The 56,552-nt window shown below is 68.4% G+C and carries 51 protein-coding genes (1 of these 51 running past the window's edge); 21 read left to right on the top strand and 30 right to left on the bottom strand.

Annotated elements, in window-relative coordinates:
- The 4 genes from Q0C57_RS14475 to Q0C57_RS14460 form a co-directional block, all read left to right on the top strand.
- Positions 1-55: the end of an FAD-dependent oxidoreductase gene (locus Q0C57_RS14475; RefSeq protein WP_296577142.1), read on the top strand. 893 nt of this gene lie to the left of the window's left edge; only the last 55 of its 948 coding nucleotides appear in the window; its start codon lies beyond the left edge, outside the window; its stop codon occupies positions 53-55.
- 95 nt (positions 56-150) lie between these two features.
- Positions 151-603, top strand: a complete 453-nt coding sequence (locus Q0C57_RS14470) for a DUF3237 domain-containing protein (protein ID WP_296577141.1) — start codon at positions 151-153, stop codon at positions 601-603.
- 112 nt (positions 604-715) lie between these two features.
- Positions 716-1,909, top strand: coding sequence for a M20/M25/M40 family metallo-hydrolase (locus Q0C57_RS14465; RefSeq protein ID WP_296577163.1), 1,194 nt, complete (start codon positions 716-718; stop codon positions 1,907-1,909).
- Positions 1,910-2,000: 91 nt separating this feature from the next.
- The gene (locus Q0C57_RS14460; protein ID WP_296577140.1) at positions 2,001-2,924 is read left to right on the top strand and encodes a dihydrodipicolinate synthase family protein; all 924 of its coding nucleotides are present in this window, start codon (positions 2,001-2,003) and stop codon (positions 2,922-2,924) included.
- Positions 2,925-2,979: 55 nt separating this feature from the next.
- Here the strand turns inward: Q0C57_RS14460 and Q0C57_RS14455 are convergent, their stop codons facing one another.
- Genes Q0C57_RS14455 through Q0C57_RS14445 form a run of 3 tightly spaced genes read right to left on the bottom strand, consistent with a single transcriptional unit; the run spans position 2,980 to position 9,243 of the window.
- On the bottom strand, positions 2,980-4,509 hold the full coding sequence (locus tag Q0C57_RS14455; RefSeq protein ID WP_296577139.1) for an alpha/beta fold hydrolase: 1,530 nt from the start codon (positions 4,507-4,509) through the stop codon (positions 2,980-2,982).
- 2 nt (positions 4,510-4,511) lie between these two features.
- A complete protein-coding gene (gene chlG, locus Q0C57_RS14450; protein ID WP_296577138.1) occupies positions 4,512-5,483 on the bottom strand; it encodes a chlorophyll synthase ChlG in 972 nt (323 codons plus the stop codon).
- Positions 5,484-5,490: 7 nt separating this feature from the next.
- On the bottom strand, positions 5,491-9,243 hold the full coding sequence (locus tag Q0C57_RS14445; protein ID WP_296577137.1) for a magnesium chelatase subunit H: 3,753 nt from the start codon (positions 9,241-9,243) through the stop codon (positions 5,491-5,493).
- Between the two features lie 657 nt (positions 9,244-9,900).
- On the opposite strand from Q0C57_RS14445, the gene Q0C57_RS14440 reads away from it, so the two are divergent.
- Positions 9,901-10,686, top strand: coding sequence for a B12-binding domain-containing protein (locus Q0C57_RS14440; protein ID WP_296577136.1), 786 nt, complete (start codon positions 9,901-9,903; stop codon positions 10,684-10,686).
- A 260-nt stretch (positions 10,687-10,946) separates the two neighbouring features.
- Here Q0C57_RS14440 and pufC read toward each other — a convergent pair whose 3' ends face one another.
- The 12 genes from pufC to Q0C57_RS14380 form a co-directional block, all read right to left on the bottom strand.
- Positions 10,947-11,963 carry a photosynthetic reaction center cytochrome PufC gene (gene pufC, locus Q0C57_RS14435; protein ID WP_296577135.1) on the bottom strand — a complete coding sequence of 339 codons (1,017 nt, stop codon included), beginning with the start codon at positions 11,961-11,963 and terminating at the stop codon, positions 10,947-10,949.
- Positions 11,960-12,946 (bottom strand): photosynthetic reaction center subunit M, encoded by a 987-nt coding sequence (gene pufM / locus Q0C57_RS14430; RefSeq protein WP_296577134.1) that lies wholly within the window; start codon positions 12,944-12,946, stop codon positions 11,960-11,962. Before pufM ends, pufC begins: the two co-directional genes overlap by 4 nt.
- 10 nt (positions 12,947-12,956) lie before the next feature.
- Positions 12,957-13,781, bottom strand: a complete 825-nt coding sequence (pufL, locus tag Q0C57_RS14425; RefSeq protein ID WP_296577133.1) for a photosynthetic reaction center subunit L — start codon at positions 13,779-13,781, stop codon at positions 12,957-12,959.
- Positions 13,782-13,881: 100 nt separating this feature from the next.
- A complete protein-coding gene (gene pufA / locus Q0C57_RS14420; RefSeq protein WP_296577132.1) occupies positions 13,882-14,100 on the bottom strand; it encodes a light-harvesting antenna LH1, alpha subunit in 219 nt (72 codons plus the stop codon).
- A gap of 15 nt (positions 14,101-14,115) precedes the next feature.
- A complete protein-coding gene (gene pufB / locus Q0C57_RS14415; protein ID WP_296577131.1) occupies positions 14,116-14,328 on the bottom strand; it encodes a light-harvesting antenna LH1, beta subunit in 213 nt (70 codons plus the stop codon).
- 120 nt (positions 14,329-14,448) lie between these two features.
- On the bottom strand, positions 14,449-14,676 hold the full coding sequence (locus Q0C57_RS14410) for a hypothetical protein (protein ID WP_296577130.1): 228 nt from the start codon (positions 14,674-14,676) through the stop codon (positions 14,449-14,451).
- Between the two features lie 96 nt (positions 14,677-14,772).
- Complete coding sequence (gene bchZ, locus Q0C57_RS14405) at positions 14,773-16,218, bottom strand: chlorophyllide a reductase subunit Z (protein WP_296577129.1); 1,446 nt, start codon at positions 16,216-16,218, stop codon at positions 14,773-14,775.
- Entirely contained in the window at positions 16,218-17,762 is a 1,545-nt protein-coding gene (gene bchY, locus Q0C57_RS14400; RefSeq protein ID WP_296577128.1) for a chlorophyllide a reductase subunit Y, read from the bottom strand. The genes bchZ and bchY overlap by 1 nt, the downstream gene beginning before the upstream one ends.
- A 1-nt stretch (position 17,763) precedes the next feature.
- Positions 17,764-18,711, bottom strand: a complete 948-nt coding sequence (locus Q0C57_RS14395; protein WP_296577162.1) for a chlorophyllide a reductase iron protein subunit X — start codon at positions 18,709-18,711, stop codon at positions 17,764-17,766.
- A 56-nt stretch (positions 18,712-18,767) separates the two neighbouring features.
- On the bottom strand, positions 18,768-19,703 hold the full coding sequence (gene bchC, locus Q0C57_RS14390; RefSeq protein ID WP_296577127.1) for a chlorophyll synthesis pathway protein BchC: 936 nt from the start codon (positions 19,701-19,703) through the stop codon (positions 18,768-18,770).
- Positions 19,704-19,783: 80 nt separating this feature from the next.
- Entirely contained in the window at positions 19,784-20,935 is a 1,152-nt protein-coding gene (locus Q0C57_RS14385) for a methyltransferase (RefSeq protein ID WP_296577126.1), read from the bottom strand.
- On the bottom strand, positions 20,932-21,801 hold the full coding sequence (locus tag Q0C57_RS14380) for a polyprenyl synthetase family protein (RefSeq protein WP_296577125.1): 870 nt from the start codon (positions 21,799-21,801) through the stop codon (positions 20,932-20,934). The genes Q0C57_RS14385 and Q0C57_RS14380 overlap by 4 nt, the downstream gene beginning before the upstream one ends.
- 98 nt (positions 21,802-21,899) lie before the next feature.
- On the opposite strand from Q0C57_RS14380, the gene crtD reads away from it, so the two are divergent.
- Both crtD and Q0C57_RS14370 read left to right on the top strand, forming a co-directional pair.
- Positions 21,900-23,420: a 1-hydroxycarotenoid 3,4-desaturase CrtD gene (gene crtD, locus Q0C57_RS14375; RefSeq protein ID WP_296577124.1), complete on the top strand. Its 1,521-nt coding sequence runs from the start codon at positions 21,900-21,902 to the stop codon at positions 23,418-23,420.
- A gap of 155 nt (positions 23,421-23,575) precedes the next feature.
- A complete protein-coding gene (locus Q0C57_RS14370) occupies positions 23,576-24,289 on the top strand; it encodes a hydratase (protein WP_296577123.1) in 714 nt (237 codons plus the stop codon).
- Here Q0C57_RS14370 and Q0C57_RS14365 read toward each other — a convergent pair.
- The 12 genes from Q0C57_RS14365 to Q0C57_RS14310 form a co-directional block, all read right to left on the bottom strand.
- Positions 24,286-24,435 (bottom strand): hypothetical protein, encoded by a 150-nt coding sequence (locus Q0C57_RS14365; RefSeq protein ID WP_296577122.1) that lies wholly within the window; start codon positions 24,433-24,435, stop codon positions 24,286-24,288. The two genes, Q0C57_RS14370 and Q0C57_RS14365, sit on opposite strands and share 4 nt — an antisense overlap.
- A gap of 12 nt (positions 24,436-24,447) precedes the next feature.
- Complete coding sequence (locus tag Q0C57_RS14360) at positions 24,448-25,581, bottom strand: phytoene/squalene synthase family protein (protein WP_296577121.1); 1,134 nt, start codon at positions 25,579-25,581, stop codon at positions 24,448-24,450.
- Entirely contained in the window at positions 25,556-27,085 is a 1,530-nt protein-coding gene (locus Q0C57_RS14355; RefSeq protein WP_296577120.1) for a phytoene desaturase, read from the bottom strand. Before Q0C57_RS14355 ends, Q0C57_RS14360 begins: the two co-directional genes overlap by 26 nt.
- Positions 27,082-28,002, bottom strand: a complete 921-nt coding sequence (gene bchO, locus Q0C57_RS14350) for an alpha/beta fold hydrolase BchO (RefSeq protein WP_296577119.1) — start codon at positions 28,000-28,002, stop codon at positions 27,082-27,084. The genes Q0C57_RS14355 and bchO overlap by 4 nt, the downstream gene beginning before the upstream one ends.
- Complete coding sequence (locus Q0C57_RS14345) at positions 27,999-29,801, bottom strand: magnesium chelatase subunit D (protein WP_296577118.1); 1,803 nt, start codon at positions 29,799-29,801, stop codon at positions 27,999-28,001. Before Q0C57_RS14345 ends, bchO begins: the two co-directional genes overlap by 4 nt.
- On the bottom strand, positions 29,798-30,826 hold the full coding sequence (gene bchI / locus Q0C57_RS14340) for a magnesium chelatase ATPase subunit I (protein WP_296577117.1): 1,029 nt from the start codon (positions 30,824-30,826) through the stop codon (positions 29,798-29,800). The genes Q0C57_RS14345 and bchI overlap by 4 nt, the downstream gene beginning before the upstream one ends.
- A 1-nt stretch (position 30,827) precedes the next feature.
- Complete coding sequence (gene ispH / locus Q0C57_RS14335; RefSeq protein WP_296577116.1) at positions 30,828-31,823, bottom strand: 4-hydroxy-3-methylbut-2-enyl diphosphate reductase; 996 nt, start codon at positions 31,821-31,823, stop codon at positions 30,828-30,830.
- Positions 31,824-31,849: 26 nt separating this feature from the next.
- Positions 31,850-32,353 carry a TspO/MBR family protein gene (locus Q0C57_RS14330; RefSeq protein ID WP_296577115.1) on the bottom strand — a complete coding sequence of 168 codons (504 nt, stop codon included), beginning with the start codon at positions 32,351-32,353 and terminating at the stop codon, positions 31,850-31,852.
- Positions 32,350-33,552 carry a geranylgeranyl diphosphate reductase gene (locus Q0C57_RS14325; RefSeq protein WP_296577114.1) on the bottom strand — a complete coding sequence of 401 codons (1,203 nt, stop codon included), beginning with the start codon at positions 33,550-33,552 and terminating at the stop codon, positions 32,350-32,352. Before Q0C57_RS14325 ends, Q0C57_RS14330 begins: the two co-directional genes overlap by 4 nt.
- A gap of 4 nt (positions 33,553-33,556) precedes the next feature.
- Complete coding sequence (locus tag Q0C57_RS14320; RefSeq protein ID WP_296577113.1) at positions 33,557-34,900, bottom strand: BCD family MFS transporter; 1,344 nt, start codon at positions 34,898-34,900, stop codon at positions 33,557-33,559.
- A 394-nt stretch (positions 34,901-35,294) separates the two neighbouring features.
- Positions 35,295-36,656 (bottom strand): transcriptional regulator PpsR, encoded by a 1,362-nt coding sequence (gene ppsR / locus Q0C57_RS14315; RefSeq protein WP_296577112.1) that lies wholly within the window; start codon positions 36,654-36,656, stop codon positions 35,295-35,297.
- A gap of 106 nt (positions 36,657-36,762) precedes the next feature.
- Positions 36,763-37,692, bottom strand: coding sequence for a cobalamin-dependent protein (locus Q0C57_RS14310; protein WP_296577111.1), 930 nt, complete (start codon positions 37,690-37,692; stop codon positions 36,763-36,765).
- 285 nt (positions 37,693-37,977) lie between these two features.
- Between Q0C57_RS14310 and bchF the strand changes: the two genes are divergently transcribed.
- The 13 genes from bchF (at position 37,978) to hemA (ending at position 50,160) form a co-directional block, all read left to right on the top strand.
- Positions 37,978-38,481: a 2-vinyl bacteriochlorophyllide hydratase gene (gene bchF / locus Q0C57_RS14305; protein ID WP_296577110.1), complete on the top strand. Its 504-nt coding sequence runs from the start codon at positions 37,978-37,980 to the stop codon at positions 38,479-38,481.
- Entirely contained in the window at positions 38,478-39,773 is a 1,296-nt protein-coding gene (locus Q0C57_RS14300; protein ID WP_296577109.1) for a ferredoxin:protochlorophyllide reductase (ATP-dependent) subunit N, read from the top strand. The genes bchF and Q0C57_RS14300 overlap by 4 nt, the downstream gene beginning before the upstream one ends.
- A 2-nt stretch (positions 39,774-39,775) precedes the next feature.
- Positions 39,776-41,314, top strand: a complete 1,539-nt coding sequence (bchB, locus tag Q0C57_RS14295) for a ferredoxin:protochlorophyllide reductase (ATP-dependent) subunit B (RefSeq protein WP_296577108.1) — start codon at positions 39,776-39,778, stop codon at positions 41,312-41,314.
- A 36-nt stretch (positions 41,315-41,350) separates the two neighbouring features.
- Positions 41,351-42,262: a ferredoxin:protochlorophyllide reductase (ATP-dependent) iron-sulfur ATP-binding protein gene (bchL, locus tag Q0C57_RS14290; RefSeq protein ID WP_296577107.1), complete on the top strand. Its 912-nt coding sequence runs from the start codon at positions 41,351-41,353 to the stop codon at positions 42,260-42,262.
- Positions 42,262-42,963 carry a magnesium protoporphyrin IX methyltransferase gene (gene bchM / locus Q0C57_RS14285; protein ID WP_296577106.1) on the top strand — a complete coding sequence of 234 codons (702 nt, stop codon included), beginning with the start codon at positions 42,262-42,264 and terminating at the stop codon, positions 42,961-42,963. The genes bchL and bchM overlap by 1 nt, the downstream gene beginning before the upstream one ends.
- Positions 42,960-44,402: a PucC family protein gene (locus Q0C57_RS14280; protein ID WP_296577105.1), complete on the top strand. Its 1,443-nt coding sequence runs from the start codon at positions 42,960-42,962 to the stop codon at positions 44,400-44,402. The genes bchM and Q0C57_RS14280 overlap by 4 nt, the downstream gene beginning before the upstream one ends.
- A 34-nt stretch (positions 44,403-44,436) precedes the next feature.
- Positions 44,437-45,219 carry a photosynthetic reaction center subunit H gene (puhA, locus tag Q0C57_RS14275; RefSeq protein WP_296577104.1) on the top strand — a complete coding sequence of 261 codons (783 nt, stop codon included), beginning with the start codon at positions 44,437-44,439 and terminating at the stop codon, positions 45,217-45,219.
- The gene (gene puhB / locus Q0C57_RS14270) at positions 45,216-45,872 is read left to right on the top strand and encodes a photosynthetic complex putative assembly protein PuhB (RefSeq protein WP_296577103.1); all 657 of its coding nucleotides are present in this window, start codon (positions 45,216-45,218) and stop codon (positions 45,870-45,872) included. Before puhA ends, puhB begins: the two co-directional genes overlap by 4 nt.
- Positions 45,873-45,882: 10 nt before the next feature.
- A complete protein-coding gene (gene puhC / locus Q0C57_RS14265; protein ID WP_296577102.1) occupies positions 45,883-46,344 on the top strand; it encodes a photosynthetic complex assembly protein PuhC in 462 nt (153 codons plus the stop codon).
- Positions 46,341-46,646, top strand: a complete 306-nt coding sequence (locus Q0C57_RS14260) for a hypothetical protein (RefSeq protein ID WP_296577101.1) — start codon at positions 46,341-46,343, stop codon at positions 46,644-46,646. Before puhC ends, Q0C57_RS14260 begins: the two co-directional genes overlap by 4 nt.
- Positions 46,643-47,704, top strand: a complete 1,062-nt coding sequence (acsF, locus tag Q0C57_RS14255; protein WP_296577100.1) for a magnesium-protoporphyrin IX monomethyl ester (oxidative) cyclase — start codon at positions 46,643-46,645, stop codon at positions 47,702-47,704. Before Q0C57_RS14260 ends, acsF begins: the two co-directional genes overlap by 4 nt.
- 9 nt (positions 47,705-47,713) lie before the next feature.
- On the top strand, positions 47,714-48,787 hold the full coding sequence (gene puhE / locus Q0C57_RS14250) for a putative photosynthetic complex assembly protein PuhE (protein WP_296577099.1): 1,074 nt from the start codon (positions 47,714-47,716) through the stop codon (positions 48,785-48,787).
- Positions 48,788-48,951: 164 nt separating this feature from the next.
- On the top strand, positions 48,952-50,160 hold the full coding sequence (gene hemA / locus Q0C57_RS14245) for a 5-aminolevulinate synthase (RefSeq protein ID WP_296577161.1): 1,209 nt from the start codon (positions 48,952-48,954) through the stop codon (positions 50,158-50,160).
- 116 nt (positions 50,161-50,276) lie between these two features.
- On the opposite strand, the gene Q0C57_RS14240 is transcribed toward hemA, so the two are convergent.
- From Q0C57_RS14240 to Q0C57_RS14230, 3 genes are all read right to left on the bottom strand, one after another.
- The gene (locus Q0C57_RS14240; RefSeq protein WP_296577098.1) at positions 50,277-50,717 is read right to left on the bottom strand and encodes a c-type cytochrome; all 441 of its coding nucleotides are present in this window, start codon (positions 50,715-50,717) and stop codon (positions 50,277-50,279) included.
- A gap of 130 nt (positions 50,718-50,847) precedes the next feature.
- On the bottom strand, positions 50,848-52,743 hold the full coding sequence (gene dxs, locus Q0C57_RS14235) for a 1-deoxy-D-xylulose-5-phosphate synthase (protein ID WP_296577097.1): 1,896 nt from the start codon (positions 52,741-52,743) through the stop codon (positions 50,848-50,850).
- A gap of 184 nt (positions 52,744-52,927) precedes the next feature.
- Positions 52,928-53,839 (bottom strand): GGDEF domain-containing protein, encoded by a 912-nt coding sequence (locus Q0C57_RS14230; protein WP_296577096.1) that lies wholly within the window; start codon positions 53,837-53,839, stop codon positions 52,928-52,930.
- A gap of 158 nt (positions 53,840-53,997) precedes the next feature.
- Between Q0C57_RS14230 and Q0C57_RS14225 the strand changes: the two genes are divergently transcribed.
- Complete coding sequence (locus tag Q0C57_RS14225) at positions 53,998-56,424, top strand: methyl-accepting chemotaxis protein (protein WP_296577095.1); 2,427 nt, start codon at positions 53,998-54,000, stop codon at positions 56,422-56,424.
- Positions 56,425-56,552: the final 128 nt, after the last annotated feature.

The raw sequence follows: 56,552 nt of genomic DNA, 5'->3' as shown, positions 1-56,552 counted from the left end.
GGCCTTCGACAGCGGCGACCAGCTCGGCGCCGCCATCGTGGCGATCGGGGAATGAGCGCCGCGCCGGGTCATTGACCGGCAGGTCCCGGCGCCGGATGCTTCCGGTCCGCTGCCTGTCGACCGGCAGCGGGCAGGGAGACGCTGATCATCATGGCCGGACTGGAACGGGCTTTCACGATCACCGCCGCGGTGGAGCCCGCGATCGAGGTCGGGCCGACCCCTCTTGGCGAGCGCCGCCTCATCCCGATCACCGGCGGCACGGTCGCGGGGCCACGCCTGTCGGGGATCATCTTGCCGGGCGGTACCGACTACCAGCTGGTCCGCGATGCCGGCCTCGCCGAAATCCATGCGCGCTATGTCATCGAGACCCCGAACGGGGCGCGCATCTATGTCGAGAACACCGGGATCCGCCGCGGACCGCCCGACCTCGTCGCCCGGCTGCGGCGCGGCGAGGCGGTGGATGCGGCGCAGATCTATTTCCGCACCGTGCCGCGCTTCGAGGCTTCGGCGCCCGAACATGCCTGGCTGATGCGCTCGCTCTTCCTCTGCACGGGGACGCGGCATCCCGACCGCGTCGTCCTCGATGTCTACGAGGTGACCTGACGGGCGCCCTTCCCGCGGCGCCGGCAGGGCGGCCTTGCCGCTGGCGCACTGTTCCTCGGCGCGGCGATCGGCATGATGCCCGCTTCATTCCACGGCAGGCCAGACCGACATGATCACCCACGATTCCCAAGCCGCGCTCGACCGCCTGATGCGTTTCCTCGCCGTCGAGGGCGTGACAGGCCAGGAAAAGGCCATTGCCGAGGATGTCGCCCGTGCGCTGGTGGAGGCCGGCGTGCCGGCCGAGGCCATTGCCTATGACGATGCCAACACGCGCATTCCCATCCCCACCGAGACCGGCAACCTGATCGTCAAGATCCCCGGCCGTGGCAGCCTCAGCAACGGCGAGCCGCTCCTGTTCTCGACCCATCTCGACACCGTGCCGCTCTGTGCCGGCGCCAAGGCGCGCATCGTCGGCGACAGGATCGTCTCCGGCGGCGACACCGCGCTCGGCGGCGATAACCGCACCGGCTGCGCCGTGCTCGTCTCGCTGGCGGCCGAACTCGCCCGGCAGAACCTCGACCATCCGCCGCTGGTGCTGGTCTTCTGCGTCCGCGAGGAGAGCGGCCTGTGGGGCGCCCGCTACATCGATCTCGCCATGGTCGGCCCCGTGGCCATGGGCTTCAACTATGACGGCTCGCGCCCGGCCGACGTCGTCACCGGCGCGGTCGGCGGCGACGGCTGGTCGGTGGAGATCTTCGGCCGCGCCTCCCATGCCGGCGTCGCGCCGGAGCGCGGCATCTCCGCCAGCATGATCGCCGCCATGGCGCTCGCCGATGCCCAGGCCGGCGGCTGGTTCGGCAAGGTGGTGAAGGGCGACAAGGCCGGCACCAGCAATATCGGCACCATTGCCGGCCGTGACGGCCGCGGCGCCGGCGACGCCACCAATGTCGTCACCGACTATTGCTATGTCGAGGGCGAGAGCCGCAGCCACGACATGGCCTTCGTCGACGCCATCACCGATGCCTTCGAGGCCGCCTTCCACAAGGCAGCCGCGACCCTCGTCAGCAGCGAGGGCAAGACCGGGCGGGTGTCGTTCAGCCGGCAGCGCAAGTACCATTCCTTCGCCATCGACCGGAATGCGCCCGTCGTGCAGCGCGGCATCCAGGCGGTCGAGGCCATCGGCCTCACCCCCAATCCGCGCCTCGTCAACGGCGGCCTCGACGCCAATTACCTGACGCTGCACGGCATCCAGACCGTGACCTTCGGCGCCGGGCAGAACGAGGCCCATACCGTCGACGAATGGGTCGATATCCCCGCCTTCCAGAACGCCTGCCGGCTGGCCGTCGCGCTGGCGACGGCGCGCTGACGTCCTGAGGAGCGGTGCCGCCGGCCTCGCCGGCGGGCACGCCACAACCACAACAGAGCCGCCGGATGCGCGGCCGTGAGGGAGACCGTCCATGCCCCATCCGCGCCCCTATCGCGGTGTCTTTCCCGTCGTGCCCACCATCTTCCACGGCGACGGGAGGCTAGACCTCGACGGCCAGCGCCGTTGCGTCGACTTCATGATCGATGCGGGCTCGCAGGGCCTGTGCATCCTCGCCAATTTCTCCGAGCAGTTCGTCCTGACCGACGACGAGCGCGAGACGGTGATGCAGGCCGTGCTCGCCCATGTCGCGGGCCGCGTGCCGGTCATCGTCACGACGACGCATTTCGCCAGCCACATCTGCGCCGAGCGTTCGCGCCGGGCCCAGGATCTCGGCGCCGCCATGGTGATGATCATGCCGCCCTATCACGGCGCGACATTCCGCGTCGGCGAGCCGGCCATCGAGGCCTTCTTCCGCACCGTCTCCGAGGCGATATCGATCCCGATCATGATCCAGGATGCGCCGGTCGCCGGCACGCCGCTGTCGCCCGCCTTCCTGGCGAAACTGGCGCGCGAGGTCGAGAACGTCGCCTATTTCAAGATCGAGGTGGCCCAGGCCGCCGCCAAGCTGCGGACGATCCTCGAACTCGGCGGCGACGCCATCGAGGGGCCGTGGGACGGCGAGGAGGCGATTACGCTGATGGCCGATCTCGATGCCGGCGCCACCGGCTCGATGACGGGGGGCGGCTATCCCGACGGGATCCGCACCATCATCGATCCCTATCTCGCCGGCGACCGCGCGGCGGCCAAGGCCGCCTATGAGCGCTGGCTGCCGCTGATCAATTACGAGAACCGGCAATGCGGGCTCGCGGCCGCCAAGATCCTGATGCAGGAGGGCGGCGTGATTGCGTCCGCAGCACTGCGCCATCCGCTCGCCCTGCCGCATCCGGCGGCGCAGGAGGGGCTGGTCGAACTGGCCCGTGAGCGGGACGCCATGGTGCTCACCTGGGGTCGGTGAGCCCCACGCGGTTCCGCGAGGCTCGCGCGCCTTCGCTCTCCTCGCCGCTTGGTTGCTACCGGGCGAGGAAGGGAAAGGTCACGGCAATGGCCCAGGCGAAGGCCACCGCATTGGCGCTGCCGCCGACGAAGGGATGGCCCGTCGCGCGGTAGGCCCAGGCGCTGAACAACCCGTAGACGACGAAGAACACGACGATGACGGGAATGATGATGAGAAGGAAGAACAGCCGCTCGAAATCGAGGGCGACGGCAAGACCGAGCGAGACGAGAAAGGCGATCTTCGATGCAACATAGGCACCGCGGGCGGCGCCGACGCCGCGCGTCAGCCATTCGTCGCTGAGGAAGAAGCAGAGGGTCCCCGCGAGCATCGCCAGGAACAGGACGAGGCGGCTGGAATGGGGCACGAAGGACGTCACATAGCTGTCGATGGGCCAGACAATGGCGATAAAGCCGAAGGCGATCACTGCGCCCGCGGCAGTTGCGAGGCGCCGGCCCTGCCGGGCAGGCCGCGACAGGCTGTGGCCGGGCCTGACGACCGCCGTGGCGAGGGCGGTGGTCAGCCCGTAGACGGCGAAATGCATGGCCAGATAGTCGCCGACGATGACTGGCAGGAAGTTTGTCGGAACAAGGCGCAGCATGAGCGGCGTGACGATGGCCGGCGCCATGACTGGCAACCAGATGCGCCGCCAGCCAAGCCCGGCGCCGGCAGGCGGGTCCGCCACGACGGGCAGAAGCGCAGCGAGCGGCCAGGCCAGCAGCACGACCCCGGCGAGCAGCAGAAGGATCGCCGGCCCCCGCCCGTCCAGCTCTGGCGCGGCAGCCGGCGGCCGGCCGAAGGTCATGTCGAGCCAGGCCAGCGCCTCGCGCAGGCTCGTCTCGCTGTAGAGAACGCTGACATGCTCGGTATGCGGGCTGATCGCGACCCGCCGCGCGCCGCCTGTCGCGATATCGCCATAGGTCACGCCGGGCACGGCAGCGACGGCTCCCGAGACGAGCCCGGTGACGCGCAGCGCTTCCGCCTTCAGCCCACCCTCCCAGGCGCCGACGATGACGAGCAGGTTGCGCGGCGTCGTCGCAGTCACGGCGGGGGAGAACATCGACACGGCGACGGTCGCCGCCACGGCCGGATCGCGCCGGGCCTGGCGCACGATGATGTCGGTCGCCATGGAATGGCCGAGCAGGGCCAGCCGCCCGTCGCCGAGGGCCTTCGCCCGCTCGGCCACCCTTGCGGTCTCGTCGAGGAGCGTCCGCGTCGCGCCGTCCTCGCGGGTGATGTTGCCCGTCAGAGGGTTCGGATTGCGGCCGTGCCCGGCGAAATCGAAGGTGACGGCAGTGTAGCCCTGGCGCGCCAGCGTCACCGCGAAGGGCTGCATGAGCTGCTGCGAGCCAGCGAAGCCATGGGCGATCAGGACCGCCGGTCCCGGCCCGCCGGCCAGCGGACGATAGACCGTCATCGGCGTGCCGTCGGCGCTCATCGTCTCCGTCCGGATTCCCCCGGCGGCCCCCTGCAGATCGATCAGCGCGACGATGATGGCGACCAGTGCCGCGCCACCGACTGCCCAGCGTTGCCACGCCAGGCGGATCATGGTCAGAGCCCGCCCGGCAGACTGCGTACGGCGACGGCGGCCGCCATCATGCCCATGACGAAGAGCGGCACGCCGAAGCCGCTGTACCAGAGCGCCTTGCCGACCGGATCCTTGAGGAAGCGGGTCATCATCAGGAGCTGGCCGGCCAGGAGGGCGGTGATGATCGCGGCTTCGACCGGCCGCTGCCAGGAAACCAGCAGTGCGATGACGGCGACCTGCGGCAGGGCCATGATGGCGGCCGCCATGCGCGCCGCCCCGACGGGGCCGAGCCGCACCGGCAGCGATCCGATGCCCATCATCCGATCGCCCCTGATCGACTTGAAATCGTTGAGCGTCATGATGCCGTGGGCGCCGACGCTGTAGAGGAAGGCGAGCGCCAGGATCGGCCAGGAGGGCAGCGCGCCGCCCAGCATCGCCGCCGCGCCTGTCACCCAGGCGAGGCCCTCGTAGGAGAAACCGCAGGCGGCATTGCCGAGCCAGCCATTGCGTTTCAGCCGGAAGGGCGGGGCGCTGTAGGCCCAGGCGAGGACGAGGCCGATCGCCGTCGCGATCACCACCCAGGTGCCGAGCAGGCTGGCCACAGCCAGCGACAACAGGCTCCAGAGGCCGGCGATATAGAGGCCCCAGCGCCCCGGAATCCGGCCGGAGGGAATGGGGCGATGGGGCTCGTTGATGGCGTCCACGTCGCGGTCGTACCAATCGTTGATGGCCTGGCTCATGGCACAGACCAGCGGCCCGGCGAGGAGGATGCCGATCAGCGCGACAGACCAGTGCGCCGTGATTGACACGCCGGAGGAAACCACGCCGCAGGCGAAGGCCCACATGGGCGGAAACCAGGTGACCGGCTTGAGCAGTTCAAGCACCGCCGAGGGGGCCGGGTAGCGCGCGCGCTGCGGTCCTGCCGGGGCCGCCGGGTCACCGTCCCGGCTGCCGGGACGGGGCGCGTCACTGCCTGGCACGGTCAATCCGGCCATGGCCATGTCAGGCCGCCACCTCGAGGCCGATCCCCTCGAGACGATCCTCCAGCTCGTCGCCCGCCTGCTGCAGCGCCGCCAGCGTCGCCGCATCGGGCTGCCAGTACTGGCGCTGCTGGGCCTCGATCAGGCGGTTGGCGAGCTTGGCCGAGGCTGTCGGATTGAGCGCCGCGAGGCGCTCGCGCATGGCCGGGTCGAGAAGATAGGTCTCCGTGAGCTTCTGGTAGACCCAGGGCTCCACCTGTCCGGTCGTCGCCGACCAGCCCATCGTGTTGGTGACATGGGTCTCGATCTGCCGCACGCCCTCATAGCCGTGCTTCAGCATGCCCTCGTACCATTTCGGATTGAGCATGCGCGTCCGCGTCTCCAGCGAAACCTGTTCGGACAGGGTGCGGATCGTGCCTTCGCCGCGCGTCTGGTCGCCGATATAGACCGGTGTGGCAGCGCCGCCCTTGGCGCGCTTGACGGCCCGGCTGATGCCGCCGAGCGTGTCAAAGTAATTGTCCACCGTGGTGACGCCGAGTTCGACCGAATCGAGGTTCTGATAGGCGAGGTCGACGCCGCCGAGCACGGTCCGCAGCAGGCCCGGCTGCTCCACCGCCCGGCCGCCGCGGCCATAGGCGAAGCCCTTCCGCCGGGTATAGGTCTCGGCCAGTTCGTCCTCGTCCTGCCAGCGCCCGCTCTCGATCAGGTTGTTAACGTTGGAGCCGTAGGCGCCCTCGGCATTGCCGAAGACCCGCAGCGCCGCCGTATCGAGGTCGCCGCCATGCTCGGCCTGATAGGCCAGCGCATGTTTGCGGATGAAGTTGCGCTCGCAGGGCTCGTCGGCCGAGGCGGCGAGGAAGGCTGCCTCCGCCAGCAGCCTGATCTGCAGCGGCAGCAGGTCGCGGAAGATTCCCGACAGCGAGATCACCACATCGATGCGCGGCCGCGTCAGCTCCTCGAGCGGCAGGAGCCGGGCCCCCGCGAGGCGGCCATAGCCGTCGAAGCGCGGGGCCGCGCCCATGAGCGCCAGCGCCTGGGCGATCGGCGCGCCTTCCGTCTTGAGGTTGTCGGTGCCCCAGAGCACCAGGGCGACCGTCTCCGGCAGGGGATTGCCGTCGGCAATATGCCGGTCCAGCAGCCGCGTCGCCTGTTTCGCGCCGTCCTGGACGGCGAAGGAGCTGGGGATGCGGAAGGGGTCGAAGCCATGCAGGTTTCGCCCTGTCGGCAAAACCGCGGGCGTACGCAGGAGATCGCCGCCGGGGGCGGGACGGATGAAGCGCCCGTCGAGCCCGCGGATCAGCCCGTCGATCTCGTGGTCCTCGGCCAGCAGGGCATCGGCCGCCGCCAGCGTCTTGAGCGCCGCCAGAAGGGCCGCGTCCTGGCCGAGGCCATGGGCCTTCAATGCCTGTTCGGCGGTGGCGCCGGCGACGAGGGTGGCGACCAGCGCCCGCTCCGGCCGGGCCCCTTCTCCCGATTCCGCCATGGCCAGCAGCATGTCGATGCGCTCTTCGGCCGAGAGCGGTTCGCCGACGACGTGGAGGCCGTGCGGGATCAGTGTGTATTCCAGTTCGAGAACGGTCGCGCGCAGCCGGGAAATGCGGCTTTCGGCTCCGTCCGGCCAGGCCGGCTCGGGCGCCGCCAGGTCGAGGGCCGCCGCCTGCGCCTGGATCAGGACGGCGAGTTCGTCGCGCTCGCGCGCATCTTCGGGCGGCAGCTGGCGCCAGCGGTCGAGCGAGACCTTGAGGTCGAGCAGGCCGCGATAGAGGCCCGCCGAGGCGACCGGCGGCGTCAGGTAGCTGACCGTCGTCGCCGCCCCGCGGCGCTTGGCGATGGCGCCTTCCGACGGGTTGTTCGAGGCATAGAGGTAGATATTGGGCAGGTCACCGATCAGGCGGTCGGGCCAGCACTGGCCGGAGAGTCCCGCCTGCTTGCCGGGCATGAACTCGAGCGCCCCGTGCGTGCCGAAATGCAGCACCGCATGGGCGGCGAAATCCTCGCGCAGCCAGCGATAGAAGGCGGAGAAGGCGTGGGTCGGCGCGAAGCCCTTCTCGAAGAGCAGCCGCATCGGATCGCCCTCATAGCCGAAGCTCGGCTGGATGCCGACGAAGACATTGCCGAAGCGCTCGCCGAGCACGAAGATCGACGCGCCGTCGCTCTGCTGGCGGCCGGGGGCGGGGCCCCATTGCGCCTCGATCTCGCCGAGCCAGCGCTCGCGGCGGATATGGTCGCCGGTGGAAATGCGGGCATGGACATTGGCCATGGCGCCGGTGCGACCGGCATTGCCCTCGACGATGGCCCGCCTGAGGTCGTCGACGCTCGCCGGCACGTCGATGGCATAGCCCTCGCGCTGCATCGCCGCCATGGTGCGGTGAAGCGATTCGAAGACCGAGAGATAGGCGGCCGTGCCGGTATTGCCGGCATTGGGCGGGAAGTTGAACAGGACGATGGCGACCTTGCGCGCCGCACGCTCGGAACGCCGCAGCGCGACCAGCTTCTCGGTCCGTGCGACCAGCACCTCCGCCCGCTCGGCGCAGACATGCATGTCGCGTTCGGTCTCGCCGGCCGGGAAGGTGCAGCCGCGCGCGCAGCCCGAGCAGGATCCGGCCTTGTCGGTGCGCCCGCCGAACAGGATCGGGCCGGTGGCACCATCGAGCTCGGGAATGGCGACCATGATCGTGGATTCGACCGGGAGCAGGCCGCGATCCGACGCCCCCCACTGGTCAAGCGTCTGGAACTCGGCCGGATGGGCGGCGATATAGGGCACATCGAGCCGCGCGAGCACCTCCTCCGCAGCCTTCGAGTCGTTGTAGGCCGGCCCGCCGACCAGCGAGAAACCGGTCAGCGACACCATCGCGTCGATGAGCGGACGGCCGTCCCGGAAGAAGAAGGCGTCGATCGCCTCGCGCGCGTCGAGCCCGGTGGCGAAGACCGGGATGACATTGAGGCCGCGGGCCTCGAAGGTCCGGATGACGCCGTCGTAATGGCCGGCATTGCCGGCCAGCACATAGGAGCGCAGCACCAGGAGCCCGACCGTCCCCTTGGCGCCGGCGCGGGCCGGGAGGCTGCGGGTATCGCTCGCCACGCGAGCGGGCATGTCGGGGTGATAGACGCCGGTATCGGGATAATCGACGGGCTTGCCGACCTTCAGGGTGCCGCGCAGGCCGCGCCGCGGGCCATCGGCATAGCGGTCGATGAGGAAGCGCACGAGATTGGCGATGTTCTCTTCCGAGCCGGCCAGCCAGTACTGCATCGTCAGGAAATAGGCGCGCACGTCCTGCGCGGTGCCGGGGATGAAGCGCAGGATCTGCGGCAGGCGGCGCAGCATCTTCACCTGGCCGGCGCCGGCGCCGCCGGGCTTGCCCTTGTTGCCGCGCAGGCGCTTCAGCAGGGCCATCGGCCCGCTCGGCGGGCCGTCCATCCGGAATCGTCCCAGGCGCGTCAGTTTGGTGACCTCCCCCGCCGACATGATGCTCACCATGGCGTCGCAGCTCTCGCGCCGCGCCTGCAACGCGTCGATCAGCGGCAGGAAATGGTCCTCCATGAACAGCATCGTGTTGATGATGATGTCGGCGGTGCCGATCGCCGCGCGGCAGGCCGCCAGTGCCTGCGGATGGGCCGACCATTCGGAGGCGGCGTGGACGGTCAGTTCGAGCCCGGGCAGGTCGCGCAGGAGCTTCGCGCGGGCCCGGTCGGTGGCGCTCGCGACATGGGTGTCCATGGTGACGATGACGACGCGGATCGGGGTCTCGGCTCCGGCATTCGGGGATCTGGCCATCTCAATGCGCCTCCGCCGTCATGCGTTGAGGGCACGCTGCGCCGTTTGCCCTCCTAACCATCTCCCTCTGGCGGGGCATTGCCTCCGCCAGCCCCTGGCGATCGGCGAACAGAAGGCGCGCGGTCGGGCACTGGGGACTGTCCAGCCGCGGTGTCTGCCGCGTGGCCGGGCTGCAACGACCGGGCCCTTCGGGCAGGTGGACACCTTCAAGATCTGTCCGAATGGGCACCGGACGCCTCCTGGTCGGCGCCGTCCACCGGACTGCGGTGACGCTCGCGACACCATGAAATTGCCGGCAAGACTGCAGCGTGTCAAGTCAGATTGACACTTTTGCAGTCGCTTGACGTCAAGGAAATTATACACTCTGGAGAGACTCGAAAACGGCCATTGCCGAGGATCGCAACTCGTGTTTCAATCTGCCGACAGGGTGGGAAGAAAGGTTTTCCGGACAATTGGCCGCTATCCTGCTGTCATTGACCACAAGGGCCTGAAGAACGCCTACGCCGGAGAGCTACCTGCCTTGGGAGGGTCCCCCCCATGGCGAGCTTGGACGATCGCATCACGGGGGAGCACCCCCGCTCTCAAGATGATTGCAGGGATGGCTTAAGGGTCGCCGCGCGCGTCTGGTATCCGAACGCGGATGTCCTGACCGCCGATATGCGCCGTGATCTGGCGAAGACGATCGAAACCCAGGTCATTCCCCGCCTGCTGATGGGGCACCGGGCCGCCGGTCTTGACGTCTATGACGCCGAGTCGCCTGTCCAGGCGTCCGAGTCCTTTTCCTATGCTGACGTCGAGGCCTTCTGCGAGCTGATCGTACGCCATCCGCTGCCGGCGGCGCGCCAGCACATCGACTCCCTGATCGCCGGCGGCATGTCGCTCGAAGGTGTCATCACCGCTGTCCTGTGCAGCGCCGCACGTCACCTCGGCCTCCTGTGGGACGGCGACCGTCTCAGCTTCGTCGACGTCACTGTCGGGCTTTCGCGCATCCAGCAATTGCTGCGAAGCTATGGTCCCGCCTTCAGCGCCGACGTCGTTCCCAAGGGACCAGGCTACCGCATCCTGCTCGCGCTGGTCCCCGGCGGCCAACACACTCTGGGACTGTCCGTCGTCGAGGAGTTCTTTCGCCGCGCCGGCTGGGACGTCGAGAATGAGGGCGCGGCCACCCGCCAGCAGATCCTCGATCGCGTTCACGGTGAATGGTTCGACGCCGTCGGCCTGTCGGCCAGTGGCGAGACCTCACGCGACGAGATCGCCGCCATTATCGCGCTGGTTCGCGATGCCTCGGCCAATCCCCGTATCCAGGTCGTCGTCGGCGGCTATCATTTCGTTGAACAGCCCCAGCTCGCGGTCGAACTCGGGGCCGATTTCGGCGCCCGCGATCCGACCCATGCCATCGAGACCTTCGCCGGCGAAACGCTGCGCGCCAGGATCGAGGGGTAAGTCCCGCCCCGCCGGCGCGATCCGCCCACCGCCGTGACTGTGCTGCAGCCGTCATCCGGCAGGGGTGTGCCCATGCACTGTCCGCAAGCTTGGTCCGTGGCGCCCGTCCGCCGGGCCGGTCCGGAAACGGCCGGCGCCAGCGCGGTGCGATGACCCCGACCACCAACCCGTTTCCATGACCCGGTTTCCAAGACAAAGGGGTGGGCCTCGGCCCACCCCCTCGCATGCGCTTCGCCAGGTCCCTTGGCCCCGCGCCCCCGTCACGGGGCCGGACGCGGCGCCCCCAGTTCCGGATAGTCGCGCAGCATCGGCGCGCCGCCCATCGGCTTCGGCTGGGCCTGGTGGCAGGTGGCGCAGAACACCTTGGCGTTGTCGCCCTCCGGGCCGAGCCGTTCCGGCGGCAGGATCGCCGCCAGCGGCTGGACATGGCGCGTGTTGATGTCGCGCACCATGCGGATGCCGTGGAAGGCCGTTGCCCGCTGCGGCGGACCGTTCCAGGCGCCGAAATTCTGCGAGTTGTGGCAGAACGTACAATTGACCCCGAGGCCTTCCGACATGTGGATCATCAGGCTGTAGGTGAGCTCGGCGTCCTGGATGGTGCGTGGATTGCCCGCCGCCAGTGCCGTCGGCGTGTTCACCCGGATCTCTCCGGCATAGGCGAGGAGCTGGGTGAAGGGATCGTTCGGCAGCGAGGTCGAGCCGACCGAGCGGGCCGCGAAGTTCTGCCCCTGGCGGCTGGCGGTGAAGCCTCCCGCCCCGCGCGGACCGGGATCGAGCTTGAACGTCGCCTGGGGCTGGGGATTGCCACGGTGGCAGGTGTAGCACGTCACGCCGGTCTCTCCGACATGCGACTTCCAGTCGGTATTGAGCGAGCGCGTCATGACGAGCATCTGCCGCGCCACGCGGAACTGATATTTCGACTCGTCCGCCATGTTTTCGAGGTTGTGGCAGTATCCGCAGCTCTGGTCCGGCGGCGCCATCCATTCGGTCATCGAGGCCATCAGCCGGATGAATTCGCCCTCGCTCAGGTCTCCCAGCACCTGGACGTTCTGATAGATCGTCGAGGCGCGCGGGCCCGTCGGGTCGGCCGCGGGCTGGGCCTCGGGGGGCCTGTTGGCAGCCTCCCGCATTTCCAGGGTCCGCGGATTGGTGACCGAGCCCATGGATGTGCCCCGGTAACCGATCTGGTCAGCGGCGGGGGGTGGCCTTTCGCAGCCGGCGAGGAACAGGGCCGAACCCAGAACCAGGGCAGTCAGGCAGGTGCTGACGGATCTCATCGCGTGGCTCCCGGCAGTGTCAGGGGGTCGACGGCAGGCGTGTAGGGCGTCGGATAGACCGGTGCGAAATCGTGCTTGACCGCCCAGAGGTACCAGTTGTCGACCACGGTGCCGGTCAGCAGGATGCCGATGCCGCCGGTCAGCGGGGTAAGGACGGCGAACCACCAGGCCCAGCGGTGGATCGATTCCATCGTGGCGTTGAAGCCCATGGTCCAGCGCCAGAACAGGGCCGCCCGCTCCGAGGCCGTGCCGCGATCGACGATCTGCTCGATCTCGCGCTCGCCGCCATAGCGGGACACCGCCAGGATCGTGGCGCCATGCATGGCGAAGAGCAGGGCCGATCCGTAGAGGAAGGCGATCGAGAGCGCATGGAACGGGTTGTAGAAGAGGTTGCCGTAGCGGATCGAGAAGGCGGCCGTCCAGTCGAGATGGGGGAAGATGCCGAAGGGAACACCCTCGCTCCAGGAGCCCATCAGCAACGGGCGGAAGAAGCCGAGGACGAGCATCAGCCAGATCGCCGCAGCGAAGGCCCAGGCGACATGCGTGCCAAGGCCGAGGGCCCGAGCCCGCCGGTAGGTGCGCACCCACCACAGGATGAGCGACAATGTCATGAAGAACCCGGCCAGCAGCCACCATCCGCCTTCCGCCATCGGCGGGAAGGACAGGCCGTATTTCGGCGCCGGCGGCTCGAGCGCCAGCCAGAACAGCTGACGCACGAACTGGATGGGGTCCCAGTTCACCGAGGCCCACATATTGAGGCCGATGATCTCGAAGGCGATGATGCCGCAGAGCAGCGAGGCGCTGCCGAACCAGCCCAGATAGATGGGGCCGATCTGCGCGTCGCCGATCTTGCCCAGCCAGTAATTGTGCTTGATCGTTTTGCCACGGCTGTACAGGTCGGTTTCGATCGGAGGCCCGGTATCATCCGGCCCGCGGACCTGAACGCGTGTGAAGATGTTCTGGTAGTCGATCGCGAAACTCACGATACCCTCCTCAGCGCCAGATCGGCAGTTCGAGCCACCAGTTCCACCACTCGGGCCAGCCGAGGGTCCAGAACGGGCCGGAGATCACAATGCAGACCGCGCTCCAGAAGACCGCGGACAGGGCCAGGAAGAGCCCGAGGCGATGGATGCCGATCGTGCCGATCGAATAGCCGATGATGTCGCGGAAGAAGGCGTTCTCGTGCTCCGGCGTCTTCACCGCCTCGCCCTTCGGCGGGTTGGTGGCCGACAGAACCAGTGCCCCGTGCAGCGAGAGAGCCAGCGTCGTGGTGAAGAAGAACGTCACCGCGATCATGTGGGCCGGATTGTAGTGGAAGTGCAGGTACTGATAGCCGACGTTCGACACCCAATCGAGATGGCTGAAGATCCCGTAGGGAAAGCCGTGGCCCCAGGCTCCCATCAGCAGGGGCCGGATCACCACCAGGCTGACATAGGCGAAGATGGCGAAGCTGAACGCCACGGGGATATGGAGCCCCATGCCGAGCTTGCGGGAGATCTCGACCTGGCGCAGTGCCCAGGACGCGAAGGCCCCGATCGCGCAAATGGTGATGAGCTGCCAGAGCCCGCCTTCAGCGAGCGGCGCGAAACCGAGGCCGTATTTCAGGTCGGGAGGGGCGATGTTGATCTTCCAGATGTTCCAGGTGTCGCCAAGCGACGCGCCCCAGAAGATCAGGCCGGTGCCGAGGAACGTGAAGAAGATCGTCGTCACCCCGAAGAAGCCCACATAGAAGGGACCGACCCAGAAGTCGAAGAGATCGCCCCCGACCAGGGTGCCCCCGCGGACCCGATATTTCGCCTCGAAGCTCAGCATGGCCATGATCGGCCTCCCATCGGCTGTGCACGTCAAATTCACGGATGCATGGTGACCGGGGTCACCGGCGGCTCGAACGGCCGTCGGTGGCCCCGGGTCTTTCGCGTCAAGTACCGGTGATCGTGAAGGGCAGTCCGGCGACCGTGGTCGTCGGAACCGAAATCACGTCTGCACGCGGCGCCGGGCGGGCACGCGGTCCCTCGATCCAGTTGAAGCGATCGGTGCTGAGCAGGATGAAGTGAATCAGCAGAGCGAGCGCAAACAGGAAGGTGAACAGCGCGACGAGGACCCGCCGTGGATCGAAGATGAGCCAGATTTTCCACATGAGTTCGTCCTCCCGTCAGCCGATGAGCGTCTGGATCGTGGCCGTCGCACCGTCGATCATCGACTGTGCATAGCCACTGGGGCCGGGGAGCCACGGACGCCACTGCCACGCCAGGAAATGGGCGATGATTGCGACAACCGTGAATCCAGCGAAACCCTGGATGAAGTACTTGTGGAACTCTTGGGCCTCCTCTTCAGTGAGCCCCGAGAGGGTCTCTTTGTCAGCCATGATGGACTACTCCTCGTTTCGGCCTTGAAGGCCGTCGCCGTGCCTTCCGGCACGGCAAGGTTGACGCCTGCGCCGGAGCGCAGGCGGCTTCTCGCCCGGTGACCCGGACGACTGGGACCGTCAGCCCATGAAGGCGAACGGAATGGCGGATGCTGCTGCCGCACGGGCCTCGGCGAAGACCGAGCCTTCGCTGCGGGCACCGACCTCGGCCGAGCGGTCCCGCGTCAGGCGGGAGAGGCAGGCGACGAGGAGAAAAATGGGGAAGGACAGGAGCATCAGCAGCCTGAATTCGAGCCGATCCATCCGGCGGGAGCGGGGCTGCGCGTGGCTGCGAACGACGTCGGTCATGATCATCTCTCCCTGACGGGATGGCCCAAGGCCATCCTTCTGCTTCGGCTGCACTGTGTCGCTGCCGCGGGTGGCGGCAGTCCCTGCTTGAGGCACTCAGGTCGGCGGACGACCCAGATTGCCGGCCGCGCGTGTGACGGATTCCGGCTTGACCTCGCCCTCGCCGGTGCTGCGGGCATCGCGTTCGGCGACATCGCGCAGGCGCTTGGCCGCGGAGATGCGCACCAGGACGGGATGGGTTTCGACGACGGCGTCGAGCAGGGCCTTGGCCTCGTTGCTCCACGGCAGTTCATCCTCGATGCGCGATGGCGTCGCCTCGATCTTGTCGAGTTCGCTGGCCAGCGGCAGGATGTGGAACAGCGCGTCGAACAGCGCGTTGCACACCTCCTGGAGCAGGTAGGTGGCGCCGGCATAGCCCATGAAGGGCGTTCCGGTATGGCGCCGGATGATCGCGCCGGGGAACGAGGCGGGAATATAGACCGCCCGTGCGCCGATCTCGGCGAGGTACATGCGTTCATTGTAGCTGCCGAACATGATCAGCGGGGTCTTGTCGCGGATCGCCTGGCGCACCGCCTGGTTGTCCGGCTTGACGCCGGCCTTGCGCGAGAAGACGAAGGTGCAGGGCAGGCCGAGTTCCTCGCCGAGGAAATGGTGCAGGCCGCGCGCATAGGTGTCGGTGGCCACCACGGCGAAACTGGCCGTGCCGAAGAAGTCCTGCGTCACCGACCGCCAAAGGTCCCACAGGGGCTTGATGGTCGTGTGCTTTTCCTTCTCGATGAAGGGCAGGGGGTCGACCCCCGTCAGCTCGCCGAGCTTGGTGAGGAAGCGGGTCGTCGAATGCAGGCCGATCGGGGCCTGGAGATAGGGCCGCTCGAGTTGCTCGCAGAGCAGGCGCCCGAACTCGCGATAGAGGCAGATGTTGACGTCGGCATCGGCCAGCCTCGCGATATCGGCGAGATGGCTTCCGAGCGGGAAGACCATGTTCACCTCGCAGCCGATGCCCTCGACCAGGCGGCGGATCTCGGCCGTATCGGACGGCATGTTGAAGGTGCCGTAGGCCGGGCCGATGATGTTGACGCGCGGCTTGGTGCCAGGCTCGCGCTTGCGGGCCGGAACCTTGCGCGGACCATACTCGGTCCACAGCCAGTTGAGGGCGCGGTCGGCGCTCTGCCACTGGTCCTCGTCGATGGTCCGCGGCAGGAACCGCTTGATATTGGTGCCTTCCGGCGTCACGCCGCCGCCGATCATCTCGGCGATCGAGCCCGTCACGACGACGGCCGGGAGGTCGGGATCGAGCGAGCGATAGGCCCGCCGCATCGCCTCTTCCGTGCCCTTCTGGCCAAGCTCTTCCTCGGCAAGGCCGGTGACGACGATCGGCAGCTCGTGGGGCGGCAGCGCGTCGGTGTAGTGAAGGACGGAGGTCACCGGCAGGTTTTCGCAGCCCACAGGTCCGTCGATCACGACCTGCATGCCCTTCACTGCGGTGAAGACATAGACGGCGCCCCAGTAGCCGCCTGCACGGTCGTGGTCGAGGACCAGCATCAGATCATCTCCTCCGACTTGCGCTTCTTGGCGAGGGCCTCGGTCTGCCGGCGGTACTTGGCGCGGAATTCCGGCCGCGGCGCCGGTGTCTCGCTCCAGATGCCGGCGGAATCGCCCGTTCCGACCCCCTCGAAGAAGGTTGTCATCCGGTCGAACCGCGCCTTGTTGCCGAGCGCCGCATTGACCACCGTTGCCAGCGAGCCGGCGCCGGCGAGGCCGAACAGCGGCCGTGCCGAGATGAGATTGGTGAAGTAGAGCGCGGGGATCCGCCGCTCCTTGGCCTTCTGCACCACCGGCGTCGTGCCGATCGCCAGATCCGGCGCGAAGGCGTCGAGCGCGGCGATGTCCTGCTCCAGCGAGGCCCGGTACTGCACTTCGACGCCGCGCGCGGCGAGCCATGCGCGGTCGGGCTCCGACCAGGGCGTGCGCGGGCAGGCCGTGCCGACATATTTCAGGTCGGCGCCGCTCTCCACCAACAGGCGGCCGACCAGCAGTTCAGAGCCCTCGTAGCCCGACAGGGTGATGCGGCCCCGGATCGGATTGCGCGCGAGCGCCGCCTTGATCATCGGCAGGATGTCGTTCTGCGTCGCGGTGATCCGGGAGGCGTCGACACCCGCTGCCCGTCCGACGGCGGCAAGCCAGTCGGCGGTGCCGTCATGGCCTACCGGGCCCGAGGCGACGATGGGCCGCCCGGCCGCTTCGAACTCGCGGATGGAGGCGGTGTAGAAGGGATGCACCGCGGCCACGGCGACACAGTCGAGCGCACCGTAGAGTTCGCGCCATTCGCGCGTCGGCACCACCGGCCCCGCGGCGAGGCCGAGCGGTTCGAGCAGCCCGCCGATGCCGATGGGATCGGCGGGGAACATCTCGCCGAGCAGCGCGATGGTCGGCCGCGCCGCCTTGGCGACGCGCGGTGACTGGACCGGGCCCTTCTCGGCTTCGGTGCGGGCATAGCGCAGCATGGCGCCGGCCAGCACATCCTTGGCCTCGGCATGGGTCGGCACGCCAAAGCCCGGCACGTCGATGCCGATGATGCGCACACCGTCGATCGCCTTTGGCAGCAGCTTCAGCGGCACGCCCGAGGCGGTCGGCACGCAGAGGTTGATGATGACGATGGTGTCGTAGAGCTGCGGATCGGCGAGATCGTGGACCGCATCGCGGATATCCTCGAACAGCTTGCCGGTGACCAGCGATTCCGAGTTGAAGGGCACATAGCCGACCGTGCGGCGGGCCCCGTAAAAATGCGAGGTGAAGGTCAGGCCGTAGACGCAGCAGGCCGAGCCCGACAGGATCGTCGCGGTGCGGCGCATCCTCAGGCCCACCCGAAGCGAGCCGAAGGCGGGGCACATGCTCTGCGGCTGGTCATGCGGCCCGCGCGGATAGTCCGCGGCATATTGGTCGAGGGTTTCGCTCTTTCCCGCGGCCCGTGCCGCCTTGTTCATCTCGTCGCGACCGGCGTGGCAGGACGTGCCGCCCTCCGCAGCCGCCGGGAGCGGTTCCGTCCCGGTGCGCGATGCCGCCAGCTTGTCGATGAGCGTGACCATGTCACACCGCCTCGTAGATCACTTCGAGGGAGGCGCGCTCGATGACGATGCCGCCGCGCAGGTCGGCCTGCGAGGCCGGCTGCAGCACGACGCCGCGGCCGACGGCATCACCCTTGAACAGGCCGAGCAGATCGTCCTGGGAGAGCGGCTTCGGCCGCACCGGGGGCGCCGCGCCGACATTCAGCGCGAGGGCCTGGAACAGCGACGCCCACTGGCTGTCGGGATGGCCGACGATCTCGTAATTGGCGCTCTTGCGCCGGAGGTCGTCGTCCTGGGGAATGGCGGCGAGGATCGGGATGCCCGCCTCGGCGGCGAAAGCCGCGGCCTCGCCGGTGCCGTCATCCTTGTTGATCACCATGCCGGCGACGCCGACATTGCCGCCCAGCTTGCGGAAATATTCCACCGCCGAGCAGACATTGTTGGCGACATAGAGTGACTGCAGGTCGTTCGACCCGACGACGATGACCTTCTGGCACATGTCGCGGGCGATCGGCAGGCCGAAGCCGCCGCAGACCACGTCGCCGAGGAAGTCGAGCAGGACATAGTCGAAGTCCCACTCGTGGAAGCCGAGCTTCTCGAGCAGCTCGAAGCCGTGGATGATGCCGCGTCCGCCACAGCCGCGCCCGACCTCCGGGCCGCCGAGCTCCATGGCGAAGACACCGTCGCGCTTGAAGCAGACGTCCTCGATCTTCACCTCCTCGCCGGCGAGCTTTTTCTTCGACGAGGTCTCGATGATGGTCGGGCAGGCGCGCCCGCCGAACAGGAGCGAGGTGGTGTCGCTCTTCGGATCGCAGCCGATCAGCAGCACGCGCTGGCCCTGCTGTGCCATCATGTAGGACAGGTTGGCGAGGGTGAAGCTCTTGCCGATACCGCCCTTGCCATAGATGGCGATGATCTGCGTGTTGCGGGTTCCAGGGGCCGATGCGGTCGATTCCGCGTCCTGGATCATGGCCTCGAGGCCGGGGCCGAAGGTCTCGCGCGAGGCGAGGGCCGAAACGGGGGAGTTCATGCGAGGGCCCTCCAGTTGATCAAAGCCTTGACGCAGGCCGTGTCCTCGAAGGCCGTGCGATAGGCCTCGTTGGCGGATTGCGGCGGAAAGCGGTGGGTGATGAGGTCTTCGAGGGACAACAGGCCCTCGCTGACGAGGGCGCGGGCCCTGACGAGATCGGGGTCCCTGAATTCCGCGGCGATGCGGATCGAGGCCTCCCGCATGAAGGCGGGAGGGAAGGCGAAGGAGAGCGGCTTCTCGTAGAAGCCGGCGAGGACGATCTCGCCGCCGCGACCGAGCCGCGCGACCAGCGTATCGAGCAGGCCGGCATCACCGCTGGCATCGGTGATCGCCTGATAGTCGCAGCGCGAATCCGTCGCCGGATCGATCACCGGATAGGCGAAAGTGCCGGTGCGGCGCTCCGGCCGGGTTTCCCACACGACCGGTGGTGCCTGGCCGTCTGTCATGGCGATCCGGGCGATGAGGCGGCCGAGAACGCCGTGGCCGATGATGAGGTCCGGCCTGCGGCCGACAGCGAGGGCCCTGCAGGCCGTTGCCGCGAGGGCGAAGAGCACCGCCGTCTCGCCAAGGGCGGGGTCGACGCCATAGGCCTTGTCGGCCGGAACGATCAGCCGGTGGGCGGCACCGCCGAACAGGCCGCGCACGTCCTTGAAGCCACGGGATCCGGGAACGAAGACCTGCTCGCCGATGCGGTGCGCGGCCTTGGCGCCAGCGCCGGTGATGCGACCGACCGTCTCGTAGCCGGGAATGAGGGGATAGCCGAGTCCTGGAAAGGGAGGCATCCGGCCCGACCAGAGAAGTCGCTCGGTACCGCTGCTGATGCCCGACCACAGGACGTCGACGATCACGTCAGTGTCGGTCAGGGAAACGAGATCGACGTGATCCAGATCCAGATGATGCGGTTCGCGCAGGATGACTGCCAGGGTCTTCACGTTCGACCTCCAGGGTCGGTGCCCACCTCAGGGTGAGTAAGTGTCATTTTAGAATGACAACGAAGAGTGTCAAATTCTTTTTACGTTTCTTTTGGCCGGCGGGCGGTCATCAGCCCTGTGAACAGCGGGCGGCGTGTCCTGTGGTGCCGGATGTCATCGAAGCCGCTGTCACGCAGCATGGCCTCCAGGGTCTGCGGCGAACGGGCCTGCCCGCTGCCCATCGCCATGAGATAGAGGCCGAAATAGGCGTCGGCCATCGGCGCGACCGCCGCCGATTGGGCCATCGGTTCGGCGATCATCAGCGTGCCGCCGGGAGCGAGTGCCCGGCGGATGCGGCCGAGCAGGGGCCGCACGACATGGTCGTCATGATCATGGGCCACCCGGATCAGCGTGATCAGATCGGCCCCGCCAGGGAGCTCCTCTTCCCTGAAACTGCCGGGATGGATGGTGAGGGAATCGGGCCGGTCCGCCTTCGCAGCCGCCAGCGCTGCCACAGCCGGCAGGTCGAACAGCATCAGCCGCGCGTCGGGCGCGCGGCGATGGACCGCACCGAGGAATGTCCCGTCACCGCCGCCGATGTCGAGAATGACGCGGTGGCCCGAGACTGGATAGGCATCGAGAATGTCTTCAGCGATGAGCGACTGCGAGGCCGCCATCAGCGCAGTATAGGCAGCGGCGTCCGCGGTGGCGCCCGCATCGGTCGCGCCGGCATAGGCCCAGAAGCGGCTGAGCTGTGCCGGGTCCGCCTCGCCGCGCAGCAGTGCCACGGGGTCGGCGAGATCGCGATAGAGCATGCCGTGGTGCTCGATCATCGCCAGGGCACCGGGATTGCCGCGCAGGGCAGCCCCGCGCATGCCGAGCCCGACATGCCCGCCCCGCCATTCCACGAGACCGAGCGCCGCCGCCGCTCGTACCAGCCGCAGGCCGGCCGCCGGTGCCAGCCCTAGCCGTCGTGACAGGTCGTCAGGCGGGAGCGGACCTGCCGCGACATGATCGAGCAGGCGCAGCCGGACGCAGGCGAAGAGCACCTGCGAATAGACGAATCCGGCGCAGAGATCGAATAGCGCTGCCGCCTCGCGGCGCGCGACCGGGCGGGTCAGCGGGAAGGCGGCAGCGAAGCGCTGGAACCCGGGATCGCCGACAAGACGGTTGCGCAGGTCCCGCCAGCGGCCCAAGAGCCGGGCCGTCCAGGGGACCGGCTGGTGCTGTTCGCGGGGCGCGATGGCCGTCATGCTGCGTGGCGGACGAGTCCCGCCGGCAGGAAGCGCTTCGTCTCGAGCAGGATGGCGGCACGCAGCTGGGCCTGGCCCGGGCAGGGCGGCACCGAGGCGATCGCCTCGACGATCATGCGCTCGAGCAGGGCGATCGCCGGGGCGAGGCCGAGTTCGCGCGCCGCGTTCGGGCGTCCGAGCGCCAGATCGCGGCCACAGGGTTTGCCGATCTGATCGGGCGAGGCGGCAACGTCGCTGATGTCGTCCGCCACCTGATAGGCCTCGCCGAGCCTTTCGCCCAGGGCGCGCCATTGCAGCGGCTCGGCTCCGGCGGCAAGGGCCCCGGCGGCGGTGGCGCCGGCGAAGAGGGACGCGGTCTTGGCCCGGTGATAGGCGGCGAAGGAAACATCCGCCTCGCTTTCCCAGGCCTGGCCGGCGCAGATGCCGCCGGGCGCGCCGACGGCTTGCCCCGCCAGCCTGATCAGGCCGCCGAGTTTCAGCGGGTCGGCCAGCACGCCGCGGGCGAGCGTTTCGAAGGCGAGGACGATGAGGGCGTCCCCGGCGAGCACAGCCACCGGTTCGCCGTAGGCCTTGTGCACCGAGGCCTTGCCGCGCCGCTCGTCGGCATCGTCGAAACACGGCAGGTCGTCGTGGACCAGCGAGGCGCAGTGCAGGAACTCGATCGCCGCCGCCGCCGCGTCGGCAGCATCAGGGTCTGAGCCGCCGCAGGCTTCCGACACGGCGAGAACGAGGCGCGGCCGGATCCGGTGGCCGGCGGGAAAGACGGCGTAGCGCAGGGCCGCGGCGAGTTTGGGCGGGCAATCCGCCCCTTCCGCCTTGGCAAGGGCGATATCGAGGGCCTTTTCGATCCGAATGCCGAGATCCATGGCTCATCCCCTGATGTCAAATTCAGTTGACACATTAGACTGTCAAGTAAACTGTATCTGGCGGCCGGCACTGTCAACGGCAAATCGCGAGGATCGGCGTGAAGGCGGACAGGGTGGTCATCGTCGGGGCGGGCATGGGCGGTCTCGCCGCTGCGCTCGAACTCGCCCATCGCGGTTGTGCGGTGACAGTGGTAGAAGCCGCGGCGGTGCCGGGTGGCAAGATGCGCCGGGTCGAAACCGATCTCGGTCCCGTCGATGCCGGGCCGACCGTCTTCACGATGCGCGGCATTTTCGACGCGCTGTTCGAGACCGTCGGCGAAAGCCTCGATGAGGTCGTCAGCCTCACCCCGCTCGCCGTTCTCGCCCGCCATGCCTGGGGGGAGGGGCCCTCGCTTGACCTCTACGCCGATGTGGAGCGCTCCGCCGATGCCATCGGCAGCTTCGCCGGCGCGGCCGGTGCGCGGGGCTACCGCCGCTTCGCCGCCGATTCGCACCGCATCTTCGATCTTCTCGACGCGCGCTTCATGCAGGCGCCGCGCCCGAGCCTCGTCGGCCTGGCCTCCGGCCTCGGCCTGTCCGGGCTGGCCATCCGGCCCTTCGAGACGCTGTGGCGGGCGCTCGGCAGCTATTTCGAGGATCCGCGCTTGCACCAGCTGTTCGGCCGCTACGCCACCTATTGCGGCTCGTCGCCGTTCATGGCACCCGCGACCCTGATGCTCGTCGCCCATGCCGAACAGGCAGGGGTCTGGACCATCCGGGGCGGCATGCAGGAACTGGCGCGGGCCTTGGCGGGGCTGGCCGCGGCGCGCGGCACGCAGTTCCGCTACGGGACGGCCGTCGAGTCCATCATGGTGGAGAACGGCACGGCACGCGGCGTGAGGCTCGCCGGCGGCGAGACCATCGCCGCCGATGCGGTCGTCTGGAACGGCGATGCCGGCGCGCTCTGGCGCGGGCTGGCGGGTCCTGCGGTGGCGCGCGCCACGCCCGCCACCGATCCGCAGACCCGCTCCCTCTCGGCCGTCACCTGGTGCCTCGCGGCCAAGGCCGCGGGCTTTCCCCTGGCCTTCCACAACGTTTTCTTCTCCGCCGACTACCGCGCCGAATTCGACGCGATCATGACCCGGGGATGTTTGCCCGACCGGCCGACTGTCTATCTCTGTGCCCAGGACCGGTCGGACGAGGGCCCGCCGCCGACGGGGCCCGAGCGCCTTTTCTGCCTGGTGAATGCCCCCCCCGCCGCCGATACGGGCCGGCCGGCCGATGAGGAGATCGCGCGATGCGAAGCCACCATGATGGACTGTCTGCGCGGCGCGGGTCTGAGTCTGGAGATCACCAGCCGGGCGGTCACGGGGCCGCGGGATTTCGCCCGGCTCTTCCCGGGGACGGGCGGCGCCCTCTACGGGATGGCGACGCATGGAGCGATGGCCTCGTTCCGCCGGCCGGGCTCGCGGACCGCGATCCCGCGGCTCTATCTGGCGGGGGGCAGCGTGCACCCGGGTCCAGGCGTGCCGATGGCGGCGATCTCCGGTCGCCTCGCAGCGCGCACCGTGACGGAGGACCTGATTTCGCGGCCCGTGTCGATCCGGACGGCTATGCCTGGTGGTATGTCGACGCACTGAGCGACGATGGGCGTCACGGACTGGTCGTCATCGCCTTCATCGGCAGCGTCTTCTCGCCCTATTACGCCTGGAACCGGCGCTCCGGGCCTGCTGCGCCCGAGGACTTCTGCGCCGTCAACGTCGCGCTCTACGGACCCGGTGCGAACCGCTGGGCGATGACTGAGCGCGGCTCGGCCGCGCTCGCGCGTACGCGCGACGGCCTCGCCATCGGTCCGAGCAGCCTGCGCTGGCGGGACGGCACCCTGACCATCAGTCTGGACGAGGTCGCGGTCCCCTGGCCGCGGCGAGTCAGAGGTGAGATTGTCCTCCATGCCGGGCCGCAGCCGAACCGTGGCTTCGCGCTCGATGCCGCCGGTCGCCATCGCTGGCAGCCGATCGCCCCCGTCGCGCGCGTCGAGGCCCGGTTCACCGCGCCCGCCCTCTCCTGGTCCGGGCACGGCTATTGCGACACCAATGACGGCGACAGGCCGCTCGCCGACGATTTCCTCGCCTGGGACTGGTCGCGGGAGGGCGGATCGCGGTCGACGCGGCTGCTCTACGATGCGGTGCGCCGCGACGGCACCACCACGGCGCTCGCGCTGGCGCTGGACCATGAGGGGGTTCTGCGGGATGTCGAGGCGCCTCCGCTCGTCGGCCTGAAGCGCAGCCTGTGGGGCATCGCCGGCCGGACACGCAGCGATCCGGGACAGGCCCCGCATCTCCTCAGGCGGCTGGAGGACACGCCCTTCTATGCGCGGTCGATCGTCGGGACGGTCTGGAACGGCTCGCCGGCGACCCTCGTTCACGAGAGCCTGTCGATGACCCGCTTCACCCATCCCGTCGTGCAGGCCATGCTGCCGTTTCGCATGCCGCGCTGGGCGGGTCGCTAGGCTCCGGACGGGGGTTCGTCAGGCTTCTTCTTCGACGCCCGCTCCCGCGAGAGCTTGTTGAGCGACCAGAGCTGGTGGGCGCAGAAGCCGAGGATGACGACAGCCGTCAGCATGAATTCCGCGACGAAGAGGGAGGTGCTGCTCATGGGACCTCCGCCTCATGCCGGCAAGCCGGCGCCTCGGATCGTGCTCGTCCGCACGCTCCGCCGGCGGACCTCGCGCACGGGGCGCGGCGCGGGCGCGCGGCGCGCCAGCTTCTCGAACATGTCGAGCACCCGCGCCATCCTGGCGTCGAGATCGAGGGGAGAGAGCGCTTCGCCGATCGCATGACCCCGGGTCCCCTGCGCCGGAATCCCCTGCGCCGGGGTCGCCTGCACGGCATCGACCAGGAACTGCACCTCGGCAAGAGCCGTCGCGCCAATGCCGGGCGCTGCAAATCCCGAATCCACCACGGCATGGGCCAGCAGCGCGACCTTGCGCGCGCGTGGCACCACTGTGCGCCGGGAAATGCTGTCATAGCCATGGGCCGCGAGGCCGACGCCGATCTCGGCATAGATCAGCCGCGCCGCATGGATGGCCGGCCGGCACCCGACGGGCAGATGGGCGATCCCGCCCTCCGAGCGCCGGTAGAGCCGCGCCGCCTCGTCGAGCAGGCGCTGGACAATGCCCGCAAGCCGCGCGTCGAAGGCCGGAGCGTCGAGCAGCGCGGCCGGATCGACGCCCGCCTCGGCCAGCCAGTCCAGCGGCAGGTAGATGCGGCCGGCACGGGCATCCTCGCCGACGTCGCGGGCGATATTGGTGAGCTGCATCGCAACCCCGAGGTCGCAGGCCCGGGCCAGCACGTCGGGATGGCGCCCGCCCATCAGGAGCGTCATCAGCGCGCCGACCGTCCCGGCGACGCGGGCCGAATAGTCGATGAGCTCGGACAGCGTGCGGTAGGTGCGCCCCCCCGCATCCCAGGCGAGGCCGTCGAGCAGCGCATCGAAGAACACCCGCGGCAGGGCGTGGCCCTGCACCACGATGCTCAGCGCCCGGTCGACGGGGTGGTCGATGGGCGAGCGGGCATAGATGCCGTCGAGCCGCGCGCTCAGGGTCGCGACGGCGTCCTCCGGTGCCCCCGACAGGTCGACGGCGTCGTCGGCGAGCCGGCAGAAGGCATAGAGCACTGTTGCGTTCTCGCGCACCCGCGGCGGCAGCAGGACCGAGGCGGCGAAGAACGACTTGGATCCGGCCCGCAGCAGGGCACGGCACGCGGCAAGGTCGTCTTTATCGGGTCGCGAAGGCACTGGCATGGGGAACGACCTCGTCGAGGATCTTGGCCGAGGACAGGACGCCCGGCAGGCCGGCGCCGGGATGGGTTCCCGCGCCGACCAGATAGAGATGGGCGATGTCCTCGGAGCGGTTGTGCGGCCGGAACCAGGCGCTCTGGGTGAGAACCGGCTCCAGGCTGAACGCGGCGCCATGCGGCGCGTTCAGCTCGTCGCGGAAATCGACGGGCGTCAGCAGGCGCGACGTGACGATGTGGTCCCTGAGTCCGGGAAGCAGCGTTGCCTCCAGATGCGCTTCCACCCGCCGGCGATAGGTCTCGGCCATGGTCGCCCAATCCTCGCCACCCAGAAGATTGGGCACCGGCGACAGCACATAAAAGGCGTCGTGGCCTGCCGGGGCGAGGCCGTCGTCTGTCGCTGTCGGGCGGTGCAGGTAGAGGCTGAAATCGTCGGCGAGGACCTTCCGCCGGAAGATGTCGTCCAGCAGGTCACGATAGCGTGGCCCGAGCAGGATGGTGTGGTGGGGAACCGCGGGATATTGCCGGTCCGTGCCGAAATACCAGACGAAGAGGCTCATCGAATAGGCCGCCCGCGCGAGCTTCGCCGGCCGCCAGCGCCGGCTCGTACCCTCAGGCACCAGCCGGCCATAGGTCCAGGCGACATCGGCATTGGACACGACGATCTCGGCGGGAAGCGCCTCGCCGCTGGCGAGCACGACCCCGGTGGCGCGGCCATCGGTGACGACGATGCGCGCGACGTCTGCGCCCAGACGCACGGTGCCGCCCTGGCCCTCGATCAGGTCGACGAGACCCGAGACCAGCCGGCCGGTGCCGCCGCGGGCGAAATGAACGCCCCAGCGCCGCTCGAGAAAGGCGATCAGGCCATAGATGGCGCTGGCCGTGAACGGATTGCCACCGACGAAGAGCGGGTGGAAGCTCAAGGCGATGCGCAGGCGCTCATCCTTGACGTAGCGACTGACGAGATGGTGCACTGAACGGTGGCCCGACAGGCGGATGAGGTCCGGGGCGACGCGCAGCATGTCGAGAACCGAGCCGAAGGGCACATGGCCGAGCTGCTCGAAGCCGATCCGGCAGATCTCCTCGCTCTGGCGCATGAACCGGTCGTAACCGGCGACGTCGCCCGGCGCGATGCGGGCGATGTTGGCACGCATCACGTCCGGATCGCCCGAGCAGTCCAGCGTCGAGCCGTCGTTGAAGCGCAGCCGGTAGAAAGGTTCCAGCGGCACGAGATCGACATGATCGGCGCGCCGCTTGCCGCACAGCGTCCATAATTCGTCGAAGAGGAAGGGTGCGGTGACGATGGTGGGGCCGGCATCGAAGGTGAAGCCGTCCTGGCGGAAGACGCGGGCGCGGCCACCGGCCTGGTCGAGTTTTTCGAGGACGGTGACCCGGTATCCTCGGACCGACAGCCGGATCGCCGCGGCGAGCCCGCCGAACCCCGATCCGATCACGATGGCATGGGGCCTGCGATCGTCGACGGGGAGGGGATGGCGGACCGGCGCTGTCATAGGGCGGCTGCTCCGAGAGAGGGCGTGACGTCGGCGCCCGCCGGCAGTACGCGGTCGACCCAGTCGCCGATCACCGCGGCGACGCGCGCAGGCTGTTCCTCGTGGGCGAGGTGGCCGAGGCCCTTCAGCTTCGCGACCTCGGCCTGCGCCAGCTTGCGCGCGACGACCGTCGCCTCGCTCGCCGGGACCATGCCGTCCTCCGTGCCGGCGACCAGCAGAAGCGGCAGGGTGAGCCGGGCCATGGTCTTTTCCAGCGCGGCGACATCCCAGCTCGCCATCATCGACAGGGCGGCGGCGATATGGGACGGGGTGGTGGCGAGCCGATGGTAGCGGGCGCGGTCCTCGTCGGGGATGCGCGAACCGGTCTGCTTCAGAAGATCCTCGATGACGCCGGGATCGCGCGCCCGCCAGGCGAACATGTTGGGGACGATCGGCAGCAGGGCGAGCAGCCGCGCGATCGGCGGGAAGAACCGGCTGGCGAAGCCCTCCAGCGGCCGCAGCGCGCCATTGAGGCTGATGATGGCCTTGGGTGCGAGCAGGCCGTCCAGCGCCATCTGGACGGCGATGGCGGCCCCGGCCGAGTGGCCGATAATGATGGCGGGAGGCTGGCCGATCTCCTTCACCAGGCGGGCCAGCGCGGTGGCCATGGCGGCCAGCGACTGGGATGCGCCTTCCGGCGACCGGCTGAAGGCATGGCCCGGAAGATCCGGCGCGATGACGGTGAAGCGTGTCGCCAGCAGCGGGGCGAGGCCGCGCCAGGAATGGGTCGAGGCGCCGGTGCCGTGCAGCAGCAGCACGACGGGCCCGGCACCGGAAACCTGGACGTGCCAGTCGATCCCGGCGGCCTTGACGAAGCGGCTATGCGCCTGGCCGGGCCAGGTCGGGCCGTCGCGCCGCCAGTCCAGCGTCTTCTTCATGGCCGCACCGCCATCAGCGCGTCGGCGCCGGCCCGGACCGCACCATAGAGCATGGCGGCATCCGCATGGGGAAGGGGCAGGTAGAGCGCCCCCATGGTCGATGCCAGTGCCCGTGCCTGCGGCTCGGGACGGCTGGAACTGTCGATCAGCAGGGCCCTGATCCCCTGCGCGCTGACATCGCGGGCGGCCGAGAGGGCATCGGCCGTGGCACGCTCGCGCCCCGTGACGCCACCGAACCCGACATTGGAGCGACCGTCGGTGATGACGACGAGGGTCGGGGTGCGGCCGCGCAGGCCGGTTTCCTGGGCCATCCGGCAAGCGGTGGCGATGCCGTCCGCCAGCGGCGTGCCGCCGCCGCCGGGGAGCCCCGCGAGGCAGGTGCGGGCGCGCTGCAGCGAGCGCGTCGGCGGCACGACGATTTCGGCATCGCGGCCCCGGAACGCCACCAGGGCCACCTCGTCGCGGCGCACATAGCAACTGGCGAGCATCTGCTCGACGGCGCCCTTGGCCTCGGCAAGACGGTCGAGAGCAGCCGATCCGGAGGCATCGACGCAGAAGATCGTGGTGCAGCCCTTGTGGACGCGGTAGCGCCGCACGCGCAGGTCCGACGCGCGGAACCGCAGGCCGGATCCTGTCGCGCCGAGAGCCCTAACCCTCTGCCACGGAACCGCGGCGCGCAGGGTGGCGATGAGATCGAGGCGCGGTCCGCGGCGCGGGTCACCGGCCGCGCTGCCGATCTGCCGGCCGCGCTGGGCAGCCTGCTCGTTCCGGTTTCTGCGTCCGGCGGCGGGCGTTGCACCCCGTCGCATGCTGTCCTGGCCGGTGAGCAGGTCGAGGAGATGCGGTGGAAGGGCGGCCGTCGCCGCCGCGAGGACGCGATCCTCCATGCGCCCGCCACCATCGCTCGGCGGCTGCGCATCGTTCCGGTCGTCGGTCTCCGGCGCACGGTCCTGCTGCGCGTCCTCCGCCGGATCGGGTGCGGGCGCCGGCTCCTGTTGCGGCGCGGGCCGGCGTGTCGCCCGTGGTGCGAGGGTGAGGACGGCAGCGAGTTCGGCATCCGCCTCGGCGACCATCGGCCTGCCGGCCAGCGCGGCGGCGGCGCGGGCGGCGCGGACGGCGAGGATGACGGCGCGTTCGGACCTGACGCCCAGAGCCTCCCCGGTTCGCACCAGCGCTTCCACCATGTCCGCGCCCACCGTGACGCCCGGCAGCCGCGCCCGTGCTGCGGAGAGGTCCTGCTGGGCCGGAACGGGCGGGACCAGCGCGCCGAAAACGCTGAGATCGACCCGCAGGCCGAGCCTCTCGACCAGGGCGACCGGTGGCGGTGGATCGTCGTCGCCGCTCTCGTCGAGGGCGACCAGACCGAAGCGGCAGGCGGGCGTGCCGGTGAAGCCCTCGCGCGCCACGGCCGCGACACCGCGGTCGAGGGCCGCCGACAGGATCGCCGCGATCTGCGGGTCAATGCGTTCGGCCGAGCGCAGTTCGAGGATGCCGCCGTCGGCGCCTGCGAGGAGCCCGCGCTCGCGGACGGGGCGACCGGTGGCGAGCGTGGCGGTGAGGTCGATGTCGCCGAGGAGCCGGCCGGCGCCGGCATGGGCCGGGATGCGGACGACCGGCGCTTCGGCCGCCAGGAAGGCGTGCAGGCGGGCCATCCAGGCATCCCGGATCGGTCCTGCCGGCCCCTTCAGCCGCACGCCGCCCAGCCCGTGCGGATCCACGGCCAGCAGCGCGGCGGCGGCGAGGGCCGCCGCGGCACGCGGATCGCCCTGTCGGTCGTCGGCTGCGGAGGTGTCGGTCATGCCGCCCATGCCTCCGCGACGGCGCGTTCGACCCTGAGGCGCGAACCGGCCTCGTCCATGGGATTGCGCCGCAGCCGATGGCGCAGGGCGAGCGGCGCGACCTGCCGGAGGTGGTTCGGCTGCACCGCATCGGCGCCGGCGAGGGCTGCCACCGCCCGCGCGGCGCGGATCAGCGTCAGTTCGCCGCGCAGGCCGTCCGTGCCCAGCTTGATGCAGAGCGCGGCGATGGCATGGCGCATCATGTCCGTCACGTCGATCGCGGGCAGCCGGAGCCGGGCCGCGGCGATCTGGCTGCGCAGCCGCTTCTCCTCGCGGGCCCAGGCCGCGACGAAGGCGTCCGGATCGCGATCGAACCATTCGCGCCGCTTCACCGCCTCGATCCGCAGCGCGATATCGTCCGGCGATGTGACCTCGACCGACAGGCCGAAGCGGTCGAGGAGCTGCGGGCGCAACTCGCCCTCTTCAGGATTGCCGCTGCCGACCAGCACGAAGCGGGCGGGATGGCGGATGCTCAGGCCCTCGCGCTCGACGATGTTTTCGCCGGAGGCGGCGACGTCGAGCAGCAGGTCGACGAGGTGATCCTCCAGGAGATTGACCTCGTCGATATAGAGGAAGCCACGATGGGCGCGGGCCAGGAGCCCGGGTTCGAAGCGCTTTCGGCCGTGGACCAGCGCCTGCTCGATGTCGAGGGCGCCGACGACACGGTCCTCCGTCGCGCCGAGCGGCAGGTCGACGACGCGGACAGGTTCCACTGCGCTCTTGCGCCCGCGTCCCGCCGGAAAGGCCTCGCTGCAATGGGGGCAGCCGGTGGTCGGTGAATCAGGGCTGCAGCGATAGGGACAGCCCGCCACGACCTTCATGGACGGCAGGACGGCGGCGAGGCCGCGCACCGCCGTCGACTTGCCGGTGCCGCGGTCGCCGGTGATCAGCACGCCGCCGATGCCGGGATCGACGGCGGCGATCAGCAGGGCCTGTTTCATCTCGGCCTGGCCGACGATGGCAGTGAAGGGAAAGGGGATGCCCATCTCACAGGCTCCTTGATGCTGGCGCGTGCGAGGCCGAGGACTCCCGTTCGCGGATGGCCGCCTGCAGCGACTGGGGCAGGCGGAACTCGATGGTCTCCCGGATGTCGCCAACCGTCTCGACGGTAACCTCCCGCATGTCCGACAGGCGTTCGATCAGCGCCTGGACGAGGTCCTCCGGCGCGGATGCCCCTGCGGTGATGCCGACGCGGCTGACGCCGTCGAGCCAGGACGGATCGATCTCCGAGGCATCATCGATCAGATGGGCGGCGATGCCGGCCTTGCGGCCGATCTCGCAGAGACGGTTGGAATTGGAGCTGTTGCGCGATCCGAGCACGAGCAGCAGGTCGACGTCGTCGACCAGGAGCGAGACCGCCGTCTGCCGGTTCTGCGTCGCATAGCAGATGTCGTCGAGTTCGGGCCCGACGGCCGCCGGGAAGCGCGCCTTGACCGCATCCACCACCTGGCGCGTATCGTCGACGCTCAGCGTCGTCTGGGTCACATAGGCGACCCGCATGGGATCGGCGACCTGCACGGCCGCCACGTCGTCCACCGTGCCGACCACCGTGACGCCGCCGGGCACCTGCCCGCGCGTGCCCTCCACCTCGGCATGGCCCTCATGGCCGACGAGCAGGACGCTGTAGCCCTTCTCGGCGAAACGGCGACCCTGGCGATGCACCTTGCTGACGAGGGGGCAGGTCGCGTCGATGACGTCGAGGCCGCGCTGGCGCGCCTCCTCCTCCACCGCCTGCGAGACGCCATGGGCGCTGAACACCGTGACGGCGCCAGGCGGAATGGCGTCGATATCCTCGACGAAGACGGCGCCGCGGCGTGACAGGCGGGCGACCACGTGCCGGTTGTGGACGATCTCGTGGCGCACATAGACGGGCGGCCCGTAGAGGGCCAGGGCGCGCTCGACGATCTCGATGGCGCGCACCACGCCGGCGCAGAAGCCGCGCGGGCTGGCCAGCACGACGGTGAGCTGTTCTCGACGCAGCATGGGCACCTCCCGGTGGCGCTGGGACCTCACGCTCCAGCCCCCGAAAAGGGGGCGTTGAGCCGGACGATCCGAAGGTTGAGAAAGGCGGCGGTGCCGACCCAGACCAGGTAGGGGACCAGGAGCAGGCTCGCGAGCCGGTGGATGGGAAACAGGGCGACGATCAGCGCCAGGATGGACAGCCAGAGGAACGCCACCTCGATGAGGGCGAGGTCCGGCCGGCGCATCTTGAAGAACAGCAGGTTCCAGCCGATGTTCAGCAGGCCGTTGAGGACAAACAGCGCCACGACGAGGATGCGGTCGGCCGGCGTCTGTGCCGCGTTCCAGGCGAGGACGATGGAAATCGCCGCCAGCGTCAGAATGGTGGTCCAGATCGGGCCGAAGGCCCAGTCCGGCGGCTTCCAGGCGGGAAAGGTCAGCGAGCGGTACCAGGGGCCGATCTCGGTCAGCATGCCGCCGACAATGGCGACGATCAGCGTCCCCGTCGCCGCGACAGCGATCACCGCCCAGTCGTCGATGAGGTCCTGCATCATGTGCGTGCCAGTCCGAGCAGGTGGCCGAGATCCTTGAAGAAGATGCGCACATGGGCGACCGGGCTTTGCCGGACCAGTTCCTTGTTCATGTAGGATTCCCAGGTGAGACGCTGCACGTCCTTGTCGGCGCAGATCGAGACGAAGCGCTCTCGCAGCCGGTCGTTGCGGTACCAGAACCACTGCATGATCCCGAGGATGAGAAAGACCCGCCCGTGCGACTTCATGAAGCGCTTGCGCGCCGTCGCCAGCGCCCGCACCTGGCCGGTGCGCAGGGTCTCCTCGACGGCCTCCGCCACCCGCGTCGCCGAGGCCATCGCGTAGTAGATGCCCTCGCCGGAGGCCGGCGCGACGACGCCCGCCGCATCGCCGGTGACAATGACGTCGCGCCCGTTGTCCCAGCGCTTGAGCGGCTTCAGCGGAATCGGCGCCCCCTCGCGGCGGATGGTTTCCAGTTGGTCCAGCCCGGTCCTTTTGCGGAAGGCGGCGACGGATTCCCGCAGGCCGAAACCCTTGTGATAGGTGCCGGTGCCGATGCTCGCGGTCTTGCCGTGCGGAAAGACCCAGCTGTAGAAGTCGGGCGAGTAGCGGCCGTCATAATGGACGTCGCAGCGGCGGGGGTCGAAGGTGATGTCGGAGGCGTCCGGCGACCTGACGATCTCGTGGTAGGCGAAGACGCAGGGCATCCTGTCGCCGCCAGCGATTTCCTGGCGGGCAACGAGGGAATTGGCGCCGTCGGCCCCGATGACGAGGCGGGCCGAGACGCAATCATCGACGATGTCGCCGCCCGCTTCCGAGCCGCTGCGGAAATGCACGATCGCATGGGCGCCGGCATCGCGCGAAATCCGCAGGAAGCGGCCGGTTTGCCGCTCGGCGCCTGCGGCCTCGGCACGCTCGCGCAGGAACTCGTCGAAGACCTCGCGGTCGACCATCGCGACATAGCCGCCGTCGATATGCATGTCGACATGCTTGGCGGAAGGCGCGACGATCCGGGCGCAGTTGATCCGCGCGCAGATGATCTCCTCGGGGATGGCGTAGTCGCGGACAAGCCGCGGAGGAATGGCGCCACCGCAGGGTTTGATCCGTCCGGCGCGGTCGAGCAGCAGGACCGAGCGACCGCGCGCGGCGAGATCGGCGGCAGCCGTCGCACCGGCGGGGCCGCCGCCGACGACGACGACATCATAGTGACGGCGCGTTTCCATGGTTCTAGCCCACTCCGAGTGCGAGTTGAGATCCGGACTGCGTTTCCTGCGGGGCCGCGGGCGCGGCCGACATTGCGACAATGCGGAAGGCGAGGGCCGCAGCGATGAGAAAGAGCAGGCTCTCGACGGCGAAGACGCTGCCATAGGCGAGAAGGCTGGATCCTGTGATGGCGCGCAGCGCATCGACGGCGACGGTTCCCAGGAACCCGCCGATGCCGAAGGCGATGGCCTGCGAGGCGCCCCAGATTCCCATCCGGGTCCCTTCCCGCCGCTCGGCGCCGGCACCGGCGAGTGTCATCATCGTGGCGATGGCGGCGCCGGCATAGACGCCGTTGGCATAGCCGAGCAGGACGATGTTGAGCCGCAGCGGCCAGTCGGTCGCGAGCCAGCCGCCGACGGCGAGGCCGCCGAGGGTCAGAGCTGACATCAGGCAGCCGAGGATCATCCACAATTTGGGCGAACCCGGGCCGTCATGGCGCAGGAAGGTGCCGGCCAGCGCGACCGTCACCATGCCGGCGAGAACGCCGCCGTTCTGCAGTCCGGACAGCGTGGTCGTCGCCCCCGGCGTCAGGCCGAAGACGAGACCGGCATAGGGCTCGAGAATGAGGTCCTGGCCGGAGAAGGCCAGCATCGAGACGAAGATGAAGATGGTGAAGAGGCGGGCCCTGGGTTCGGCCCAGACTTGGGCCAGCGCAACGGGAAAGCCGCAGCCGTACTTGGTCTCGACGGGGACCTGCGGAGCCTCGCCGGGGCCCTCGATCCCGGTCACTGCGACGATGGCGAGGACGAGGGCGATGACGCTGACGGCGGTCGAAACGATGACGAGGCGGTCGAGCGAGAAGGGATCGAGGAAGGCCCCGGCGACGATGGCGGTGATGGCGAAGCCGGCGATCATCATCATCCACACGATGGTGGCGGCGGCCGGTCGCCGCTGCGGCGCGGCGCGCTTCGCCAGCATCGCCAGCAGCGAGGTGCCCGCGGCACCGGCACCGGCGCCGATCAGGGTGAAGGCGATGATGGCAAGGGCGAGACCAGCGGCCCAGGAAGCCGCCATTACCGCAGTGGCGACGGCAGCCAGGCTCCCGCCGATGGCCAGGACCGCCATGCCGCCGATGATCCAGGGGGTCATGCGCCGTCCCTGGTCGGCACCGTAGCCGAAGCGCGGCCTGAGGATCTGCAGGCAGTAATGCCAGGCGACGAGAGCGCCCGGGAGCATGGCGGGGAGGGCGAGTTCGACCACCATGACGCGGTTCACCGTCGATGTCGTCAGCACCACGATGCCGCCGAGAGCCGTCTGGACGAGGCCGAGGCGGATGATCTGGAACCAGGTCAAGGGGGTCGGATGCATCATGGCCTCCCGCTGCACGAGGGGCGCTGCCGGCCGTCGGCAGGCCAGGTGGGGACGATGCCTTGGCGGAGCCCGGGGGGATGGCAACCGAGGCGTGACGGAATGAAGCGCGGCGCGAAGCCCGCGGCGTGACCGCGCGCGGTACGGGAGCGTGCATGCGCGCGTCGCGCCGTGGCCCCGAGAAGCATGGCAATGGCCGACACAGCACCGCCGGACGCCACCATCAGCAAGGTCGGGACATGGCCGTCGACGAGCACGAGGCCGAGAGCGCCGATCGCCGGCCACCAGGCGATGGGTCTGGACAGGGCGAGAACGTCAGGCACACCCGGGGTGATCATTCCGGCAGCGTAGGATCGCCTTGCCGAAGTGTCAACTTTTCTTTACATGAAAAGTGTCAATCAACCTCAAGCGTCGGGTCGTCCATGATCCCGAAGCGACGCATCTTGAGATAGAGACTTTGGCGGCTGAGGCCGAGGAGTTCTGCTGCCGTCGCGCGGTTGTCCTGGGTCATTTCGAGGGCCGCCTCGATGCACAGGCGCTCGATGATGTCGGTGGTCTCGCGCACCAGTTCCTTCAGCGACACACGCCCGACGAGTTCGGTGAACTGGTCGACCGACCGCGGCAGGAGCTGGTTCTTGCCGCTCGACGCGGCCGCGGGGCGGGCCGTGGAGCGGATGACGAAGCCATAGCAGGGAAAATCCGAGGTCTCGACCAGAACCGCCGAAACCTCCACCGTCTCCGTGACGCCGAGGGCCCCGCGGATGATGGTCGAGAAGTTGCGTACCGACCCGAAGTCGCGCAGCGTCGCGGTCAGGGTCGGGAAGTCGATGCCCATGCGGCCGAGCCACTCGCCCAGCTGGTGTCCACGGGCCTGATCGATCGTGGCGAGTTGCACCACTTCGAGGAAGGCCGGATTGGCCTCCACGACATTGCCTTCGAGATCGGTCACCACGAAGCCGTCGGGGAGCTTCTCTATCAGATCGAGATAGCGCGTCGAACCGGACGAATGGGTCCTGCCGCCGGTCTCTTCGAGCGGGATGAGGCGTAACAGGACGAGGGTCGTGCCCTCGTTGCGGAACAGCGACGCGGTCGCGTCGAAACGGCGCCCGTTGGTGGCGCTCGTGACGCGCACGGTCACGGCGGTCTGTCCGCCGGCGGAACGCGACAGCAGCGCATCGATGTCGCTGCCGCCTTTGTCGTCGAACAATTGGCCGAGGGCGCGTCCGACGAGGCGACCGGACGAGGGCGCAAGGGCTTCCAGCGCCGCCGGATTGGCCTCGACCACCTTCCGCGAGCCGATCTCGGCGATCAGGATCGGCTCAGCTGTCATCTGGAACAGGGCACGGTAGCGGGTCTCGGCGGCCCGCAGACGAACATAGTCGCGTTCCATCGCCTGCTGCGCCTTGACCAGTTGCTGCTGCAGGCCGGACAGGGCGCTGAGGTCGCGGCCGACGATCAGGACATTGCCCGGGGACTTGCCCTTGGCAGCCGAGTAGCGAATGGGAATGGTCGCCTGGGGGTCGGCTCCCTTGTGATTGATCTCGCGCAGCGCCGATGCGGCCCCCGTGGTCGCTTCGCTCAGCAGAGCGGCGGCCTTGTGCCGGCTGTCCGGGGCGATGGTGTCGATCCAGGGCTGGCCCATCCAGGACTTGGCGTCTCCCGCGATCGCCGTGTCCGTGTTGGTCTTCAGATCGCGAACGATCCCGTCGCTGTCGACCACGAGGACGATATCCGCCACGATCGACGCGATAGCCATCGCCGTCTTTCCATCAAGACCGACCAATGCGTTGGGATCAGGCGTTGACATGAGAAGCTTCGCTGTTGGTCGCGCGCTTCGGGAAAGAGCGCGTGAAGGTCACGGTTCAGTTGCCCGTGTGGGATCGCGGGGCCAATCCCACCAGGCCCTCCGCGATCTTCACGGCTTCCCGGCCGTCGGATGCGGAGGCATTGGCGCCAACCAAGGCGTAGCGATCAGGATCGCCGTTGAAAGTAGCCCCTCCCACCACAACGCCGATCGATCGATTCCGTGACCTGCGACGCATCTGGCTTATGGCCGATGTCAACTTGTCTATCAAGTCGTCGTTGCTCAGCGATATCCCCACAAGGTCGAACCACTCGGACGAGAGCCGGTCGATCACCTGTTTGATCCTGGTCGGCGTCATGAGCGTCACCCGCCAGCCGGCCTCGGTAAAAAGCTGGGCGACCAGGGTGATGCCGAAGGCGTGCTGTTCGTTGGGATAGACTGTCAGCAGCACGTGCCGGTCTGGCTCGTCGCGAAGGTCCTGCATCTGCGGTGGCGGCGCCACCGCCCGCATGATGTTCTGCAGGCGCACGAGGCCCATTGTCACCTCCGCGAAGCTGCAGCGGTCCAGCAGCCACATGTCGCCGAGACGCCGCGCGGCCGGTGCCAGCAGACCCAGAAAGATGTCGGGGCTCTTCAGGCCCCTCTCACGCAGGGCCTGGATCTGCGCCAGCGCGACATGGATGTCGTGGAACATGACGGTGCTGACGAAGTCGTCCACTTCCGTCGTGGCGATCGTGTCCGGCGGCGACTGGTCGACGCCCTCCTTGCCACGGGTCGCCATCAGCAGGCGCGGCACGACCTCGTACTGGATCGTCTTGGCGATCGTGACGAGCAGCCTGTCATCGACGACGGCCTGACCGTTGCCCATCTTCGCGCGGGCCTCGCCAGGCGCGGACGCGTCGGGGCTCGAGCCCGAAGACCAGCCGTTCTGGCGATCGTCATACCTTATGTCCGTCATGGGCCTCTCCCCCCACTCGGACCGGTTCATCCACGATAGGACGTCCGGGCCTTATCTTTCTCGCAGGCGACTTGAAGGCGTGTCGGGCACCTCTTGAACGCACGTTTCGTGACGGTACGACCGGCCGCCCCGCATGGATCCGCCAACCAGATTAGCCGAATTGGCTGGTGCCGCAACACGTGAGGTGTCCGCATTGCTTGACACTCTAATCGTAAAAGAGCCTTGACGTAAACTTTTTTTTACACTCACATTGGTCCGTCGCGGCTTGCTCCCTCGGTGCTCGGCGCGACCCAGTCCTGGTTCGGCGGAGGCCCAATGTCCGGTCGTGCAGCGAAAAAGGCCCCGGCGGAACCGCTCTACACGCCCGACCAGCGCCGTCGGCGGGACGAGACGCGGTGGACCCTGGTCCAGGGTCTGCTCGCACCCGTTCAGTTCGCCATCTTCATCGTCAGCCTCTATCTCGTCCTGCGCTATCTGCAGACCGGCGAGGGCTACGAGGCGGCCACGGTCTCTGTCGTCGCCAAGACGCTCGCCCTCTACACGATCATGGTCACCGGGTCGCTCTGGGAACATGCGGTCTTCGGGCGCTACCTCTTCGCTCCGGCCTTCTACTGGGAGGACGTGGTGAGCATGGCGGTGATCGTGCTGCACACGGTCTATCTCGCCAGCCTGGTCGTCGCCGGGGTTTCGCCGCAGACCCAGATGGCCATCGCGCTCGCCGCCTATGGCATCTACGTCGTCAACGCCGCCCAGTACATCTTCAAGCTCCGGCGCGCCCGCCTCGAGGTTGCCTCCACCATGGCGGGGCAGCCGTCATGACCGTCCACACCCTCATCCCCCCCCGTCCCACCCCCGCCTCCGGCTGCGGCGACGATGCCGTCCTGCGGGAGCGCGGCCAGCGCGAGGTCTTCTGCGGCCTGACCAGCATCGTCTGGCTCCACCGCAAGATGCAGGACGCCTTCTTCCTCGTGGTCGGTTCGCGCACCTGCGCCCATCTCATCCAGTCGGCCGCCGGCGTGATGATCTTCGCCGAACCGCGCTTCGCCACGGCGATCATGGAAGAGCGCGATCTCGCCGGCCTCACCGACGCCAATGACGAACTCGACCGGGTCGTCGGGCGGCTGATCGCGCGCCGCCCCGACATCCGGCTGCTGTTCCTCGTCGGGTCCTGCCCCTCCGAGGTCATCAAGCTCGACCTGCATCGCGCCGCGCAGCGGCTCGACAGGAGCTTCGCCCCCCGCGTCCGCGTCCTCAACTATTCCGGCAGCGGCATCGAGACGACCTTTACCGAAGGCGAGGATGCGGCGCTTGCGGCCCTCGTCCCCCACATGCCGGCCGCGCCGCGCGACGCGCGGCCGTCCCTGCTGGTGGCCGGAACCCTCGCCGACGTGGTCGAGGACCAGTTCCGTCGCCTCTTCGCCGATCTCGGCATCGCCGATGTCGGCTTTCTTCCCGCGCAGCGCCTGGCCGATCTTCCGTCGGTCGGGCCCGCCACGCGGGTCCTGCTCGCACAGCCGTTCCTGAGGGACACGGCCAAAGCGCTCGAGGAGCGCGGCGCGAGCCTCCTCTCGGCGCCGCTCCCCGTTGGCGCCGAGGGCACTACCCGCTGGCTTCAGGCCGCCGCGACGGCATTCCATGTCCCCCGCGAGAGGTTCCAGAACGTCACTGCTGCCGGCAATGCGCGCGCCGAGTTCGCCGTTCGCCGTCATCGAGCTGCTCTCGCGGGCAGGCGGGTCTTTCTCTTCCCCGATTCGCAGATCGAGATCCCCGTCGCCCGCTTCCTGGCGCGCGAGCTCGGGATGGAGATCGTCGAGGTCGGCACACCCTACCTGCACCGGACCCACATGGCCGCGGAACTCGACCTGCTGCCCGCCGGGACGGCCATTTCCGAGGGCCAGGACGTCGAGCGCCAGCTCGACCGCTGCCGCCGCGCCGCCCCCGATCTCGTCGTCTGCGGTCTCGGGCTCGCCAATCCGCTGGAGGCCGAGGGCATCGCGACCAAATGGTCGATCGAACTCATCTTCACGCCGATCCAGGGCTACGAACAGGCCGGCGATCTCGCCGAACTCTTCGCCCGGCCGCTGGCCCGGCGCCAGAAGCTGGCGGTGTAGCCATGCAGCTGACCCTCTGGACCTATGAAGGACCTCCCCATGTCGGGGCCATGCGGATCGCCACCGCCATGGAAGGCCTGCATTACGTCCTCCATGCCCCCCAGGGCGACACCTATGCCGACCTGCTTTTCACGATGATCGAGCGGCGCGACCGCCGCCCGCCGGTGACCTACACCACCTTCCAGGCGCGCGATCTCGGCGGCGACACGGCCGGCCTGTTCCAGGACGCCTGCCGCGCCGCCTATGAGCGGTTCAAGCCCGAGGCGATGATCGTCGGTGCCTCCTGCACAGCCGAACTGATCCAGGACGATCCCGGCGGGCTCGCCACGACGCTCGGCCTGCCGATCCCGGTCATCGCGCTGGAACTGCCCGCCTACCAGAAGAAGGAAAACTGGGGCGCGTCGGAGACCCTCTACCGCTTGGTCCGCGGCCTCGCCCGGCCCCGGGCGGCGGACCATGTCCGCGGCCCGCGGCCCAGCTGCAACATCCTCGGCCCGACCGCGCTCGGCTTCCGCCACCGCGACGATCTCCTCGAGATCCGGCGGCTGCTGGAAACGATCGGTGTCACCGTCAACATCGTCGCCCCGCTTGGCGCCCGGCCCGCCGACATCGCCCGTCTTGGCGAGGCCGATTTCAACGTCGTGCTCTATCCCGAGATCGCCGATGCCGCCGCCCGCTATCTGGAGAAGGCCTTCGGTCAGCCGGCCGTCCGCACGGTGCCGATCGGGGTGGGCGCCACGCGGGACTTCATTGCCGAGGTGGCGCGCGTCGCCGGTATCGCTCCGCTGACCGCCGAGGCCGGCTCGCGCCTGCCCTGGTATTCGCGCTCCGTCGATTCGACCTACCTGACCGGCAAGCGCGTCTTCGTCTTCGGCGATGGCCCCCATGCCGTCGCCGCGGCGCGGGTGGCGACCACGGAACTCGCCTTCGAACTCGTCGGCATCGGCACCTATTCGCGGGAATTCGCCCGCGAGGTGCGCGCCGTGGCGGCCGCGCATGGCATCGAGGCGCTCATCACCGACGACTATCTGGACGTCGAGGAGCAGATCGCCGCGCTGCGTCCTGAATTGATCCTCGGCACGCAGATGGAACGCCACATCGCCAAGCGCCTCGGCATCCCCTGCGCGGTCATCTCGGCGCCGGTGCACGTGCAGGACTTCCCGGCCCGGCACTCGCCGCAGATGGGTTTCGAAGGCGCCAATGTGCTCTTCGACACCTGGGTCCATCCCCTGATGATGGGGTTGGAAGAGCATCTCCTGCACATGTTCCGCGACGATTTCGAATTCAATGATCGCAGCGGATCCCACCTCGGCAAGGCGCCAGCGCCGGCGGCATCTGCCGTCGCGGCGCTGGAACCTGCCCCATCCGTGGTTCCGACGACCACCCGGTGGGATGAGGGCGCCGAACGGGAGCTTCGCAAGATCCCCTTCTTCGTCCGCGGCAAGGCGCGCCGCAACACCGAACGCTTCGCTCTCGAGCGCGGCATCGCAACCATCACCCTGGACACCCTCTACGATGCAAAAGCCCATTTCGGTCGCTGACGCCACGCCGCACGGTGCCATCTCGGGAGGATCGGCATGACCGGCCTCGCAACGCCTATCGCCATTCGCAACCCGGTGCCGCGCCGCCCCGACGGGGAAGGCAGCGTCCAGGTCATGATGGATGCCGCCATGGATGTCGGCTCTGCCAAGGTCTTCGCCGTCTACGGCAAGGGCGGCATCGGCAAGTCCACCACCTCGTCGAACCTGTCGGTCGCCTTTTCCAAGATCGGCAAGCGGGTGCTGCAGATCGGCTGCGATCCGAAACATGATTCCACCTTCACACTGACCAAGAGCCTCATCCCCACCGTCATCGACGTGCTGGAGGGGGTGAACTTCCACAGCGAGGAGCTGCGCACCGAGGACTTCGTCTTCGAGGGCTATAACGGGGTCATGTGCGTCGAGGCCGGCGGTCCGCCGGCTGGAACCGGCTGCGGCGGCTATGTCGTCGGCCAGACGGTGAAGCTCCTCAAGGAACATCACCTGCTCGAGGATACCGACGTCGTCATCTTCGACGTGCTCGGCGATGTCGTCTGCGGCGGCTTCGCCGCGCCGCTCCAGCACGCCGAGCGCGCCATCATCGTCGCTGCCAACGACTTCGATTCGATCTTCGCGATGAACCGCATCGTCGCCGCGATCAAGGCGAAGTCGAAGAACTACGACGTGCGGATCGCCGGCGTGATCGCCAACCGCAGCGCCGACACCGACCAGATCGAGCGCTTCAACAAGGCGGTCGGCACCTCGACGCTCGCCCGGTTGCCCGACCTCGACGTCATCCGCCGCTCGCGCCTGAAGAAGGCCACCCTTTTCGAGATGGAGGCGACGCCGGAGGTGCTCGCCGTCCAGGCGGAATATCTGCGCCTCGCCCAGCATCTCTGGGACGGCACGGAGCCGCTGCTCGTCAGCCCGCTCAAGGACCGCGAGATCTTCGACCTTCTGGGGTTCGACTGATGCCCACCATCACCTATCGCGACCGGCGCCATGAACTGGAGACCTATTTCGACCGCACCGCGGTCGATGCCTGGGCGCGGCTGACGTCGGATGCTCCCGTCGGCGGCATTCGTGCGGCGGTCCGGGCCGGCCGCGACACGATGCGCGGGACCCTCCTGTCCTGGCTGCCGCAGGACCTGACCGGCGCGCGCATTCTGGACGCCGGTTGCGGCACGGGCGCCCTCGCCGTCGAGGCGGCGGCGCGCGGCGCCCATGTGGTCGGGGTCGACCTGTCGGAGAAACTGGTGGACCTCGCCCGCGAGCGCACGGCATCTTTCGCCGGGCCGGGCCGGCTCGAATTCCGCGTCGGCGACCTCCTCGATCCGGTCCTCGGCCGCTTCGACCATGTGGTGGCGATGGACTCCCTCATCCATTACCGCGCCGATGACATGGTGCGCGTCCTCGCCGCGCTGTCGCGCCAGACGACAGGCTCGATCGTCTTCACCTTCGCGCCGCGCACGCCGCTTCTCAGCCTGCTCCATGCGGTCGGTCGCCTGTTTCCGCGCAGCGACCGCGCTCCGGCGATCGAGCCGGTCGGTGACGGCGGCCTGAGCCGGCGGATCGCCGTCGATCCAACCCTTGTCGCCTGGTCCCGGGCACGCAGCCTGCGGGTCTCACGCAGCTTCTACATCAGCCAGGCAATGGAGCTCGTCCGCACATGATGCGCGCCAGCGGAACCGTCCTGACTCTTTGGCGGCAGATCGGCACGAAGTTCCTGCCCTTTGCCGATGCCGCCAGCGTCGAGGTTCCGCTCGCCCGTCTCGTCCGCCTCTCGCTCTTCCAGATCTCCGTCGGCATGGCGACGGCGCTGCTTGTCGGCACCCTCAACCGCGTGATGATCGTCGAGCTGGCGGTCCCGGCGTCGCTGGTCGCCGTCATGGTGGCCCTGCCGCTCCTCTTCGCACCCTTCCGCGCCGTGGTCGGCTTCCGCTCCGACACCCACGTCTCGGCGCTCGGCTGGCGGCGCGTCCCCTACATCTGGATGGGATCACTGCTGCAGTTCGGTGGCCTCGCCATCATGCCCTTCGCGCTGCTGGTCCTCTCCGGTGACGGCGCGGGGCCGGTCTGGGTCGGGCAGCTTGGTGCGGCGCTCGCCTTCCTGATGGTCGGGGCCGGGCTCCAGACCACGCAGACCGCCGGTCTCGCCCTCGCCACGGACATCACCCGCGAAGAGGCGCGCCCGCGGGTCGTGGCGCTCATGTATCTCATGCTGCTGGTCGGCATGTTGATCAGCGGCGCGGCCTTCGGGTTCCTGCTCTCCGACTTCAGCGCCATGCGCCTGATCCAGGTGATCCAGGGGGCGGCCGTCCTCACCATCGTCCTGAACGTCATCGCCCTGTGGAAGCAGGAGCCGCGCGACCCCGGCCGCAACCGCTCCCGGTCGCAGGCGCCGCGTTTCGCCGAGGCCTGGGCGGGCCTGATGGCCGAGCCGCTGGCGCGGCGCTATCTGGTAGCGGTCGCGCTGGGCACCGCCGCCTTCAATATGCAGGACATCATCCTCGAACCCTATGGTGGCGAGGTCATGGGTCTGAGCGTCGCCGCGACGACCATGCTGACGGTGCTCGTCGCCCTCGGCGCCATCGTCGCCTTCGCGCTCTCGGCCCGGCTCCTGATGCGCGGCTTCGATCCCGCCCGGCTGTCGGCCCTCGGCGTCATCTTCGGCATCTGCGCCTTCACTGCCGTCATCATGGCGGCGCCGCTCGGGTCGAGTGCCCTGTTCCGCACCGGGGCGACCCTCATCGGCTTCGGCGGCGGCCTGTTTGCCGTTGGGACGCTGACGGTCGCCATGACGCTCGACCGCCGCGGCAATAACGGCCTGGCCCTCGGCGCCTGGGGCGCGGTCCAGGCGAGCGCTGCCGGGCTCGCCATCGCCTTCGGCGGCATCCTGCGCGATGTGGCGGGCGCACTGGCCGCCAGTGGCGCCCTCGGGCCTGCCCTGACCGGACCGGCAGTTGGCTACAGCGCCGTCTACCACGTCGAGCTTCTGCTGCTCTTCATCACCCTCGTCGCGCTCGGGCCTCTCGTCGGACGCAACGCCCATGCCCTGCGGGCCGATGGCCCGCCCCTGCCGAATTTCGGTCTCTCGCAGTTTCCGCGATAGGCCCGGGACCCTACTCACAGCCCTGGAGGCGACGATGATCACCGGAATCGAAGAAAGGGGCCTCGACCTTGCGATGCTCTGCCTGTGGGCCTTCACGCTCTTCTTCATTGGCCTGATCTTCTACCTCCAGCGCGAGAGCAAGCGCGAAGGCTATCCGCTCGTCGAGGCGGCCGGCGACCGCCCGCGCCGCGTCTCCATCATCGGCTGGCCGGCGCCGCCCGCGCCCAAGACCTACCACCTGAACGGCGGCGAGACGGTTACCGTCGATGGCCGGCCGGACCTCCGGCCGGTCGCGGCAAAGCCCATGGCCAAGTTCCCCGGGGCCCCGCTGATCCCGACCGGCAATCCCATGGTCGACGGCGTCGGACCGGCCGCCTATGCCGAGCGCGCCGACGTGCCCGACAAGCTCTTTTCCGGCGAGCCGCGCATCCTGCCGCTGCGCACCGCCACCGCCTTCCACATCGCCGACCGCGATCCCGATCCGCGCGGCATGTCGGTGATCGCCGGCGACCGCGAGACTGTCGGCACCATCGTCGATGTCTGGATCGACCGGGCGGAATATGTGATCCGCTATCTTGAGGCTGAGGTCACCGTGGCCGGCGTCCAGCGCCGCGTCATGATCCCGATGGGCTTCGCGACGGTCGCTGCCCGCCGCCGCCGCGTCGAGATCTCCGCCATTTTCGCCGCGCATTTCGCCGACATTCCGGCCCTGCGCAACCCCGACCTGATCACCCTCCTCGAGGAGGATCGGATCATGGGCTATTTCGGCGGCGGCACGCTCTACGCCTCGCCCAGCCGCGCGGAGCCGCTGATATGAGCGACGATTTCGACTTCGAGCCGATCCCGGGTCTGCCATCCCTGCCGCCGCGGGGGGAACGCATCCTGTGGCAGGGCCAGCCCGACTGGTGGGCCCTCGCCATCAAGGCCTTCCACATTCGCAAGGTCGGCATCTATTTTGCCGTCCTCGTCGCCTGGCGCGGCGTTGCCGCCTATGCCGAGGGCCTGACCATGGCCATGGCGTCGCGGCACATGCTGTGGATTGCCCTGCTCGGCGCCATCTGCATGGCGGTGCTCGCGCTGCTCGCCTATGCCTATGCGCGCAGCACGATCTACACCGTCACCACGCGCCGGATCGTCATCCGCTCCGGCGTCGCCTTGCCGGTGACCATCAACCTGCCCTTCAGCCAGATCGAGGCTGCGGCCGTGAAGGTTCGCGCCGACGGAATCGGCGACATTCCGGTCCGCCTGACCAAGGGCAACCGCATCGCAGCCCTTGCCCTCTGGCCGAACTGGCGTCCCTGGCGCTTCACCCGGCCCGAGCCGATGCTCCGCTGCATCCGGAACGCGTCGTCGGTGGCGAGCCTGCTCGCCAGCGCCCTCTCCGGTGCACCGGTCCAGCCCCATCTGCTCCTGGCGACAGAAGCCCCGAAACCCTCCGGCGCGGCCATGCCGACGCCGGCGGCGACCTGAGGAGACCATCATGACCGCAGCAACCCATCCGGACTTCCGGTTCCGAACCTGGCCGATCATGGCCGCCTGGACCGTGGTTGCCTTCGCGGTCCTGGCCGCCGCCTTCGGACGCTATGCCGGGGTCGGCACCCTGTCGCTGCCGGCCTCGCCCGCCGTGCAGTCACGGGACTTTCTGTTCACAGACACCCGGGACGGCTCGATCACAGTGCTCAACGCCACCGATCGCCAAGCCGTCCTGGTCGTTCCGCTCGGTGAGGGCGGATTCATGCGTGGGGTCATGCGCGGGCTCGCCCGTGACCGAAAGATGCGGGGGCTCGGCCCGGATCTGCCGTTCCGTCTCGAACGGCGGCAGAACGGGATGGTCATCCTCATCGACCTCGCGACCGGGCGTGAAATCGCGCTCGGGTCCTTCGGCCCAACGAACCTGGAGGCGTTCTCCCGACTCCTCCAAAACAAGGAAGGTTCATCATGAGACAAAACGGGAAAAACGGGGAAAGACAGTTCGAAGTGCCTTGCACGATCGACCTGGAGAATACGCCTGAGAGCCTGCACGCCTATGTCGATATCGGAACCGTGGAAATCGGCCCCGGTGACCGCGTGCTGGTCCACAATGCGCCCTCGCATATCGCTTTCGGCGAGAAGCGCATCATCGAGAGCACGGCGACGGTCATCCGCGCCGGCGGGTTGACGCGTATCGCCACCAAGATCGCGGCCTATCTCGAACTCACGGAACTCTACGAGGTCGGTTTCGCGCCGGCGGGAGGCGAGTCATGACACCCGAAGGCGGCACACGCGCAAGCTTTTCCACCGATATCGCCAAGGAAGACGCTCTCCTCAGCCCGCGCTTCTACACCACCGACCATGCCGCGATGGACAAGATCGACGTCTCGTCGGTCCGGGCCGAGTGGGACGAATTGCTCGCGGAAATGCGGCGCGACCCCAATCGTGGCCATTTCAAGCGGGAAGGGGGCTTCGACTTCGATCTGGAATCGCTGCCCGAGGACCTGCGCGGCGAATTCCTCGACTTCATGGTGAGTTCGCTCACGGCTGAATTCTCCGGTTGCGTGCTCTATTCCGAGATCAAGAAGCGGATCCAGAACAAGGACATACGCGAGCTCTTCACCTTCATGGCGCGTGACGAGTCCCGTCACGCCGGCTTCATCAACGAGTCGCTCAAGGATTTCGGCGTCGGCGTCGATCTCGGCTTCCTGACGCGGGAGAAGAAATACACCTACTTCAAGCCGAAGTTCATCTTCTACGCGACCTACCTGTCCGAGAAGATCGGCTATGCTCGTTACATCACCATCCACCGCCTGTTCGAGCGGGACCCCGACCGGCGGTTCCATCCGATCTTCAAGTGGTTCGAGAATTGGTGCAACGACGAGTTCCGACACGGTGAGGCCTTCGCCCTGATCATGCGGGCCAACCCGAAGCTTCTCACGGGCGGCAACCGCCTGTGGATCCGCTTCTTCCTGCTCGCCGTCTACGCCACGATGTATGTGCGCGATCACATGCGGCCGGCCTTCCACCGACAGCTCGGGATCTCGCCGTCCGACTATGACTACAAGGTATTCCGGATCACCTCGGAGATCTCGAAACAGGTCTTCCCCTTCACGCTCGACATCGATCATCCGGCCTTCAAGCCGGGTCTCGACCGGCTGCTCGCCATCGTCCAGGCGACGGAGGCGGCCAAGGCGCGGGGCGGCGTTGTGGGCCGGCTCCAGCGGGTCTGGCTCGGCATGCGCGGCGCCGCGACATTCCTGCGCCTCTACACCCTGCCTGTCGTTCGCAACGAACTGCCGGCCCAGGTGCGGCTGGCCCCGGCCTGGTAGGAGCTGACAGTGCTCGAGATCGCGCTTCCCATCCTGATCACCGTTCTCATCTGGTGGTTCAGCACGGGCGCGATCCTGTATATCGACGGCTTGCCACGCCGGACTCAACGCTGGAGTTTCGGCGTGGCAACACTTCTCCTGCTGGCTGCCCTGGCGGTCATCTGGCATACGGCCGGCGAGACCTCGACCGCCGGAGCCTATGCCGCCTTCATCGCCGTGGTCGTCGTCTGGGGCTGGAATGAACTGGCCTTCCTGACCGGCACGATCGTCGGCGCGCGCCGCGAGCCCTGCCCACCCGGGGCGACCGGCTGGCTCCGCTTCCGCCTCGCCACCGCCGCCATCATCGACCACGAGATCGCCATCGCCCTGTCGGGCATCGCGGTGGTGCTGCTCACCTATGATGCTCCCAATCAGGTCGCCCTGTGGACCTTCGCGGTCCTCTGGGTGATGCGTCTCAGTGCCAAGATCAACATCTTCCTCGGTGCACCCAACATTCCCGAGGCGTTCCTGCCGGCCCATCTGAGCTATCTGGCGACCTATTTCCGCCGCCGGCCGATGAATGCCCTGCTGCCCGTCTCGGTGACGGCCGCCACGATCGTGCTGGTCCTCATGGTGGTCCGCGCTGCCGAACCCGCGACGACGCCGTTCCAGGCGCTCGCATTGCTTCTTCCGGCCAGCATGCTCGCCCTGGCGATCCTCGAGCATTGGCTGATGTTCCTGCCCATCCCGTCCACCCTGTTGTGGAAATGGGGGCTCGTCTCGCACCAGCGTCAGGCCATCGATCCGGCCGGCCGGGACGGTGCGCGGCTGCATTCCTGGGAGGCGCCGATGCTCGGCGCCGTCGACCCCGGCGCGTTGAAGGGCGTCCTCGATCAGGTCGCCATCGGCCAGTTCGGCCAGGTGATCAGTGTGAGCGGCACCAGCCGCTCGGAAGATGGCTGGATCCGGTTTCTCGTCGAGAACGGACGCACCGAACTGCGTCCGGTCGCGGCACACCGGTTCCAGCCCGCATTCGTGACGGCCGTGGGGCGCGACTTCGACGCGGTCAAACTCGGCAAGGCATTGGCCGCATGTGCGGCTTGAACCGTGGAACCACGGAAAGGGAGGACATCATGACCGAAGACCTGGGCTATGCGACCCGCGCAGACTCCCTGTCCCTCGAATCCGCTCACGGTTCCGCGCCGCCGGAAGGCTCCGTCTCCCGCTGTCCCTATGCCGGTGCCTTCGCCCGCCGCAACACGCGGCCGATCGACCACGAGGCCTTCTTCGTCGGCGAACTCGACCGGTTGCGCCTCGAAGGCCGCTACCGCGTCTTTGCCAATCTCGAGCGCCATGTCGGCAATTTCCCCCATGCCACTCACCGCGGCGCCCGGCGCCAGCGCGAGGTAACGGTATGGTGCTCCAACGACTATCTCGGTATGGGCCAGAACCCGGCGGTTCTCCAGGCCATGCACGAGGCGCTTGACCGCTGCGGTGCGGGTGCGGGCGGCACCCGCAACATCTCGGGCACGAACCATTATCACGTGCTCCTCGAGCGTGAGCTCGCCGACCTGCACGGCAAGGAGGCGGCGCTGCTGTTCACCTCCGGCTATGTGTCCAACTGGGCGACGCTCTCCACCCTCGCCTCGCAGATCCCCGATTGCGTGATCCTGTCGGATGCCGGCAACCACGCCTCGATGATCGAGGGCGTCCGCCATTCGCGCGCGCCCAAGAAGGTGTTCCGCCACAACGATCCGCGCGACCTGGAACGCTGCCTTTCCGAGCTCGATCCCTCGGTCCCGAAGCTCGTCGCCTTCGAATCCGTTTACTCGATGGACGGCGACATCGCGCCGATCGCCGAGATCTGCGATGTCGCCGACGCTTACGGCGCCATGACCTATCTCGACGAGGTCCATGCCGTCGGCCTCTACGGCGCCCGCGGCGGCGGCATTTCGGAGCGCGATGGCATCAGCCATCGACTAACCGTCATCGAGGGCACCCTCGGCAAGGCCTTCGGCGTGGTCGGCGGCTATATCGCCGCCTCGGACGCGCTCTGCGACTTCGTGCGCAGCTTCGCCTCCGGCTTCATCTTCACCACCTCCCTGCCGCCGGCAGCGGCGGCCGGCGCCACGGCCGCCATTGCCCATCTGAAGGAGAGCGGCAGCGAGCGTGCCATGCACCAGGACCGGGTCACGGCGGTACGCCGTCGACTGCGCGCGGCCGGCATCCCCATCCTCGACAATCCGAGCCACATTGTGCCCGTGATGGTTGGCGATCCCGTCCGCTGCAAGGCGATGAGCGACATGCTGCTCGAGGATTTCGGCATCTATGTGCAGCCGATCAACTACCCGACCGTGCCGCGCGGCACCGAGCGGCTGCGCATCACCCCCTCGCCGCTGCACACCGACGCTGACATCGAACATCTGGTCCGCTCGCTTAAGGCGGTGATGAAGGCGACCCATGCCGTGATGGCCTGAGCGGCTCGCCAGCCATCGGGGAGGGGGCCGGCAAGCCCCCTTCCGGATTCTCGGAACCGAACACGGAAAGGGGGCCCTCGGGCCCCCTTTTGCTTCGTCAGTGTCGCGCCGCGGCGTTACTGCGTCCGCTGCCCCTCAGCATTGAACTGCTTCAGATAGGCGATGAGATTGGTGATCTGGGTCTCGTCTCGCAGGCCGCTGAAGACCATCCGGGTGCCGGGCGTCACCTCGCGCGGGTTGCGGATATAGACGCGGAAATTCGCCTCGTCCCAGGTCTTGTCAAGGGAGCGATAGGCCGGCGAGTAGTTGAAGTTCGGGAAGGACCCGGCCTTGCGGCCGAACAGGCCGTTGAGCGGCGGGCCGACCCCGGCCCGGGCCGTCGGGCCCATCTGGTGGCAGGCGCGGCACTGCGCGAACACGCGCTCCCCGGCTGCCGCATCGCCGGCGGCGGCGGGCGTTGCGGCTCCCGGGGCAGGCGCCGTCTGGGCCATGGCGGCAGCGGCGGGAACGACAACGGCCACTGTTGCCGCGAGGATCATGCGAAAATTGAATGCCATAGACGGTGCTCCTCCGTGAGGGCGATGCTTCCGTGGATCGCCTGATGTTGTGATTAGATGGATATACGAATGCGCCCGAGGGCTGGATCGCCCCAGGCGGCAGCCAGCCATGCATGATGGCGATGTGGGATCACTCGGCCGCCGTCGAGAGGCGCGCCGCTGCGGGACCATGGATGGCTTCCTGAGGGGAGGGCGCGAAGACGCGCTCGACGAAGGCCGCGATCGTCTCGGCATCGAGCCCCGCCTCGCGATACATGCCGGCGGGTGAATCCTGGGCCTGGAATCGGTCGGGCAGGTTCAGGCTGCGCACCTTGAGGCCGCGATCGAGCAAAGCCTCCCCCGCCATCCATTGCAGCACATGGGCGCCGAACCCGCCGACGGAACCGTCCTCGACGGTCAGGAGCACCTCGTGCGTGCGCGCGAGGCGCGCAATGAGTGCGGTGTCGAGCGGCTTGGCGAAACGGGCATCGGCCACGGTGACCGAAATGCCGCGTGCCGCCAGGGTCTCGGCCGCAGCCAGGCATTCGGTCAGGCGCGTGCCGAAGGACAGGATCGCGACATCCGTGCCCTCGCGCAGGACGCGGCCCTGGCCGATGGGCAGGGGCACGCCGCGCTCCGGCAGCTCCACGCCGACGCCGTCGCCGCGCGGATAGCGGAAGGCGATCGGCCCGTCGTCATGGGCGGCAGCGGTGGCCACCATATGCATCAGCTCGGCCTCGTCGGCCGCCGCCATCACCACCATGTTGGGGACGCAGGTCAGTGCCGCCACGTCGAAGGCGCCGACATGGGTCGGCCCGTCGGCGCCGACAAGGCCCGCCCGGTCGATGGCGAAGCGCACCGGCAGATTCTGCAGTGCCACGTCATGGATGATCTGGTCATAACCGCGCTGCAGGAAGGTCGAGTAGATCGCGACGAAAGGCTTCAGGCCTTCGCAGCTCAGGCCGGCGGCGAAGGTCACGGCATGCTGCTCGGCGATGCCGACGTCGAAGCACCGGTCCGGATAGGTCTTGGCGAAGAGATCAAGGCCGGTGCCCGTCGGCATCGCCGCGGTGATCGCCACGATGCGCGGGTCGCGGCCCGCTTCCGCCACCAGGCTCTCGGCGAAGACCTTGGTATAGCTCGGGGCGTTCGACTTGGTTTTCACCTGCACGCCGGAACCGACATCGAACTTGACCACGCCGTGATAGCGATCGGCGGCGCATTCGGCCGGCTGGTAGCCCCTGCCTTTCTCGGTGACGACATGGATCAGGACAGGGCCGGGGGGGCCGTCACGCACGTCGGCGAGCACCGGCAGGAGCCGGTCGAGGTCGTGGCCATCGATGGGTCCGGCATAGCGGAAGCCGAGATCGACGAAGAGGCCGCCATCGGCCAGCGGGCTGCGGGCGCGTTCGGCCGATGGTGTCAGCACCCGTTCCGTCGCAATGCCCGCGATCGCCGGCGCGAGCCGGGCGAGGAAGGTCGACAGCGCCCCCACCGACGGGGAGATCGACATCTCGTTGTCGTTGAGGATGACGATGAGACGGGACCCCAGCGCGCCGGCATTGTTGAGCGCCTCGTAGGCCATGCCGCCGGACAGCGCCCCGTCGCCGATGACGCAGACGACGTTGAAGTCGTCGCCGGTGAGATCGCGGGCGATGGCGAAGCCCAGCCCCGCCGAGATGGAGGTGGAAGCGTGGGCGGCGCCGAAGGGATCATAGGGGCTCTCGGCCCGGCGGGTGAAGCCGGAGAGCCCGTCCTTCTGGCGCAGCGTGTGGATGCGGTCGCGCCGGCCGGTCAGGATCTTGTGCGGGTAACACTGGTGCCCGACATCCCAGATGATCTTGTCGTGCGGCGTCGCGAAGACGTGATGCAGCGCCACGGTCAGTTCGACGACGCCGAGCCCGGCGCCGAGATGACCCCCGGTCACCGAGACCGCATCGATCGTCGCAGCCCTCACGTCGCTCGCCAGCTGCCCGAGGGCGGCCCTGTCCAGCATGCGGATGTCTTGCGGCGAGGAGAGTCCATCGAGAACCGGAGTCGGTATCATGGCGTGCTCCTCAATCTGCATGACATGCCAGAGTGTCAGAATATATTGACACTCACTGTTGTCAAACATGATTGTCGCCAGTGGTCGACGCTCGTGCATCGGCGTGTCAAGCACCGGATCCGGCACACGGCCGCCGGCGTCCGGGCCTCAAGCGCGCACGGCAATCGTCATGCCGCTCGGTTTGTCACATGGTGGGCTCGGTGCCGAGAGCGCCGGGCGGCCGCGGTTGCGCAGGATATTCGGCACGCCGGCCCTGGAATGCACCGCCCGTGCTGGCGCTTCTCGCCTCGTTGGCGGAGCGGCTGCCCGTAGCGGTTGGGCGGGAGGCCGGCACATCGGGCAGCGGCATGGTCCGGTCGCGTCCCTGCGCCTTGGCCAGATAAAGCTGTCGGTCCGCCTCGCGGATGATCTCGTCAAGGTTGCGCTGATCCGCCTTGCTGGTGGCGACACCGATGCTGGCCGTCAGCCGATGGCCGCTCGCAAGGGGGAGCCCGGCAATTTCCGCCCTGAGCTTTTCGGCAACCTTGATGGCATCGCCCTCGCCCGTGTCGGGAAGCAGGGCGATGAATTCCTCGCCACCCCACCGGCAGAACAGGTCGGAACGCCGTATCAGTGACGTGCAAAGGGCCGCGATCGCCATGAGCGCTTCGTCGCCGGCGCCATGGCCGTGCCGATCGTTCAGCGCCTTGAAGTGATCGACATCGACGATGAGCAGGCTGAAGGCCTGCCCACCCCGCGCGAACCGCGCCAACTCGCGATCGGCGAGGTCGAAGAAGGCCCGACGATTGCCGATGCCTGTCAACTGGTCGGTCCGCACGGCGCGTTCGAGGGCGGCCTGAGCCGCGATCAGCCGATAGGCCAGGGACAGGACGGCCGAAGAGACCAGCGGCGCGACGATCGACGGCACGGCGATCGCCGTGAAGACCCATTGGTCGTAGGGCACGGGGTCCGGCACGAAGATCCGCAGATGCAGGCTCGTGAGCGCCAGCGACAGGCCAACGGACACCGCCGTTACCGCGAGAACGCTGCGGATAAGGCCGAGCTTGAGCAACCACTCCAGCGACCGGATGACGACGGTATCGAGATCCTTGGGCATCAACTTTGACACATCAGCCGGCGGGGAACAGCCATCACACATACCCCCAAACAGTTTAAATCCTCCGCTTGCCGCAAGGAAAACAGTGAAACCATAATTTACAAAAAATTCAAGGATTTTAATTATGGTGATTGGGTCAATCTAGAGAGCAATATTCCATGAAACTCGCTAGTATCCGCATGAGCGTGAAGATCCCGGCTCTGGTTGTCGCTGCGGCGATGACGACGGCTGCGGTGATGGGCGTGTCGTCATTCATGGCAGCGCGGACCAACTCGCTCGCGATGATCCAGCAGTCGATGGTGGCTGTCGCCACCGAACGCCAGAAGGCACTGGAGTCCTATTTCAACGCGATCCGCGAAGACGTTCTTCTGATTGCGGGCAGTGACATGGCGCGCGATGCGGTGCGCAGCTTCTCCGCTGCCTGGCGCGACCTCGGTCCGAATGTCGCAGCCAGCCTGCAGCAATTGTACATTGATGCCAATCCACACCCGACCGGCAAGAAGGACGAACTCGCCGATGCCGGCGATGGTTCGACCTATTCGCGTCACCACGCCCGGCTGCACCCCTGGTTCCATCGCCTCCAGCGCGAGCGCGGCTATTACGACGTCTTCGTCTTCGATACGGCCGGCAACCTGATCTATTCCGTCTTTAAGGAGCGCGACTACGCAACCAATCTCGTCTCCGGACAGTGGCGGGACAGCGACCTCGGGGTCGCTTTCAGGCAGGGGCTGAGCGGTGCCGCAGGGACCGTCCACCTCACCGATTTCCGTCCCTATGCACCCTCGGACAACGTCCCCGCCTCGTTCATCTCCACCCCCATCAGCGACGAGAGTGGCAAGACGATCGGAGTCTTCGTCTACCAGATGCCCATCGACCGCATCAACGCGGTGATGAACGCTCCCCATGGCCTCGGCACCACCGGCGATGCGATCATCGTCGGACAGGACGGGCTGATGCGGTCCAACTCCCGCTTCACCGCGACGGGATCGTCCGACATCCTGAAGACCAGCGTCCAGGCGCCCGTCATCACCCAGTCCCTGCGCGGACAGGCCGGTAGCGGCGACATGACCTACCGGAACGGGGCGAGCCTTGTGGCTTCGGTTCCGTTCACCTTCGGCGACCTGCGCTGGGCGGTCACGGCGACCCAGGCCGAAAGCGAGGCCCTGGCGCCTGTCAACGCACTGCGCCAGAACCTGCTCATCATCGCCCTTCTCGTCCTGCTGGCGGTCGGGGTGCTCGGCTATCTCGTCGCTCAGACCCTGACCCGTCCGATCGTCGCCCTGGTGGCCGACATGGGTGCCCTCGCCCGCGGCAAGCACGATATCGCCCTCGCCGGGCTCGAGCGCGGCGACGAGATCGGCCTGATGTCGCGGGCTGTCGGCGTCTTCCGCGACAGCGCCATCCGCCGGGAGCGGCTGGAGGCCCAGGCGCGCCGCCAGCGTGATCGCGACCTCGCCCGCCGGACCAATATGGAAATGCTAGTCGGGCAGTTCAAAGGCGAGGTGTCCGGCGTCATCGGAAACCTCTCCAATGGCACCACGTCCATGCGATCGGCCGCGACCGTCCTGTCTCGTGTCGCGTCGACGACGCTCGATCAGGCCACACGCGCCAGTTCGGCCTCGACCGAAGCCAACGGCAACACCCAGACCATCGCCGCCGCCTCCGAGGAGCTCGGCGTCTCGATCCGCGAGATCGCCGGCCAGGCCCATAAGGCCAGCGCCATCGTCAGCGAGGTGCGCCAGCAGGCGCTCGCCACCAATGACGACGTGACGGCCCTCGCCGAGGCCGCCAAATCCATCGGCCGGGTGGTCGAACTGATCCGCAGCATTGCCGACCAGACCAACCTTCTGGCGCTGAACGCCACCATCGAGGCGGCCCGTGCCGGTGAAGCGGGCCGTGGCTTCGCGGTCGTCGCGAGCGAGGTGAAGAGCCTGGCGACGCAGACGGCGCGCGCCACGGACGAGATCGCCGCGCAGATCTTCGCCATCCAGGCGTCGACCGACACGGCGGTCGGTTCCATCGGCGCCATGGCGCAACGGATCGCAGATATCTCGTCCCTGAATGCCGCCATTGCCGCCGCGGTCGAGGAGCAGGATGCGGCAACCCGCGAGATCGCCCAGAACGTGGCGCGGGCCGCCGATGGCAGCCAGGTCGTGACGGCCAATGTCGAGGGGGTCGCCTCGTCGGCTTCCGATACCACGGGAGAAGCGTCCCGTGTGATGAGCACGGCCCAGTTGCTGGGCGAAGCCTCGGATGCTCTGGCAACCTCGGTCGCGGGGTTCCTCGACAGCGTCAGCGCCGATCTGTCCGAACGGCGCCAAACCAGCCGCACGAGCCTGTGTGAGCCCGGCACGATCGAGATGAAGGGCCGCACGATCGACATCGAGGTCGTCGACATCAGCCGTGAGGGCGCCCGCCTCGACGCGGTGCTCGACGCGGCTCCCGGGAGCCCCCTGGTCCTCGTCTTCGAAGGGATCACGGCCAAGGGCCGCGTCGTCTGGGTCAATGACAGCGGCACCGGGATTGCCTTCGATACCCCGCTGGCCAAGCTGCCGCGCAGCATCGACACGGCCCTGGCCGCCTGATCCTGAGGGGGTGTCAATCGGCGTCCAAAGTTGACCCCTTTTCGGCGTCCAAAGTTGACCCCCTTGCAGTCCGGCAGCGGACGCCCCGACGCAGCTGGTCGGGATTGCGCAGTCGGGGCGACCGCGGT

This window comes from Phreatobacter sp. (assembly GCF_022843985.1).
GTDB lineage: Bacteria > Pseudomonadota > Alphaproteobacteria > Rhizobiales > Phreatobacteraceae > Phreatobacter.
This window is presented reverse-complemented; position numbering and strand designations above follow the sequence as displayed.

Excerpts from the sequence above, each read along its gene's own strand:
- Q0C57_RS14470 (WP_296577141.1), top strand. The coding sequence starts at position 151 with ATGGCCGGACTGGAACGGGCTTTCACGATCACCGCCGCGGTGGAGCCC.
- Q0C57_RS14460 (WP_296577140.1), top strand. The coding sequence starts at position 2,001 with ATGCCCCATCCGCGCCCCTATCGCGGTGTCTTTCCCGTCGTGCCCACC.
- Q0C57_RS14455 (WP_296577139.1), bottom strand. The coding sequence starts at position 4,509 with ATGATCCGCCTGGCGTGGCAACGCTGGGCAGTCGGTGGCGCGGCACTG.
- chlG (WP_296577138.1), bottom strand. The coding sequence starts at position 5,483 with ATGGCCGGATTGACCGTGCCAGGCAGTGACGCGCCCCGTCCCGGCAGC.
- Q0C57_RS14445 (WP_296577137.1), bottom strand. The coding sequence starts at position 9,243 with ATGGCCAGATCCCCGAATGCCGGAGCCGAGACCCCGATCCGCGTCGTC.
- Q0C57_RS14440 (WP_296577136.1), top strand. The coding sequence starts at position 9,901 with ATGCGCCGTGATCTGGCGAAGACGATCGAAACCCAGGTCATTCCCCGC.
- pufC (WP_296577135.1), bottom strand. The coding sequence starts at position 11,963 with ATGAGATCCGTCAGCACCTGCCTGACTGCCCTGGTTCTGGGTTCGGCC.
- pufL (WP_296577133.1), bottom strand. The coding sequence starts at position 13,781 with ATGGCCATGCTGAGCTTCGAGGCGAAATATCGGGTCCGCGGGGGCACC.
- pufA (WP_296577132.1), bottom strand. The coding sequence starts at position 14,100 with ATGTGGAAAATCTGGCTCATCTTCGATCCACGGCGGGTCCTCGTCGCG.
- pufB (WP_296577131.1), bottom strand. The coding sequence starts at position 14,328 with ATGGCTGACAAAGAGACCCTCTCGGGGCTCACTGAAGAGGAGGCCCAA.
- Q0C57_RS14410 (WP_296577130.1), bottom strand. The coding sequence starts at position 14,676 with ATGACCGACGTCGTTCGCAGCCACGCGCAGCCCCGCTCCCGCCGGATG.
- bchZ (WP_296577129.1), bottom strand. The coding sequence starts at position 16,218 with ATGCTGGTCCTCGACCACGACCGTGCAGGCGGCTACTGGGGCGCCGTC.
- bchY (WP_296577128.1), bottom strand. The coding sequence starts at position 17,762 with ATGGTCACGCTCATCGACAAGCTGGCGGCATCGCGCACCGGGACGGAA.
- Q0C57_RS14395 (WP_296577162.1), bottom strand. The coding sequence starts at position 18,711 with ATGATCCAGGACGCGGAATCGACCGCATCGGCCCCTGGAACCCGCAAC.
- Q0C57_RS14385 (WP_296577126.1), bottom strand. The coding sequence starts at position 20,935 with ATGACGGCCATCGCGCCCCGCGAACAGCACCAGCCGGTCCCCTGGACG.
- Q0C57_RS14380 (WP_296577125.1), bottom strand. The coding sequence starts at position 21,801 with ATGGATCTCGGCATTCGGATCGAAAAGGCCCTCGATATCGCCCTTGCC.
- Q0C57_RS14370 (WP_296577123.1), top strand. The coding sequence starts at position 23,576 with ATGACTGAGCGCGGCTCGGCCGCGCTCGCGCGTACGCGCGACGGCCTC.
- Q0C57_RS14365 (WP_296577122.1), bottom strand. The coding sequence starts at position 24,435 with ATGAGCAGCACCTCCCTCTTCGTCGCGGAATTCATGCTGACGGCTGTC.
- Q0C57_RS14360 (WP_296577121.1), bottom strand. The coding sequence starts at position 25,581 with ATGCCAGTGCCTTCGCGACCCGATAAAGACGACCTTGCCGCGTGCCGT.
- Q0C57_RS14355 (WP_296577120.1), bottom strand. The coding sequence starts at position 27,085 with ATGACAGCGCCGGTCCGCCATCCCCTCCCCGTCGACGATCGCAGGCCC.
- bchO (WP_296577119.1), bottom strand. The coding sequence starts at position 28,002 with ATGAAGAAGACGCTGGACTGGCGGCGCGACGGCCCGACCTGGCCCGGC.
- Q0C57_RS14345 (WP_296577118.1), bottom strand. The coding sequence starts at position 29,801 with ATGACCGACACCTCCGCAGCCGACGACCGACAGGGCGATCCGCGTGCC.
- bchI (WP_296577117.1), bottom strand. The coding sequence starts at position 30,826 with ATGGGCATCCCCTTTCCCTTCACTGCCATCGTCGGCCAGGCCGAGATG.
- ispH (WP_296577116.1), bottom strand. The coding sequence starts at position 31,823 with ATGCTGCGTCGAGAACAGCTCACCGTCGTGCTGGCCAGCCCGCGCGGC.
- Q0C57_RS14330 (WP_296577115.1), bottom strand. The coding sequence starts at position 32,353 with ATGATGCAGGACCTCATCGACGACTGGGCGGTGATCGCTGTCGCGGCG.
- Q0C57_RS14325 (WP_296577114.1), bottom strand. The coding sequence starts at position 33,552 with ATGGAAACGCGCCGTCACTATGATGTCGTCGTCGTCGGCGGCGGCCCC.
- Q0C57_RS14320 (WP_296577113.1), bottom strand. The coding sequence starts at position 34,900 with ATGCATCCGACCCCCTTGACCTGGTTCCAGATCATCCGCCTCGGCCTC.
- ppsR (WP_296577112.1), bottom strand. The coding sequence starts at position 36,656 with ATGGCTATCGCGTCGATCGTGGCGGATATCGTCCTCGTGGTCGACAGC.
- Q0C57_RS14310 (WP_296577111.1), bottom strand. The coding sequence starts at position 37,692 with ATGAACCGGTCCGAGTGGGGGGAGAGGCCCATGACGGACATAAGGTAT.
- bchF (WP_296577110.1), top strand. The coding sequence starts at position 37,978 with ATGTCCGGTCGTGCAGCGAAAAAGGCCCCGGCGGAACCGCTCTACACG.
- Q0C57_RS14300 (WP_296577109.1), top strand. The coding sequence starts at position 38,478 with ATGACCGTCCACACCCTCATCCCCCCCCGTCCCACCCCCGCCTCCGGC.
- bchB (WP_296577108.1), top strand. The coding sequence starts at position 39,776 with ATGCAGCTGACCCTCTGGACCTATGAAGGACCTCCCCATGTCGGGGCC.
- bchL (WP_296577107.1), top strand. The coding sequence starts at position 41,351 with ATGACCGGCCTCGCAACGCCTATCGCCATTCGCAACCCGGTGCCGCGC.
- bchM (WP_296577106.1), top strand. The coding sequence starts at position 42,262 with ATGCCCACCATCACCTATCGCGACCGGCGCCATGAACTGGAGACCTAT.
- Q0C57_RS14280 (WP_296577105.1), top strand. The coding sequence starts at position 42,960 with ATGATGCGCGCCAGCGGAACCGTCCTGACTCTTTGGCGGCAGATCGGC.
- puhA (WP_296577104.1), top strand. The coding sequence starts at position 44,437 with ATGATCACCGGAATCGAAGAAAGGGGCCTCGACCTTGCGATGCTCTGC.
- puhB (WP_296577103.1), top strand. The coding sequence starts at position 45,216 with ATGAGCGACGATTTCGACTTCGAGCCGATCCCGGGTCTGCCATCCCTG.
- puhC (WP_296577102.1), top strand. The coding sequence starts at position 45,883 with ATGACCGCAGCAACCCATCCGGACTTCCGGTTCCGAACCTGGCCGATC.
- Q0C57_RS14260 (WP_296577101.1), top strand. The coding sequence starts at position 46,341 with ATGAGACAAAACGGGAAAAACGGGGAAAGACAGTTCGAAGTGCCTTGC.
- acsF (WP_296577100.1), top strand. The coding sequence starts at position 46,643 with ATGACACCCGAAGGCGGCACACGCGCAAGCTTTTCCACCGATATCGCC.
- Q0C57_RS14240 (WP_296577098.1), bottom strand. The coding sequence starts at position 50,717 with ATGGCATTCAATTTTCGCATGATCCTCGCGGCAACAGTGGCCGTTGTC.
- dxs (WP_296577097.1), bottom strand. The coding sequence starts at position 52,743 with ATGATACCGACTCCGGTTCTCGATGGACTCTCCTCGCCGCAAGACATC.
- Q0C57_RS14230 (WP_296577096.1), bottom strand. The coding sequence starts at position 53,839 with ATGCCCAAGGATCTCGATACCGTCGTCATCCGGTCGCTGGAGTGGTTG.
- Q0C57_RS14225 (WP_296577095.1), top strand. The coding sequence starts at position 53,998 with ATGAAACTCGCTAGTATCCGCATGAGCGTGAAGATCCCGGCTCTGGTT.